At 70.4% G+C, this 56,127-nt stretch carries 58 protein-coding genes and 3 pseudogenes (2 of these 61 running past the window's edge); 13 read left to right on the top strand and 48 right to left on the bottom strand.

Going from position 1 to position 56,127, the window contains the following annotated elements; all coding sequences use genetic code 11:
* A protein-coding gene (locus QM809_RS07115) for a helix-turn-helix domain-containing protein (RefSeq protein ID WP_415045106.1) crosses the window boundary here: on the bottom strand, positions 1-264 show its 5' portion. 51 nt of this gene lie to the left of the window's left edge; the window shows 264 of its 315 coding nt (coding positions 1-264); it begins with the start codon at positions 262-264; the stop codon falls past the left edge of the window.
* A 340-nt stretch (positions 265-604) separates the two neighbouring features.
* Between QM809_RS07115 and QM809_RS07110 the strand changes: the two genes are divergently transcribed.
* A complete protein-coding gene (locus QM809_RS07110) occupies positions 605-1,933 on the top strand; it encodes a toll/interleukin-1 receptor domain-containing protein (RefSeq protein ID WP_415045105.1) in 1,329 nt (442 codons plus the stop codon).
* A gap of 317 nt (positions 1,934-2,250) precedes the next feature.
* Here QM809_RS07110 and QM809_RS07105 read toward each other — a convergent pair whose 3' ends face one another.
* The 3 genes and pseudogenes from QM809_RS07105 to QM809_RS07095 all read right to left on the bottom strand — a co-directional run bounded on the left by QM809_RS07105 (position 2,251) and on the right by QM809_RS07095 (position 5,964).
* On the bottom strand, positions 2,251-4,098 hold the full coding sequence (locus tag QM809_RS07105; RefSeq protein WP_415045104.1) for an FtsX-like permease family protein: 1,848 nt from the start codon (positions 4,096-4,098) through the stop codon (positions 2,251-2,253).
* 869 nt (positions 4,099-4,967) lie between these two features.
* Positions 4,968-5,639: pseudogene (locus QM809_RS07100) on the bottom strand (ABC transporter ATP-binding protein); the annotation flags it as partial.
* Positions 5,640-5,643: 4 nt separating this feature from the next.
* Positions 5,644-5,964, bottom strand: coding sequence for a DUF4229 domain-containing protein (locus tag QM809_RS07095; protein ID WP_415045103.1), 321 nt, complete (start codon positions 5,962-5,964; stop codon positions 5,644-5,646).
* A gap of 158 nt (positions 5,965-6,122) precedes the next feature.
* Between QM809_RS07095 and QM809_RS07090 the strand changes: the two genes are divergently transcribed.
* Positions 6,123-6,326 carry a BldC family transcriptional regulator gene (locus tag QM809_RS07090; protein ID WP_415045102.1) on the top strand — a complete coding sequence of 68 codons (204 nt, stop codon included), beginning with the start codon at positions 6,123-6,125 and terminating at the stop codon, positions 6,324-6,326.
* Between the two features lie 77 nt (positions 6,327-6,403).
* Positions 6,404-6,565 carry a hypothetical protein gene (locus tag QM809_RS07085; protein WP_415045101.1) on the top strand — a complete coding sequence of 54 codons (162 nt, stop codon included), beginning with the start codon at positions 6,404-6,406 and terminating at the stop codon, positions 6,563-6,565.
* Positions 6,566-6,633: 68 nt separating this feature from the next.
* Here the strand turns inward: QM809_RS07085 and QM809_RS07080 are convergent, their stop codons facing one another.
* From QM809_RS07080 to QM809_RS06990, 19 genes and pseudogenes are all read right to left on the bottom strand, one after another.
* Positions 6,634-7,482 (bottom strand): 3-hydroxybutyryl-CoA dehydrogenase, encoded by an 849-nt coding sequence (locus QM809_RS07080; protein WP_415045100.1) that lies wholly within the window; start codon positions 7,480-7,482, stop codon positions 6,634-6,636.
* Between the two features lie 101 nt (positions 7,483-7,583).
* Positions 7,584-8,573 carry a c-type cytochrome biogenesis protein CcsB gene (gene ccsB, locus QM809_RS07075; RefSeq protein ID WP_415045099.1) on the bottom strand — a complete coding sequence of 330 codons (990 nt, stop codon included), beginning with the start codon at positions 8,571-8,573 and terminating at the stop codon, positions 7,584-7,586.
* Positions 8,574-8,593: 20 nt separating this feature from the next.
* Positions 8,594-10,246: a cytochrome c biogenesis protein ResB gene (locus QM809_RS07070; RefSeq protein WP_415045098.1), complete on the bottom strand. Its 1,653-nt coding sequence runs from the start codon at positions 10,244-10,246 to the stop codon at positions 8,594-8,596.
* Positions 10,243-11,049 carry a cytochrome c biogenesis CcdA family protein gene (locus QM809_RS07065; protein WP_415045097.1) on the bottom strand — a complete coding sequence of 269 codons (807 nt, stop codon included), beginning with the start codon at positions 11,047-11,049 and terminating at the stop codon, positions 10,243-10,245. Before QM809_RS07065 ends, QM809_RS07070 begins: the two co-directional genes overlap by 4 nt.
* Positions 11,046-11,648, bottom strand: a complete 603-nt coding sequence (locus tag QM809_RS07060; protein ID WP_415045095.1) for a TlpA family protein disulfide reductase — start codon at positions 11,646-11,648, stop codon at positions 11,046-11,048. Before QM809_RS07060 ends, QM809_RS07065 begins: the two co-directional genes overlap by 4 nt.
* Before the next feature lie 6 nt (positions 11,649-11,654).
* Positions 11,655-12,275, bottom strand: a complete 621-nt coding sequence (locus QM809_RS07055; protein WP_415045094.1) for a histidine phosphatase family protein — start codon at positions 12,273-12,275, stop codon at positions 11,655-11,657.
* Positions 12,275-13,636 carry a glutamate-1-semialdehyde 2,1-aminomutase gene (gene hemL / locus QM809_RS07050; RefSeq protein WP_415045093.1) on the bottom strand — a complete coding sequence of 454 codons (1,362 nt, stop codon included), beginning with the start codon at positions 13,634-13,636 and terminating at the stop codon, positions 12,275-12,277. The genes QM809_RS07055 and hemL overlap by 1 nt, the downstream gene beginning before the upstream one ends.
* Positions 13,637-13,752: 116 nt before the next feature.
* Positions 13,753-14,664, bottom strand: coding sequence for an SGNH/GDSL hydrolase family protein (locus QM809_RS07045; RefSeq protein WP_415045092.1), 912 nt, complete (start codon positions 14,662-14,664; stop codon positions 13,753-13,755).
* A gap of 5 nt (positions 14,665-14,669) precedes the next feature.
* Positions 14,670-15,245, bottom strand: a complete 576-nt coding sequence (locus tag QM809_RS07040) for a DUF3093 domain-containing protein (protein WP_415045091.1) — start codon at positions 15,243-15,245, stop codon at positions 14,670-14,672.
* Complete coding sequence (locus QM809_RS07035) at positions 15,242-15,691, bottom strand: hypothetical protein (protein WP_415045090.1); 450 nt, start codon at positions 15,689-15,691, stop codon at positions 15,242-15,244. The genes QM809_RS07040 and QM809_RS07035 overlap by 4 nt, the downstream gene beginning before the upstream one ends.
* Positions 15,688-16,272 (bottom strand): hypothetical protein, encoded by a 585-nt coding sequence (locus tag QM809_RS07030; RefSeq protein ID WP_415045089.1) that lies wholly within the window; start codon positions 16,270-16,272, stop codon positions 15,688-15,690. The genes QM809_RS07035 and QM809_RS07030 overlap by 4 nt, the downstream gene beginning before the upstream one ends.
* A 3-nt stretch (positions 16,273-16,275) precedes the next feature.
* Complete coding sequence (hemB, locus tag QM809_RS07025) at positions 16,276-17,268, bottom strand: porphobilinogen synthase (RefSeq protein WP_415045088.1); 993 nt, start codon at positions 17,266-17,268, stop codon at positions 16,276-16,278.
* A gap of 388 nt (positions 17,269-17,656) precedes the next feature.
* Positions 17,657-17,947: a YiaA/YiaB family inner membrane protein gene (locus tag QM809_RS07020; RefSeq protein WP_415045087.1), complete on the bottom strand. Its 291-nt coding sequence runs from the start codon at positions 17,945-17,947 to the stop codon at positions 17,657-17,659.
* Positions 17,948-18,084: 137 nt separating this feature from the next.
* Entirely contained in the window at positions 18,085-19,698 is a 1,614-nt protein-coding gene (locus QM809_RS07015) for a uroporphyrinogen-III synthase (protein WP_415045086.1), read from the bottom strand.
* A gap of 76 nt (positions 19,699-19,774) precedes the next feature.
* Complete coding sequence (gene hemC / locus QM809_RS07010; protein ID WP_415045085.1) at positions 19,775-20,734, bottom strand: hydroxymethylbilane synthase; 960 nt, start codon at positions 20,732-20,734, stop codon at positions 19,775-19,777.
* 148 nt (positions 20,735-20,882) lie between these two features.
* Positions 20,883-22,220, bottom strand: coding sequence for a glutamyl-tRNA reductase (locus tag QM809_RS07005; protein ID WP_415045084.1), 1,338 nt, complete (start codon positions 22,218-22,220; stop codon positions 20,883-20,885).
* Between the two features lie 95 nt (positions 22,221-22,315).
* Positions 22,316-22,606 carry a glutaredoxin family protein gene (locus QM809_RS07000; protein ID WP_415045083.1) on the bottom strand — a complete coding sequence of 97 codons (291 nt, stop codon included), beginning with the start codon at positions 22,604-22,606 and terminating at the stop codon, positions 22,316-22,318.
* Positions 22,607-22,694: 88 nt separating this feature from the next.
* Positions 22,695-22,829, bottom strand: coding sequence for a hypothetical protein (locus QM809_RS06995; RefSeq protein ID WP_415047140.1), 135 nt, complete (start codon positions 22,827-22,829; stop codon positions 22,695-22,697).
* 145 nt (positions 22,830-22,974) lie between these two features.
* A pseudogene (locus tag QM809_RS06990) lies at positions 22,975-23,157 on the bottom strand (nitroreductase family deazaflavin-dependent oxidoreductase); the annotation flags it as partial.
* A gap of 269 nt (positions 23,158-23,426) precedes the next feature.
* Here QM809_RS06990 and QM809_RS06985 point away from each other — a divergent pair.
* Positions 23,427-24,605, top strand: coding sequence for an HAD family hydrolase (locus QM809_RS06985; protein WP_415045082.1), 1,179 nt, complete (start codon positions 23,427-23,429; stop codon positions 24,603-24,605).
* A gap of 87 nt (positions 24,606-24,692) precedes the next feature.
* Positions 24,693-25,364 (top strand): pyridoxamine 5'-phosphate oxidase family protein, encoded by a 672-nt coding sequence (locus QM809_RS06980; protein ID WP_415045081.1) that lies wholly within the window; start codon positions 24,693-24,695, stop codon positions 25,362-25,364.
* On the opposite strand, the gene QM809_RS06975 is transcribed toward QM809_RS06980, so the two are convergent.
* The 9 genes from QM809_RS06975 to QM809_RS06935 form a co-directional block, all read right to left on the bottom strand.
* Positions 25,352-26,383, bottom strand: coding sequence for a lysophospholipid acyltransferase family protein (locus tag QM809_RS06975; RefSeq protein ID WP_415047029.1), 1,032 nt, complete (start codon positions 26,381-26,383; stop codon positions 25,352-25,354). The two genes, QM809_RS06980 and QM809_RS06975, sit on opposite strands and share 13 nt — an antisense overlap.
* Positions 26,384-26,523: 140 nt before the next feature.
* Positions 26,524-27,579: an NAD-dependent epimerase/dehydratase family protein gene (locus QM809_RS06970; RefSeq protein ID WP_415045080.1), complete on the bottom strand. Its 1,056-nt coding sequence runs from the start codon at positions 27,577-27,579 to the stop codon at positions 26,524-26,526.
* 79 nt (positions 27,580-27,658) lie between these two features.
* Complete coding sequence (locus QM809_RS06965) at positions 27,659-27,760, bottom strand: 30S ribosomal protein bS22 (protein ID WP_003402602.1); 102 nt, start codon at positions 27,758-27,760, stop codon at positions 27,659-27,661.
* A 185-nt stretch (positions 27,761-27,945) separates the two neighbouring features.
* Positions 27,946-28,191, bottom strand: coding sequence for a helix-turn-helix domain-containing protein (locus QM809_RS06960; protein ID WP_415045079.1), 246 nt, complete (start codon positions 28,189-28,191; stop codon positions 27,946-27,948).
* A gap of 186 nt (positions 28,192-28,377) precedes the next feature.
* Positions 28,378-29,256 carry a pyrroline-5-carboxylate reductase gene (gene proC / locus QM809_RS06955; RefSeq protein ID WP_415045078.1) on the bottom strand — a complete coding sequence of 293 codons (879 nt, stop codon included), beginning with the start codon at positions 29,254-29,256 and terminating at the stop codon, positions 28,378-28,380.
* A 55-nt stretch (positions 29,257-29,311) separates the two neighbouring features.
* Positions 29,312-30,184, bottom strand: a complete 873-nt coding sequence (locus QM809_RS06950) for a thioesterase family protein (RefSeq protein WP_415045077.1) — start codon at positions 30,182-30,184, stop codon at positions 29,312-29,314.
* Positions 30,165-31,046, bottom strand: coding sequence for a sugar phosphate isomerase/epimerase family protein (locus tag QM809_RS06945; RefSeq protein ID WP_415045076.1), 882 nt, complete (start codon positions 31,044-31,046; stop codon positions 30,165-30,167). The genes QM809_RS06950 and QM809_RS06945 overlap by 20 nt, the downstream gene beginning before the upstream one ends.
* Positions 31,047-31,068: 22 nt before the next feature.
* Positions 31,069-32,133 carry a hypothetical protein gene (locus QM809_RS06940; protein ID WP_415045075.1) on the bottom strand — a complete coding sequence of 355 codons (1,065 nt, stop codon included), beginning with the start codon at positions 32,131-32,133 and terminating at the stop codon, positions 31,069-31,071.
* 63 nt (positions 32,134-32,196) lie between these two features.
* Positions 32,197-33,147: a hypothetical protein gene (locus QM809_RS06935; RefSeq protein ID WP_415045074.1), complete on the bottom strand. Its 951-nt coding sequence runs from the start codon at positions 33,145-33,147 to the stop codon at positions 32,197-32,199.
* A gap of 98 nt (positions 33,148-33,245) precedes the next feature.
* On the opposite strand from QM809_RS06935, the gene QM809_RS06930 reads away from it, so the two are divergent.
* A complete protein-coding gene (locus QM809_RS06930; protein ID WP_415045073.1) occupies positions 33,246-34,088 on the top strand; it encodes a hypothetical protein in 843 nt (280 codons plus the stop codon).
* Positions 34,089-34,110: 22 nt separating this feature from the next.
* On the opposite strand, the gene QM809_RS06925 is transcribed toward QM809_RS06930, so the two are convergent.
* The 9 genes from QM809_RS06925 to mshA all read right to left on the bottom strand — a co-directional run bounded on the left by QM809_RS06925 (position 34,111) and on the right by mshA (position 42,667).
* Positions 34,111-34,800 (bottom strand): winged helix-turn-helix domain-containing protein, encoded by a 690-nt coding sequence (locus QM809_RS06925; RefSeq protein ID WP_415045072.1) that lies wholly within the window; start codon positions 34,798-34,800, stop codon positions 34,111-34,113.
* Complete coding sequence (locus tag QM809_RS06920) at positions 34,797-36,005, bottom strand: sensor histidine kinase (protein ID WP_415045071.1); 1,209 nt, start codon at positions 36,003-36,005, stop codon at positions 34,797-34,799. Before QM809_RS06920 ends, QM809_RS06925 begins: the two co-directional genes overlap by 4 nt.
* A 112-nt stretch (positions 36,006-36,117) precedes the next feature.
* Complete coding sequence (locus tag QM809_RS06915; protein ID WP_415045070.1) at positions 36,118-36,441, bottom strand: GNAT family N-acetyltransferase; 324 nt, start codon at positions 36,439-36,441, stop codon at positions 36,118-36,120.
* A 96-nt stretch (positions 36,442-36,537) separates the two neighbouring features.
* Positions 36,538-37,302 carry a phosphoglyceromutase gene (locus QM809_RS06910; protein WP_415045069.1) on the bottom strand — a complete coding sequence of 255 codons (765 nt, stop codon included), beginning with the start codon at positions 37,300-37,302 and terminating at the stop codon, positions 36,538-36,540.
* A gap of 24 nt (positions 37,303-37,326) precedes the next feature.
* Positions 37,327-37,716: an ABC transporter permease gene (locus QM809_RS06905; RefSeq protein ID WP_415045067.1), complete on the bottom strand. Its 390-nt coding sequence runs from the start codon at positions 37,714-37,716 to the stop codon at positions 37,327-37,329.
* 5 nt (positions 37,717-37,721) lie between these two features.
* Positions 37,722-38,591 (bottom strand): hypothetical protein, encoded by an 870-nt coding sequence (locus tag QM809_RS06900; protein ID WP_415045066.1) that lies wholly within the window; start codon positions 38,589-38,591, stop codon positions 37,722-37,724.
* A gap of 427 nt (positions 38,592-39,018) precedes the next feature.
* Positions 39,019-40,626, bottom strand: a complete 1,608-nt coding sequence (locus tag QM809_RS06895; RefSeq protein ID WP_415045065.1) for an AMP-binding protein — start codon at positions 40,624-40,626, stop codon at positions 39,019-39,021.
* Between the two features lie 137 nt (positions 40,627-40,763).
* Positions 40,764-41,357 carry a YbjN domain-containing protein gene (locus tag QM809_RS06890; RefSeq protein ID WP_415045063.1) on the bottom strand — a complete coding sequence of 198 codons (594 nt, stop codon included), beginning with the start codon at positions 41,355-41,357 and terminating at the stop codon, positions 40,764-40,766.
* A complete protein-coding gene (gene mshA / locus QM809_RS06885; protein WP_415045062.1) occupies positions 41,354-42,667 on the bottom strand; it encodes a D-inositol-3-phosphate glycosyltransferase in 1,314 nt (437 codons plus the stop codon). Before mshA ends, QM809_RS06890 begins: the two co-directional genes overlap by 4 nt.
* Before the next feature lie 156 nt (positions 42,668-42,823).
* On the opposite strand from mshA, the gene QM809_RS06880 reads away from it, so the two are divergent.
* The 3 genes from QM809_RS06880 to QM809_RS06870 are packed head-to-tail and all read left to right on the top strand — an operon-like array spanning position 42,824 to position 45,476.
* Positions 42,824-43,822: a metal ABC transporter solute-binding protein, Zn/Mn family gene (locus QM809_RS06880; RefSeq protein WP_415045061.1), complete on the top strand. Its 999-nt coding sequence runs from the start codon at positions 42,824-42,826 to the stop codon at positions 43,820-43,822.
* On the top strand, positions 43,819-44,625 hold the full coding sequence (locus QM809_RS06875) for a metal ABC transporter ATP-binding protein (RefSeq protein ID WP_415045060.1): 807 nt from the start codon (positions 43,819-43,821) through the stop codon (positions 44,623-44,625). The genes QM809_RS06880 and QM809_RS06875 overlap by 4 nt, the downstream gene beginning before the upstream one ends.
* Entirely contained in the window at positions 44,622-45,476 is an 855-nt protein-coding gene (locus tag QM809_RS06870; RefSeq protein ID WP_415045059.1) for a metal ABC transporter permease, read from the top strand. Before QM809_RS06875 ends, QM809_RS06870 begins: the two co-directional genes overlap by 4 nt.
* Positions 45,477-45,717: 241 nt before the next feature.
* Here QM809_RS06870 and QM809_RS06865 read toward each other — a convergent pair whose 3' ends face one another.
* Together QM809_RS06865 and QM809_RS06860 are read right to left on the bottom strand one after the other, a co-directional pair.
* On the bottom strand, positions 45,718-46,209 hold the full coding sequence (locus tag QM809_RS06865) for a DUF2599 domain-containing protein (protein ID WP_415045058.1): 492 nt from the start codon (positions 46,207-46,209) through the stop codon (positions 45,718-45,720).
* A 4-nt stretch (positions 46,210-46,213) separates the two neighbouring features.
* On the bottom strand, positions 46,214-47,767 hold the full coding sequence (locus tag QM809_RS06860) for a carboxylesterase/lipase family protein (protein WP_415045057.1): 1,554 nt from the start codon (positions 47,765-47,767) through the stop codon (positions 46,214-46,216).
* A gap of 633 nt (positions 47,768-48,400) precedes the next feature.
* Between QM809_RS06860 and QM809_RS06855 the strand changes: the two genes are divergently transcribed.
* Positions 48,401-49,171, top strand: a complete 771-nt coding sequence (locus QM809_RS06855; protein WP_415045056.1) for a LamB/YcsF family protein — start codon at positions 48,401-48,403, stop codon at positions 49,169-49,171.
* A gap of 7 nt (positions 49,172-49,178) precedes the next feature.
* Positions 49,179-49,991, top strand: a pseudogene (gene rarD / locus QM809_RS06850) (EamA family transporter RarD); the annotation flags it as partial.
* Between the two features lie 480 nt (positions 49,992-50,471).
* Here the strand turns inward: rarD and rlmB are convergent.
* From rlmB to QM809_RS06825, 5 genes are read right to left on the bottom strand one after another with little or no spacing between them, the layout of a single operon-like run.
* Complete coding sequence (rlmB, locus tag QM809_RS06845) at positions 50,472-51,440, bottom strand: 23S rRNA (guanosine(2251)-2'-O)-methyltransferase RlmB (protein WP_415045055.1); 969 nt, start codon at positions 51,438-51,440, stop codon at positions 50,472-50,474.
* A gap of 1 nt (position 51,441) precedes the next feature.
* Entirely contained in the window at positions 51,442-52,836 is a 1,395-nt protein-coding gene (gene cysS / locus QM809_RS06840) for a cysteine--tRNA ligase (protein ID WP_415045054.1), read from the bottom strand.
* A gap of 11 nt (positions 52,837-52,847) precedes the next feature.
* Positions 52,848-53,327 carry a 2-C-methyl-D-erythritol 2,4-cyclodiphosphate synthase gene (gene ispF / locus QM809_RS06835; protein WP_415045052.1) on the bottom strand — a complete coding sequence of 160 codons (480 nt, stop codon included), beginning with the start codon at positions 53,325-53,327 and terminating at the stop codon, positions 52,848-52,850.
* Positions 53,324-54,040, bottom strand: coding sequence for a 2-C-methyl-D-erythritol 4-phosphate cytidylyltransferase (ispD, locus tag QM809_RS06830; RefSeq protein WP_415047028.1), 717 nt, complete (start codon positions 54,038-54,040; stop codon positions 53,324-53,326). The genes ispF and ispD overlap by 4 nt, the downstream gene beginning before the upstream one ends.
* Positions 54,037-54,525: a CarD family transcriptional regulator gene (locus QM809_RS06825; RefSeq protein WP_415045051.1), complete on the bottom strand. Its 489-nt coding sequence runs from the start codon at positions 54,523-54,525 to the stop codon at positions 54,037-54,039. The genes ispD and QM809_RS06825 overlap by 4 nt, the downstream gene beginning before the upstream one ends.
* A gap of 284 nt (positions 54,526-54,809) precedes the next feature.
* Between QM809_RS06825 and QM809_RS06820 the strand changes: the two genes are divergently transcribed.
* Both QM809_RS06820 and radA read left to right on the top strand, forming a co-directional pair.
* On the top strand, positions 54,810-55,508 hold the full coding sequence (locus QM809_RS06820; protein WP_415045050.1) for a copper-binding protein: 699 nt from the start codon (positions 54,810-54,812) through the stop codon (positions 55,506-55,508).
* A gap of 141 nt (positions 55,509-55,649) precedes the next feature.
* Positions 55,650-56,127, top strand: partial view of a DNA repair protein RadA gene (gene radA, locus QM809_RS06815; protein ID WP_415045049.1) — the beginning only. Its footprint extends 944 nt past the window's final position; the window shows 478 of its 1,422 coding nt (coding positions 1-478); it begins with the start codon at positions 55,650-55,652; its stop codon lies off the right edge, out of view.

Raw genomic sequence — 56,127 nt, 5'->3', positions numbered from 1 at the left:
GCGTGCCGCGCGCTTGGTCGGCGCGGCGCTCTCTCGGTACGAGTGCTTCTGATGCACGGCCTGCCGGCTGATCTGCAGGATGTCGGCGATCGCCTGCCAGCTCATCCCTCGAGCGCGGGCGTTCGCCACCTGAACGTCTTCCAGCCGGTCGGCGAGAGTACGCAGGGCCCGTACTGCGGCGAGTCCGACCGCGGGGTCGCTGCTCGCAGCGGCCCCGACGACCTGGTCGCCTTCGGATTCTGTCAACATCTCGTCGTCGTGCATGGTGTCAGGTTATATTGACGATCTCGACATTGTCAATATTAATTGACAGTCCGGCCGGCGGCTGCCGCCGTCCACGTCGGTCGAACGGGTGAACCCGGGCGCAGAAACCCGGCCGATCGTGCGACAACTTGCGATACTGCGGACATCCAGCAGTCCAGCCGAGGAGCGACCGTGCGCCACGACCCGCCACCCGACCGGCCGCCTCCGCCGACGTCGGACCGGAAGCCGCCCGACACCGTGCCGTTCACGACCGATCGGTGGTTCGCCGACATCTCGGCACCCGCCCCCGCGCCCGCTTAGAATCCCCTCGCACACCTCTGCCGAACCGGAAGTCACCACGATGCGCTTCAATCCCCCGCCGGACTGGCCCGTGCCCGAGTCCGGTCAGGAGCCCCGGCCGGGCTGGACGCCTCCCGCGTCGTTTCCGCCGGTACCACCGGGCTGGCAGTTGTGGGTCGACGACGCCGTCGTCGTATCGCCGGACACGTCTTCGATGGACCCCGCATCCGACGCCTACGTGTTCGTCAGCCACTCCCGCGAAAACCGGGCGATCGCCGATCAGGTGACCACCGAGCTGCGACGACGCGGTATCCGAGTCTTCTACGCGCCGACCGACATCCAGAGCGGTGAGAACTATCAAAAGGTTCTCTATCATGCGCTGGAGTCGTGCACCCACCTGCTCATCCTGGTCTCTCGCGCCTCCCTGACCTCGGTACACGTCAGCCGCGAACTGGATCTGGCGGAGGGAAACGGGAAACAGATCATTCCGTACGATGTCGAAAAACTCGACTTCCCGGATGACTACCCGCCCGAGATGCGGTATTTCTTCCAACAGATCCAGATCAAGCAGCTCGCCGACCCGGTACGGATCGCCGCAGAGGTCGACACCACGCTGAAATCCGGGATCTCGGGACCGGCATCGAGAGGACCGAGACGAAAGACCAGTCGTCTTCCGATCTGGGCCGCCGTCGTCGCCATCATCGTCGTCCTCGGTCTGACGATCTCGCTCTACAAACTGTACGGCGACGACACCGTGCCGGTGGACCTGGAGATCTCATCGATCAATCTCGACGGTCGACAGTCGGCGGGGGCCAAGGTTCTCCGCGGAACGTCCTCGACCGACGGCACGATCGACCTGACCCCCATCGACATCACCATGCAGAACAAGGGCGACGAACCGTCGCTCATCACGCGGGTCGACGCGGAGGTGGTGTTCTTCCAGCAGTTGAAGGACTGCACCGGCACCAAGCCGGCGCCCGGGAACGCCAAGGCCGGCTATCAGATCGCGATCCCGATGCGCGACGCCTTGCCCGCGAACCGATCGATCGAGAACGAGATCCGCTTCGAGGTGAAGCCGGCCGCCGCCGACCGGATGGTCCTCACCGTGGGCCCCGACGTGCAACCGGCGTTCGCCACCGTCCCGATGGTCATGTCGGTCAAGCTGACCTTCGTGCACGACGACGACCAGCGCATGGAGATCGGCACCGTCTCGCTCGTCACCACGGTCGCCGCGGCGAACGCCCAGATCTCCGGGAATCCGTCGGCACCGGGTGTACAGGCGTGCGCCAAGGAGAACCTCACGCACCTGGACAAGATGTTCGCCATCCAGGCGACTCGCTCACGCCTCCTCGACGACCTCCGTTCGGCCTACCAGTCACAGGCCTCCTGACCGGAAGCGGCGTCGTCTGATCGAGTGAACTTCGGAGGAGTGCCCCGGAACCGACGGCGACCACCGTTCACGATTCGGGCATCCACTCGCCGAACCGGAGGATCGTCGTTGCACTACAACCCGCCCCCCCGACTGGCCACCACCTCCGTACCCGGGCCGGCAACCGCCGAACCGCGTGTCGCGGCTCCTGTTCCGTGTCGCGATCCATCCAGGAAGCGCGACACGGAACAGGAGCCGCGACACGCCGCCCGCCCACAGGCGCACCGGCCCGCAGGAGGCGGCGACCGGAAGGAATCGCGAGACCCGCCGAGGCGGGCTCACTCCGACAGGATCGACTCCGTGATGTTCATCCGCGAGGCCCGATACGCGGGCACCACCGCACCGGCCAGACACAGCGCCGACGCCACGGCGACGTACCCGATCGTCGACCACAACGGCCGATAGACGACGTCGATCGAGGTGGTCTCGGCCAGGATCGTGTCGGCGACGAAGTGCAGGCCCGAGCCCATGACCACGCCGATCAGCGCGCCGACGGACGCCACCGAGACGGCCTCGGCCATCACCATCCGCACCACGAACCGGCGCGAGGCGCCCATCGCCCGCAGCACGCCCAGTTCACGACGACGTTCCAGCACCGACAGCAGCAGCGTGTTCAGCAGGGCGATCGCGGCGGCCGCGGCGACGATCCACTGGATCGCGACGGTGAACGCCCCCGCCTGCTCGACGGTCTTCTGCGTGGACTCCAGCGCCACCTCTCCGGTGTAGACGTACACCGGTCGGGCTCCCGCGCCCGGGAACGGCGCGACGATCTCCCGCAGACGACGCTGCACGTCCGCGATGTCGGCGCCCGGCTCGGTGAACACCTGCAGGTAGGTCTCGCCGGGCCGATCGAACCATTCGGCCATGAGCTTCGCGGAGATCGCGCCGGTGCCCGAATCGATGTTCACGTAGTCGACGACGTCGCGGACGGTCAGTTCGCGGTAGCCGGTCGGGGTCGCGAACCGGAGCGTGTCGCCGACGCCGACACCGAGCGTCCGGGCCAGCACCCGCGACACCAGGATCCCGTCGCCGTCGAGCGTCTGCCGCACCGCCTCGTCGGACGCCTTCTTCATGAACGGCGCCGACGACCCGGGTTCCAGCCCCTGGATCATGGCGCGGGCCGCACCGATGTTCACCGCGGCCCACTGCCCGCCCGCCACCCGCTGCACGCCCGGGACCTGGGACACCTGTTCGGCGATCGCCGGGTTCAGCACCGGACCCACCGGGATGTCCTGGGCGCTGCGCGACGAGACGTACACGTCCGGATCGGCGAGGCCGTCGAGCGAGTTCGAGATGGAGCCGACCATGTTGCTGAGCGCGCCGGAGGTGCCGATCCCGACGGCGATGGCCACCCCGACGGTCATCACGGTGGCCCACACGCGGCGCGGCGCGCGATCGGAGTTGACCGCCGCCAGCTGCCCGGGGCCGCCCAGTCGCCGCGACACCCGGACCACGGCCCGCACCAGCGGCACCGTGATCCCGAAGCAGATCAGCAGGGCGCCGATCGAGTACACCGCCCCCGCGAGCAGGGCGCCGCGGCCCTCCACCGTCGCCGCCATCACCAGCGACCCGGCCAGGACCGCCAGGCCGCCCAGTCCCACCGTCCACAGCAGCTTCGACGACGGCGGCCGGGAGTCGGCCGCCTCGCCGGGCACCATCGCCTCGACCGGGTCCACCGCGAACACCGAGCGCGCCGCGAGCGCCGTCGCGGCCACGCAGGCGAGGACGCATGCGATCACCGCGATCGGGATCGCGAACGTCGGCAGGTGGTAGGAGACGTGCAACGACGTCGACCCCACGGTGCTCGGCAGTCTGCCCACCGCCCAGCGTCCCGCCAGGATCCCGACCGGCACCCCGATCAGGCCGCCGACCAGTCCGAACACCGCGGACTCGATCAGCAGATCGCCCACCAGGTGACGGCGCCGGGCGCCGATCGCGCGGATCATCGCCAGCGACCGCCGCCGCGACGCGACCGCCATGTTCATCGTGTTGAAGACCAGGAACGCGGCGATCACCAGCGAGACCATCGACACCAGCAGGGTCGAGTCCCGGGTCACCGCGCCGGCGACCTCGCTCTGTTTCACGCGGAACCCGGGGTCGACGACGCTCGCGCGCCCGTCCACCACCGCGGCGGTCTTCTTCTTCGAGTTCGTCGGTCGCGACGCCGTCCTTCGGCACGATCATGATCGAGTCGACGGCGCCGTCGAGCCCGGCCAGTCGCTGCGCCAGTTCCAGGTAGGCGAAGACGAAGCGGCCGTCGTTGAAGATCTTCGTGTCCGGACGATCGACGACGGCGAGCACCGTGACCTCAATGCCGCCGATACTGACCCGCTGTCCCTTCACCAGCCCCGTCCCCGCGCCGACGATCACGCCGTCGCGCAGTTTCTCGGGACTCGGCTGCCGGTTCGACGACTCCACCGCCGCCCGCAGCTGCGGCGAGAGCGCGGTGACGCGCGCATCCGAACCGAGCAGCGTGACCGGCTCGCCGTCGATCAGCACCACGCCGCGCACCAGCGGCACCACGGCCGCGGCCGCGGTCACCTCGCGCCGCAGCTCGCCGACCAGGGCGTCGTCGACGCCGGTGTCGGCGATCGCGGCCACCTCGACGGTCGCGGTCCCGGAGATCGCCTTGTTGAACTCGCGGACGGTCTCGGTCATCGAGCCGTACGCGCCGAGCACCGCGATCAGCAGCGCCGACGACACGATCACCACGATCAGCGAGGTGATCACGCGCAGCCGATGGCTCGCGAGCTCCCGGAGATTCAGGATCCGGACGCGGGTCAGCGCCGCCCCGACAGCTCCCATGTCACTCGGCCCGATGCTTGCCGCCGTCGCCGATCCGCGGGATCGGCCCGGTCATCCACACCCCGGCATCGTCGGGCGGCATGACGTTCCGCTTCGGCGTCTCCGGCAGGTCCGGGAGTTCCGGCAGGGGTTCTCGGACCTTCGGGCGCGGCGCCCGACGCGGGCTCTCCCGCGGCGTCGTCCGCCCGGGATCGAGCACCTTGCCGTCGCGCACGGTGATCACCCGGTCGCTGAAGTCCGCCGCATCGTCGGCGTGGGTCACCATCAGCACCAGGCGGTCGGGGTCGTCGTGCGCCACCTCGGCCAGCAGTTCCAGGACGTCCGCGCCGGTCTTGGAGTCCAGGTTGCCGGTGGGTTCGTCGGCCAGCAGGATCTTCGGGTCCATGATGAGCGACCGCGCGATCGCCACGCGCTGCATCTGCCCGCCGGACAGTTCCGACGGCCGGTGGTCGATCCGGTCGCCGAGTCCCACGCGTTCCATCAGTTCCACCGCACGCGGTTTGGCCCCGGCCAACGACTTGGCGTCGAGCAGCATGGGCAGCGCGACGTTCTCCCACGCCGACAGCGTCGGCACCAGGTTGAAGAACTGGAAGATGAAGCCGACGCGATGGCGGCGGAACTCCGAGGCGGCATCGTCGTCGAGCGTCGCCAGGTCCACGCCGTCGACGACGATCGTCCCCGACGTCGGGGTGTCCAGCGCCCCGAGGATGTGCAGCAGGGTCGACTTGCCCGCCCCCGACGGGCCGATCACCGAGACGAACTGCCCGCCGTCGAGGTGCAGACTCGCACCGTCGAGCGCACGGATGCGCTCCTGTCCCATCCGATACTCGCGGACCAGATCCGTGGCCTCGACGATCGCCATGGCGCTACCGGTCGTCGCCGCGCAGCCGGGACTGCAGGTCGTCGCGCTTGGCGGCGCGCTGCGCGTCGTAGTCGGCGATCTGCTGATTCACCTTCAGCCGGATCGGCTTGAACAGGACCAGCCCCAGCGGGATCGCGATCAGCACGCCGAAGGCCAGCGCCGCGACGATCCACACCTGCACGTCGAGGAGGAGACCGACACCGATGATGATCCCCGCGATCACGAACACCAGCCCCATGCGCACCACGGTGTAGAGCGCGATCCAGCCGATCAACGACCCGACCGTCACGCTCTGTTCAGTGGATTCGACCTGCTCATCCGTCATGTCCCTCAGCCTACGTCGTACCGCCGACGACACCGAAACCGAACCGGACACCGCGGACATTACCGACTCTTTACCGTTTACTGACCATTCGAGCACCTGCGTGTTCGGCGTGTATGCATGAGGTCAGTTCCGCCCAGCCCACGACCACCGGAGGACCGATGACCGTCACCGACAACGCCCCCATCACGCCGAGCATGGCGCGTCAGCACAACCTGACCCCCGGCCAGGTTGCCGAGATGTTCAATGTGAACCCCAAGACCGTCGCCCGGTGGGCCAGCACCGGTGTGCTGCCCTCGATCCGGACGCCCGGCGGGCACCGCCGCTTCCGCGAAGCGGACGTGGTCGCGCTGCTCAACCGCTGAACTCCGGGGCGTCGAGGGGTCGCCCTTCGACACGGCTCGAAGGGTCGCCCCGCACCGATCGCGGGTACCGTGGAGGAATGCTCTACTTCTTCCTGGTGATCCTGCTGGTGGCGGTGGGATTCGTCGTCTGGCGGATCTCCCAGACCCCGCCCGGTCACGGCGACGGACCGGTGCGCGGGCCGCGGCGGGAGGCCCCGCGCGGCCCCGACGACGATCCGGACTTCCTGCGCAGGCTCTGACCCGCACCGACGACGAGGGGCGCCTCTCCATTTGGAGAGGCGCCCCTCGTCGTCGGTGGCGGAATCGGCTACTTGGCGTAGTCGTAGAAGCCGCGGCCGGTCTTGCGGCCCAGGTAGCCGGCGTCGACCATGCGGCGCAGCAGCACCGGCGGCGCGTAGTGCGGCTGGCCGAACTCGGCGAACAGCGACTCGGCCACGGCCAGGCAGATGTCCAGGCCGACGGTGTCGCAGAGGCGCAGCGGACCCATCGGGTGGCCGCAGCCGTTGACCATGCCCGCGTCGATGTCCTCGGCCGAGGCGAAGCCCGACTCGTACATGCGGATCGCGTTGGTCAGGTACGGGATCAGCAGGGCGTTGACGATGAAGCCCGCCTGGTCCTTGGACTCGATGGTCCGCTTGCCGAGGGTGTCGGCGGCGTAGGCGGCCACCTTGTCCACCACCGCGCGGTCGACCTTGAGGGTGGTGACGATCTCGACCAGCGGCATCACCGGCACCGGGTTGAAGAAGTGCATGCCCAGCACGCGCTCGGGGTGCTTGGTGGCGTTGGCCAGGCGGATCACCGGGATCGACGACGTGTTGGTCGCCAGGATCGCGTCCTCGCGGATGATCTCGTCGAGCTTGTGGAAGTACTCCAGCTTCAGCGACTCGATCTCCGGCATGGCCTCGACCACCAGGTCGCTGTCGGCGAAGCTGTCGATGTCGGTGGTGACGGTGACGCGGGCCAGTGCGGCGTCGGCGTCCTCCTGGCTCAGCTTGCCCGCCTTGACGCCGCGAGCCAGGCTCTTGGCGATCCGTTCCTGCGCGGCCTCGACGGCCTCGGCGCGTTCCAGGACGCGCACGGTGGAACCGGCCTTGGCGACCACTTCGGCGATGCCGGCACCCATGGTGCCTCCGCCGATCACTCCGACATTCTTCACTTCATGTCTCCTTCACTTCGAGGGCCCTGCCGCCATGCGGCACTGCGTGCCACATCTAGCATGCGGGTCCGGCCCCGCCCGTGTCGAATCAGACCGTCGAATCAGACGCCGGCGTACGAGTGCAGGCCCGAGATCACCAGGTTGATGGCGAACAGGTTGAACAGCACCGTGACGAAGCCCGCGACGTTGATCCAGGCGGCGGCGGTGCGCCAGCCGGCCGTCGCACGGGCGTGCAGGTAGGCGGCGTAGATGATCCAGGAGATGAAGCTGACCGTCTCCTTCGGATCCCAGCCCCAGAACCGTCCCCAGGCCTCCTCGGCCCAGATGGCACCGCAGATCACGCCGAGCCCGAACAGCGGGAACGCGAACACGATGCACCGGTAGGCGGCCCGGTCGAGGGTCTCGGCCGAGGGCAGCATGTCGGCGGTGTTCGGCCAGCGCTCGCGCACCAGGAAGAGGAGGCTCAGCACGCCGGAGACCACCATGACGCCCGAGGCGATCGAGACCACCGAGACGTGGATGATCAGCCAGTACGACTTCAGCGCGGGCACGACGGGCGCGGCGTGCGTGTACAGCCACTTGGCGCCGACGAACATCATGATGATCACGACCAGCAGCACGAAGCTCATCAGCGGCCGCTGTGCGGGCTTGCGGAGCACGATCAGCGCGCCGGCCACGCCCGCGGCGCAGGTCAGCGTGATGAACTCGTACATGTTGCCCCACGGGGCGCGATCGGTGGCCATGCCGCGCAGCACGATCGATGCGATGTGCGCGACCAGACCCAGGATCACCACCGGGTACGACGAGGCGCTGAGCACCGCGGCACGACTCCGGCGCGGGGCCTGCGGCGGCCCGCCGACCCGGCCCGGGGTGCGGTCGCCCGCGACCGGGACCGATCCCGCCGACGCCCCGGCGCCGACCAGTTCGCGTTCCTTCTCGCTCTCGGCGAGCTCTCCCACGTAGGTCTTGGTCTTGGCCCCCATCGCCAGCGCGGTGAACAGCAACAGCGCGGCGAGCGAGTAGATCCCGATCGACGTGACGTACAACAGATCGGAGTAGCGCCCCAACGTCTCGTCGACGTAGGTACTCATTTCCGTGTCCATTGGCTCTCCTACAGCTTTCCGGGTTTCACGCGGCCACCGTCGACGAGCAGACCTCGGGCCTGCTCGTCGAAACCGTCGCCCCAGCCGGCCTGGTCGGTACGCGCCAGCCCGGCGACCTCTACTACAGTACGTCGCTGCCCGTCGGACGACGCGTTCCCGTCGGTCTTCGCCGGGACCAGACGCACCCGAATGCGGCGTCGTCGCACCAGCATCGACACCACCAGACCGGCCATCATGACGACGGCCGAGACCAGCACCCAGGTCTGCGCCGGATCATGGCTGACCTGCACCGACGCCCACCGCTTGAAGCCGTCGAACGAGACGACGGTGCCGTCCGGGAGCCGGGTGCTCTGGCCGACGTCGAGGTTCACCGAGGCCTGCCGGTTGAGCCGCTTCTGGTCGATCAGCGAGCGGTCGAGACTGTCAATGCTCTGCGCCCGGCCGGTGTCCAGGCCGGCGTCGCCGACGTAGACGCGGATCGCGACGGCCGGGTCCTTGACGACCATCGACTGCGAGAGCAGCAGCGTCCCGTGATAGGTCGGGTCCGGCGCGAACAGGCCGTCGACGGCGATCTGGTGCTTGCGGCGCTCGTCCTCGTCCGGGTACATGCCCGCCGGGGTGTCGAAGCGCACGGCGCCCTCGGACAGCATGGTCGTCGTGTCCTGCGGCAGGAACGGCGCGGTCTGGGTGCGTTTCTCCCCGTTCGGGAAGGTCACGGTGAAGGTCGGCGCGAAGCCGTTGCCCAGCACGTAGATCCGGTCGCCGGCGATCCGCAGCGGATTGTTCACCTTGATGATGCCGGCGGCCCAGTCGCTCTCCGGCGCGGTCACATCGGTGGTGTACACGACCTTCGAGGTGTACATGTCCGGCTGCCCGTTCGGCAGGAAGGTGGCCTCGAACTCGTCGATCCGCACGCAGAACGGCGAGAGGCCGGTGCCGTCGACCATCGCACCGGACCGGAAGCTGTCGTAGACGGCGGTGGAGGTGTTGCACAGCACCTGGTCGTCGCCGGCCACCAGCGTCCGCGTGCCCTCGTAGCCGAAGAGCTTGCCGACCGCGACGGTCACCAGCAGCGCGATCAGCGCCAGGTGGAAGACCAGGTTGCCGACCTCCCGCAGGTAGCCCTTCTCCGCGGAGAGCTCGACGGCGCCGTCGGGGAAGGCCTTCGACGGCGCGACGACCCGCGTCGTCCGCCGCCAGCCGCGCAGGTTCCCCGCGACGCGGTCGGCGAGCTCCTCCGGGGTCCCGTCGACCGTCTCGGTGATGTGCCGCGGCAGCCGCTTCAGGTTGCGCGGCGCCTTGACCGGCTGCGCACGCAGCTGTTGCACGAACTCCCAGCAGCGCGGCGTGATGCAGCCGATCAGCGACACGAACAGCAGGACGTAGATCGCGGTGAACCACGCCGACGAGAAGACGTCGAACAGCTGCAGGCGGTCCATCCACTCGCCCAGGGCGCCCCGGTCGGCGATGTACCGCATGGTCTTGCCCTCGTTGAGCTCCCGCTGCGGCAGCAGGGCGCCCGGGATCGCGGCGAGCGCGAGCAGGAACAGCAGCGCCAGCGCGGTACGCATCGAGGTGAGCTCGTGCCACGCCTTGCGCAGCGGATCGATCAGCCTGCGGCGCACCGGGCTCGGGGTGCGGGAGGTGGCGGGGGCGGTCATATCGGCAACTCCACGTCGAACATGAATGTGATCCGGATCCAGTCGACCAGGTCGTTCCACCAGCCGAAGAGCAGGAGCAGGCCGACGACGATCATCGCCGCCCCGCCGATCAGCTGGATCACGCGGGTGTTGCGTCGCAGGAACGCGAGGCTGCGCACCGCCCACGCGGACGAGAAGGCGAGGATCAGGAAGGGCAGGCCGAGGCCGAGACAGTACGCCACCACCAGCACGGTGCCGCGGAAGGCGTCCATCCCGTCGGTGCCGCCCGCGGTGATCAGGACGACGGACAGGGTGGCACTGGTGCACGGGATCCAGCCGACCGCGAACACCGCGCCGAGGATCGGCGCCCCCAGCCAGTTGGAGAGCCGCCGCGGGAGGGGCAGGCGATGGTCCTGCGTCTTGATGGTGCCCAGGAACACCAGACCCATCACGATCACCACGACGCCGCCGATCCGCTGGAGCAGCAGCACGCGGCCCTCGTCGTACAGGGCACCGGTGAGCCCGAAGAAGGCCACCGTGAACAGCACGTACACCACGGTGAAGCCGAGGACGAAGAGCAGCGCGGCGCCGAGCACCCGCAGCCGCCCCTTCTTCGCGGGTTCGTCCGGACGGACCGCCGGGGCCTCCGCGCCGACGAGCCCGGCGAGATACGACAGGTAGCCGGGGACCAGCGGGATCACGCACGGCGAGGCGAAGGACACCAGCCCCACCAGCATGCACACCCCGAAGGCGAGCACCAGGTGTCCGGATGCGGCGATGTCCGCGAAGGTCTCGGCGGCGCTCGCCAGCGGCGTGGACGTCATCGCTCGGCGTCGCCCTCGGCGAGCACGCGGTCGACCGCCGCGGTCAGCTCCTTCTCCGTGACGGCCTTCAGGTACACGACGGCGGGGCGCAGCCGCCGGTCCAGGATCACCGTGGTGGGCACGGCGCCGACGGGGACGCCGAGCGCGTGCAGGGTGCGCCCGCCGTAGTCGTAGATCGACGGGAAGGTGAGTCCGCGGTCGTGCGCGAAGTCCTGTGCGGCGCCGCGGTTGTCGCGGAAGTTTATGCCGAGCATCTGCACGCCCGCGGCCTTCTTCGCCGCGAAGACGCGCTCGATCTCGGTCGCCTCCCGGCGGCACGGCGGACACCACGAGGCCCACACGTTCACCACGACCACCTTGCCGCGGTAGCCGTTCAACTCCACCTCGGCGTCGTTCAGGTCCTTCCCCGACACCGTGCCGACCGGCTTGCGGTCGTCGACGGCGTACTCCAGGACGGTCTTGCCGCCCGGAGCGACGATCTCGTTGCCCTGGCCCTGGACCACCGCGTCGTCGCCGCCGCTGCAGCCGGTGAGGACGGTGAGTCCCACGAGGCCGCTGAGCAGCGCAGCCGTCAGCCGACGGGCACTCGAGGCGAACACGTCAGGTCACGCCCCGGTGATCGACGGATCCGAGGCGCCCGCGGGCTCGGAGTACACGATGTCGACGAGCTCGTCGCCGTCGTAGACGAGGCTGGTCAGCGAGGCCAGCGAGCACTGGCGCACGCGGGGGTCGTGCCAGAGCCGACGGCCCTCCAGGAAACGGCGCAGGGTGTACACGGGCAGCTGGTGGCTGACGCACACCACCTCGCGGCCGGGCGCGGTGTCGCGGGCCTTGTTCGCGGCGGCCAGCATGCGGTGGGCGATCTGGATGTACGGCTCGCCCCACGACGGGGTGAACGGGTCGCGCATCTTGAGCCAGTGCCGCGGCTTGGAGAGCGCGCCGCCGGAGACCACCAGCCCCTCGAACTGGTTGTCCGCCTCGATGAGGTCGTCGTTGGTGACGATCTCCAGCCCGTGTGCGGCGGCCACCGGGGCGGCCGTCTCCTGCGCCCGCTGCAGCGGCGACGCGTAGACGGCGGCGACGTCGTGGTCGGCGAGGGCGTCGGCGACGATCCGGGCCTGCTCTCGGCCGGTGTCGGAGAGCCGGAATCCGGGCAGTCGGCCGTAGAGGACGCCGTCCGGGTTGTGGACCTCGCCGTGACGCATCAGGTGCACGATCGTTTTCATCAGACGGTCCTCACGGTGGAAGGGGCTTGCGCGGCGGCCGCGGCGGCGGCCGCGGCCGGGAGGGCCTCGGCGATCTTCTCGAAGGCGTCCTCGTCGAGGGCCGCGGAGGTGAACCACGCCTCGAACGCGCTCGGCGGCGGGTAGACGCCCGCGTCCAGGAGCGCGTGGAAGAACGGGGCGAAGCGCCAGGTCTGGGTGGCCTTGACGGTCGCGTAGTCGGCGATCGGCGCCGCCGGATCGGCGTCGTCGTCCAGGAAGAACACGCTGAACAGGTTGCCCGCGGCCTGCACCCGGTGGGCGACGCCCGCGGCGGTGAGCGCCTCCCCGAGCATGGTCTGCAGGCGTGCGGCGTTGGCGTCGAGGGTGGCGTAGACGTCGTCGGTCGCGTGCGCCAGCGTCGCCAGTCCCGCGGCGACGGCCACCGGGTTCCCCGAGAGGGTGCCCGCCTGGTACACCGGGCCGACCGGGGCCAGGTGGTTCATCACCTCGGCGCGGCCGCCGAAGGCCGCGGCGGGCAGACCGCCGCTCATCACCTTGCCGAAGGTGAACAGGTCGCCGTCGACGGGCTCGAGCCCGTAGTAGCCGGAGCGGCTGACGCGGAAACCGGTCATCACCTCGTCGAGGATCAACAGCGCGCCGTGGCGGCTGGTGATCTCGCGCAGACCGGCGTTGAAGCCGGGGCCCGGGGTGACGGCGCCCATGTTGCCGGGGGCGGCCTCGGTGATCACCGCGGCGATGTCGTCGCCGTGCAGCGCGAAGGCGGCGGCGACCGCGTTCAGGTCGTTGTAGGGCAGCACCAGGGTGTCGTGCGCGGCCGCGCCGGTGACCCCCGGCGACGTCGGCAGACCCAGCGTGGCGACGCCCGAGCCCGCGTCGGCCAGCAGCGCGTCGACGTGGCCGTGGTAGCAGCCGGCGAACTTGATGATCTTGCTGCGGCCGGTGAAGCCGCGGGCCAGCCGCACCGCGGACATGGTGGCCTCGGTCCCCGAGTTCACCAGGCGCACGCTGTCGACCGGAGCCATCCGCTCCACGATCGCCTCGGCGAGCAGGATCTCCGCCTCGGTCGGCGCACCGAAGCTCAGCCCGTGCACCGCGGCCGCACGGACCGCGTCGACGACGGCCGGGTGCGCGTGCCCCAGGATCATCGGGCCCCACGAACAGACCAGATCCACGTAGCGGTTGCCGTCGACGTCGACCAGGGTGCAGCCGGAGGCCTCGGCGATGAAGCGGGGCGTGCCGCCCACCGCGGAGAACGCCCGGACCGGAGAGTTCACGCCGCCGGGAATCGACGCGGCGGCCCGGGCGAAGAGCTCAGCACTGACCGGCGCGCCCGGATCGGGAACGGCAGAGGAAGCGACCATGACCACCAGTGTTCCAAATCCGGGGCCACGCGCCCAATCGCGCTGGGCGGATGCCCCGGTCCGAGAGGTTTCGGGGGATGCAGATCACCCGTCCGGAGCCCGGCGGGTCCGGCCGTTCAGGAGTCCAGCGCCGCCAGGACGGCGTCGGCCATCGCCCGCTGACCGTCCGCGTTCGGATGCAGCGACGCCGGACCGGCGACGGTCATCGGCTCCACCCAGCGCTGCCCCGGCTCCGCGCAGGCATCGTGTCCCCGTGCGCGCCCGGACATGTCGACGAACGTCGCGCCCGCGGCCTCGGCGGACCGGCGCAGCGCCGTGTTCAGCCGGGCCTGGCCGTCGTGGACGAACGGGACGTCGCCCGCGGCGATCGGGATCCGGTCGTAGCAGCCCTGCTGCGCGGGCAGGATCCACGGATAGCCGACGACGAAGACGCGGGCCTTCGGCGCGCGCTCGGCGATCGCCCGCAGGCCCGCGGTCAGGTCGCGTTGCGTCCCGGCGAGGATCCGCTCGACCCGCGCACCCATCTCGCTGCGGCACGGCGACCCCCGCTGCTGTTGCCGCCCGAGCCGCGCGCACGTCCCGATCAGACTGGTGAACAGGGCCGAGTCGTTGCCGCCCAGCGTCATCGTGACCGTCTCGGTCTCCGGCCCCACCGCCTCGAGCTGCGGACGCACGCCCTCGTACTGGCTCTGCGCGAGGTGCGCCGTCCGGGCCCCGGAACAGGACACGTCGACCAGATCCCACCGTTCGGCTTCGGCGACCAGCTGCCCGAAATTGCGTTCGGCGCGCTGGCACAGGAACGGGGAGTCCGCGAGCAGCGGCTGCACCCCGGCCCCCGCGGCGTAGCTGTCGCCGAGGTGCACGTGGGTGTGCCCGGGCGCGTCCGACCGCGCGGCGGAGTCGACGGGTGCCGACTGCTTCGCGGGCTCCGCCCGATCCGCGGCGGACACCGCGACCGCGACCGCCGCGGCGACCAGCACCAGTACGACGACGACCAGCGTCGCCGCCCGTCTTCCGGGTCGGGCCATCGGGCTCAGTCCGCGCCCGGGCCGGAGCTCTTCCGCGGCGGCAGGCCCATCGTCACCGCGAGATGCGCCTGCGTGAGCTCGGATCGGAAGGTGCCGACGTCGCGCGCCCAGGCCTGCGCGAGTCTGCCGTTCTTCATGCGCACGCCGACCCCCGTACGACGTCGAGGCACCGCGGGCAGCTCACCGAGCGCCAGGGCGCTCTCCCACTTGGCGGGCACCCCGCCGTGGTTCTCCGGATAGATCTCGGCGATGTCGGCGAGCGGAATCGTCGTCGCACCCTGCCGCAGGGTGGTCTCGGTGAGGTGCACGCTCCCGTGCCGGTCGCCCGCCGCCTTCTGCATCCAGCCGAAACCGACGAAGATCGTGAAGAAGATCGTCAACACCACCCAGTTCACCGGGCCTCGACCGAAGATCTCCAGGAGGGCCACCGCGACGATCAGCCCGCCGCCGATCCAGGCCAGCGACCAGCTGCCGCCGGTCTCGTGGAAGAGCGTCTCGCCGGGATCCTCGTTTCCGGCCGGGGTATTCCCTTCCGGGTTGTCGCCTGTCGGGGTGCTGCCGGCGTCGTCGTGCCCGCTCATCGCGGGTCCGCCTGATCGTCGCCGGATCCGTTCACGTCCCGACCGTTGAACCAGGCGTCGGCCTTCGGCCGGTAGGCCAGCACGGTCCCCCAGAACCCGAGCACCGCCACGGCCAGCACCACGGCCAGTCCGGACGACCGGAAGCCGATGGTCAGCACCAGCAGCATCACCACGACCACGAAGGTCAGGGCCGCCAGCGCACCGCGCCACTGCTGCCGGCACATCGCTCGACGCGCCAGCATGATGTACGCGGCGCCGACCGCGGCGACCAGGACCTCCACGGCCATCAGGCCGAGGTGCCAGCCGGACCACAGCTCGGTCACCAGGCTCACCGCGCCGAGCGCCGCCAGCAGCACACCGGCGGCCGTCCACAGGCCGAACGCCCACCGCACCGATACCGGACGGGTCGCCGGATCGGGCACGAAATCCTTGTTCATTTCGGTCATCGACCACTCCTCTGACCGGTCCGGCGGCCGCCCCTGCGGTGGGCCTCGACCGCTTCGACGTACTTCTTGGTGTCCGGATGCATCACGGCCGGCAGCACCCCGACGGCCGCGACGCCCATCAGGATGCGCGGGATCATCGTCCACTGCGGCAGCGGATCGGCGCTCGCGCCGTCGCCGAAGAGGTACCCGGACACCGCGAAGACCATGTCCACTCCGATGACCACCGCCATCCAGCCGAGCAGGAAGCGCGCCCACCAGAATCCCCGGACCACCAGCAGCACCGCGGCGGCGGCCAGGGCCGCGAACATCACCGCCCCCAGGACCAGGGCGGCGATCGTCATCACGGTCGAGAACCGCTCCACGTCCTGGATGCCGACCGCGTCCTTCATCTCCGTGGCCTGCTTGATCATGTCCGTCCGAGCATCGGAGTACATCGACGGCACGACGACCCACCGGCAGATCACCACGACCACGGCCAGTTGGATCACCACCGTGATGCTGTCCGGCCGCGCGGGCTTCTCTCCGGGCGGAGACGTCGGGCCGGGCGCGGGCGGTCGCGGTGGCGGCGACGGGACTGTCATGGGTTACAGGGTAGTGGGCCACAGCCGCCGGGCGATCTCGACGGCGGCGTAGGTGAGCACGATCGACGCCCCCGCGCGCACGATCGACAGGACCGCCTCGTCGAGCGCCGCCTCCCGGTCGATCCAGCCGCGTTCGGCGGCGGCGCAGATCATCGAGTACTCGCCGCTGATCTGGTAGGCCGCGACCGGCCGGTCGGCCAGATCGGCCACCTCGCGCACGATGTCCAGGTAGCTCATGGCCGGCTTCACCATCACCATGTCGGCGCCCTCGTCGAGGTCGGCGAGCAGTTCGCGCACCGCCTCGGCGCGGTTGGCCGGGTCCTGCTGATACGTACGACGATCCCCCTGCAACGACGACCCCACCGCCTCGCGGAACGGCCCGTAGAAGGCGGACGCGTACTTGGCGGTGTAGGCCAGGATCGAGACGTCGGCGAACCCCTCGGCGTCGAGCGCATCGCGGATCGCGGCCACCTGGCCGTCCATCATCCCGCTCGGGGACACCACGTGGGCACCCGCCCGGGCCTGCGCGACGGCGAGCGCGCGGTAATGCGTCAGGGTGGCGTCGTTGTCGACGCGGCCGTCGTCGTCGAGGACGCCGCAGTGCCCGTGGTCGGTGAACTCGTCGAGGCAGGTGTCGGCCATCAGGACGGTGGCATCGCCCAGGTCGTCGCGCAGGACACCCAGCGCCCGGTTCAGGATCCCGTCGGGCCGCGCCCCGCAGGAGCCCTCCGCGTCCTTGTCCTCCGGACGCGGCACGCCGAAGAGCATGAGTCCGCCCACCCCGGCGGAGACCGCCTCCTCGGCGGCGGCCCGCAGGGAGTCGAGGGTGTGGTTCACCACCCCGGGCATGGAGGAGATGGGACGCGGCGCGTCGATCCCGTCGGCGACGAACATCGGCAGCACCAGCTGGGCGGGGTCCACACGGGTCTGGGCCACCAGCCGTCGCATGGCGGGGGTGGTACGCAGACGGCGGGGACGGATCACGGGACGGTCCATGCCCCGATGGTACGGGGACCTCCGCCGCGGGCGATCGGTGCTCCCGCGCCCCGCGCTCCCCGTCGACCCCGACGTCGTCGTCCGCCTCGCCGATCGCGCCGGCACATCGCACTCCGACCCCTTGCCTCCTCCCTCTGCCCCGCCTCCCTCTGCCCCGCGTGTCGCGTGCCCTCTTCCGTGTCGCGCCCCATGGATCGGCAGCGACACGGAAGAGGGCACGCGACACGCCCGACACAGTCCGCGAATCCCGCCGCACTCCACACGGCCCGACACAGCCCGCACCGCCCGACACGACTCGTGCGGCCCGACGGCCCGGCGCACCCCGTGAACGACGACGACCGGACCCGGGCTGTACCCGGATCCGGTCGTGGCGGAGTCTGCGGAACGGTCAGGAGACGGTCCGCAACGGATCGTGCTCGATCATCAGCTTGTCGAGCCGGGCCTCGTCGACCCGGCCCCGCAGGCTGGCGGCCTCCTGCTGATCGCGGACCACCTTCGCCAGGTTGAAGCAGCTGGTCACCAGGAACAGGGTGCCGACGATCATGAATCCGCGCTGCCACGGATCCATCGGCAGATAGAAGGCCCCGATCAGAAGTGATCCGGACGAGACGACGAAGGCGATCGCCGACTGGACGAAGAACGGGGTGCTGGGCTTGGGAGCGGTGGTGATGCTGGTCATGCTCACCACCGTGCCAGCAGCTCCCACCTCGGAGGATGCGTAGAACTACCTCTTCGACCGCGTGGATTCCCGTCCGATTCGCCCCGGAGGGGCGGGGCGTCGCCGGCCCCTCGGCCCGGCGACGCCCCGCACACGGTTCACGACCGCGAGCGGCGCGACTTCTTCCGCGGCGGCGGCAGCGTTCCGGTGGCGCGCAGTTCGGCGGCGTGCGCGGCCAGCGCGTCGACCAGGGCCGGGATCGAGGCGTCCTCGGGCTGGACGTCCACCCGCAGACCGAACTCGATCGCCGTCTCGGCCGTCTTCGGGCCGATGCACGCGACGATGGTGCGCGCGTGCGGCTTGCCCGCGATGCCGACCAGGTTGCGGACCGTCGAACTCGAGGTGAAGCAGACCGCGTCGAAGCCGCCGGTCTTGATCATCTCGCGGGTCTGGGCGGGCGGCGGCGCCGCCCGCACGGTGCGGTACGCGGTGACGTCGTCGATCTCCCAGCCGCGTTCGCGCAGGCCCTCGGACAGGGTCTCGGTGGCGATGTCGGCGCGCGGCAGCAGGATGCGGTCCACCGGGTCGAAGATCTCGTCGTACGGCGGGAAGTCCTCGAGCAGGCCGAGCGAGCTCTGCTCGCCGGACGGCACCAGCTCGGGCACGACGCCGAAGGACCGGACCTTGGCCGCGGTGGCCTCGCCGACGCAGGCGATCTTGACGCCGGAGAACGCGCGGGCGTCGAGCCCGAACTCCGCGAACTTCTCCCACACCGCGCGCACCGCGTTGGTCGAGGTGAACACGACCCACTGGTAGCGGCCGTCGACCAGGCCCTTCACCGCGCGCTCCATCTGCGCGGGGCTGCGCGGGGGCTCCACGGCGATCGTGGGGACCTCACGCGGGATGGCGCCGTGTCCCACCAGGCGGTCGCTCATGTCGGCGGCCTGATCCTTGGTGCGCGGCACCAGCACGGTCCAGCCGTACAGCGACCGCGACTCCCACCACGAGAACTTGGTGCGCTTCTCCACCAGCTTGCCGACGGTGAGGATCAGCGGACCGGCGATCCCCGCGACGGCCTCGGTGAGGGTCGCGAGCGTCGCCTCGACGGTGCGCTGCCGGCAGGTCGTTCCGTTCACGGTGATCGCAACCGGGGTCTGCGGAGCCACCCCGTGTTCGGTGAGCGCGCTGGCGACCTCGCCCAGATGGCCGTCGGTGGCGTGCAGCACCAGCGGGCCCGGGGCCGCCGCGAGCGCGGCCCAGTCGACCTCGCCGCGGACGTCGGCCACGGTGTGACCGGAACCGAGCGGCACCCCGGCGAAACCGGGGACCACGGACGCGTGCGGCAGACCCGGGAGGATCTCGAAACCGACGGAGGTCCGGGCGACGGCGGTGATCTCGGCGAGGACGGCATCGGTGGTCATCGGATCACCGGAGACCACCCGCACCACGTCGTCGCCGGTCTTGGCCTGCGCCACGAGGGTCTTGGCGACCTGTGTCGGATCGCCGAGCGCGGGCCGGACCACCGGCTCGGACTCCTCCGCCACGGGCTCGGGCGCCTCGGCCGTCTTCCGACCGCGCGGCTTCTCCGGGGCGGGCTGCGCATGCGCGGCACCGATCAGTTCGACGACGGCGGGCGGAACATCGGGATCGACGAAGGCCGCCGTCGCGTCTACCAGGACTTCCTTGGCACGCACAGTCAGCAGATCCGGGTTTCCGGGACCCGACCCCACGAACAGAATCCGGCCCGGATTAACATTCTTGGTACGGCTCATGCGTTCGCACTCTCCTGCCCCGCAGACGGGGGCTTGCAGTTCGTTCTCTGCGGGAGCCGACGGTCCGGGGTCGCGGCTACGACTCCGGACTGACGAGTGCGGCGGCACCGAGCTCCAGCAGTTCGGCGGCGAGATCCCTGCCGAGCGCGGCGGCCCGTTCCACCGGGCCCACCACCGAAGCCCGGATCACGTCGGATCCGTCTTCGGCCGCCACCGCCGCGCGCAGCGACAGTTCGGCGAAGATGCGCCCGTCCTCGTCGATCGATTCGACCACCTCGGCGATCGCACCGATCGGCGCGGTGCAGCCGGCCTCGAGGGTCGCGAGCACTGCGCGTTCGGCGTCGACCGCCGCATGGGTGGACGGGTCGTCCAACTCAGCGAGGATTCTCACCAGTTCGGCATCGTCGGCACGACACTCGACGGCTAGCGCCCCCTGCGCCGGCGCGGGCAGCATGACCACGGGGTCGAGTGCCTCGGTGACCGCGTCGGTGCGACCAATGCGGACCAGTCCGGCTCGGGCGACTACCACCGCGTCCAGTTCACCGTTCGCGACTTTGCCCAACCGAGAATCAAGGTTGCCTCGTAGGGGGCGAATTTCCAAACCGAGACCGAGTGCTCTAAGCTGCGCGCCCCGACGGGGCGAGGACGTGCCGATCGTGGACCCGGCCGGCAGCTCGCCGAGGACGAGTCCGTCCCGGCTGACCAGGGCATCTCGGGGGTCGACGCGTTCGGGCACGACGATGTGCAGGTCCGGCTCGAGTGCGGTCGGCAGATCCTTGTACGAGTGGATCGCCACGTCGCACCGATGCTCGCGCAGCGCGACCCGGATGGCGGTGGTGAACACGCCGATGCCGATCTCGGCGACCGGCGAGCTCTGATCGGCGTCGCCCGGCGTCTTGATGACGACCAGTTCCGCCGGGTGGCCGGCGGCGATCAGCCGGTCGGCCACGCCCTGCGCCTGCGTGGTCGCCAGCAGCGAGCCCCGCGTGCCGATGCGAATGGGGGCGGGACTCGGGGACTCGGGGTTGTCAGACACGGACGATCCTTCCGGACGCTCAGCGGTGCCGGCGTTGCTCACACGACGCGAACACCGCCGGGTAGGGCACGGTTGCCCTGGCAGGCACCGATGCGCCGGTGCACTGTGAATCAGTGCACCGGCGCATCGACGCTCTGGTGAATCAACGCTAGTGAATGTCCTCCAGCCCCGCATCGGGGATGGCCACCTGTTCCGCGGTGCCGGGCTTGAGCTCGAAGAGCTCGCGCAGCGCCTCGGCGTAGTGGTCGCCGTTCCCCGCCGAGGCGAGTTGCTTCACCCGGACGGTCGGAGCGTGCAGCAGCTTGTCCGCCACCCGGCGGATGGTCTTGGCGACCTCGTCGCGCTGATCGCCGTCGAGGTCCGGCAGTCGGCCCTCCAGGCGCAGGATCTCGGCTTCGACGACGTCGGCGGCCCGCTGCCGGAGCGCGGCCACCGTCGGGGTCACCTGGGCCTGCCGCTGGGCGGCGAGGTAACCCGCCAGCTCGGTGGCGACGATGCTGCGCGCGGCCTCGGCGTCGTCCGCGGCGGCCCGGGTCGCACTGTCTCCGCGCAGGCTCTCGATGTCGACGATGTGCACGCCGGGCAGCTGTCCGGCCACCGGGTCGACGTTGCGCGGCAGGCCGAGGTCGCAGATCATCAGCGGGATCATCGACTTCCTGCGGAGCAGCGCCTGGTGGACGTCGCCGACCTGCAGGACCGGGGTCACCGACCCGGTGGCGGTCACCACGATGTCCGCGTCGGCCATCACCTCGGCGATCTGGTCGATGCCTGCCCCGTGCGCGACGATCCCGTGCTTCTCCGCGACGCCCGCGGCCAGTTCGTCGGCGCGTTCGGCGGTGCGGTTGACGATGATCATCTCGCTGATGCCCTCGCGGGCCAGCTGTGTGGTGGCGAGCGAACCCATCGCCCCCGCGCCGATCACCACGGCCCGGCGCATCGGCACCTGTCCCTCGCCGCGGATGGTCTGCGCCCGATGCAGGGCGACGGACACCACCGAGGCGCCGGCGCGGTCGATCCCGGTCTCGCTGTGGACGCGCTTACCGATCCGCAGCGCCTGCTGAGCGAGCTCGTGCAGGGTGCTGCCCACGGATCGGCACTCGTCCGCGGCGGTGTAGGCGGCACGGATCTGCCCGAGGATCTGCTGCTCGCCGACCACCATCGAGTCCAGGCCGGCGGCCACGGTGAACAAATGCTCCACCGCGGCCTCGGAGTAGTGCACGTAGGCGTGGCCGGTCATCTCCCCCAGACCGAGACCGGAGTGCTCGCCGAGCACCTGCCCGACGGCCTCCAGCGCGGGGTGGAACGCGTCGACCACCGCGTAGACCTCAATGCGGTTGCACGTCGAGACCAGCATGGCCTCGTTGACCACGCGGCTCTGCATCAGTGATTCGACCAGCTTGGGGCGGTCGAAGTCGGATACGGAGAGCCGTTCGAGCACCGGTACCGGAGCACTCCGATGGGAGACCCCGAACAACAAAAGACTCACGCTGCCACCGTTTCCTCAGTCGACGCGGGGCGTCTTGTTCACGCCGCCGTCACGTCCCAGATGCGAGCACATGTACTACACAGGTTAGTTCACTGTTACGGCTTGTGACCAACCGCCCGACGGAGTCTGTCAAGGTCTAAACGCAGCCTATCCTCATCTATTTCCCAGTAACTGTGCTCGACGCCGTCGAGCAGAACCACCGGGAGACGGTCCCCGAATTCCGCGCGCGTCTCCGGATCTCCCTGCTCCGCACGCCGATCGACGTCGACGACGACCGGCGCCAGACCGTAGTCGGCCAACAGCGTCGTCAACTCCGCGTACGCCGTCTCGCACAGATGACATCCGGCGCGTGTCAGCAAGGTCACTTCGGCGAGGGGCTCCGACATGTCCTCAGGGTATCGCCCCGCGTCCCCGCGCACCCGCACGCTCGTCATGACGCCGCAGAGGAGACACGGCGCGTTCTCCGGCCGGCCGTCATCCCGACTCCCGCTCCGACTCCGCCGGAAGGATGCGGAAGATCGGATGCGCTGCGGCGACGGCCTCGAACTCGGCGACCGGCGCGCTCGGCGGCACCGGGATGTGCGGGCGGGCGCCGGGCACCTGCTCCACATACGCCTTCAGCAGCGGCGGCCGCTCCGACGGCGGGATCTCGATCAGACGGACGCGACGCCGACCTCGGCGCTTCGAGGACGGCCGCTCCGTCGTTGGCGCGGACGTTGAGAACCCAGTGGCACCGGTCTCCCAGCATCGACCCGAGATAGCGCTCCCCGTCCACCTCCACGTATCCGAGAGGGAAACGGGTCGGCCGTCCGCTGCGCCGGCCCGGGACCTCCAACGTCACCCAGCGCGCGCCGGGGACCAGACCGCGGGCGAAGACCCGGGCCCACACCCGCGCGTAGCCGCGGGCGAGACGGTTGCCCCGGCCTCCGGCGTACATCGCGCGCAGGGCCTCCTGATTCCGCCGCCGCAGCCATCGGGCGGGTGCGCCGAGCATCTCCGCAATCCACCGCCGACGGGCCCGACCCGCGCTCCCCTCCACACCTCCGACGCTAGCCGGCGGTCCCGGGCGACTCCAGGGGCGCAGGACCCGACCCGGCCGGTGCCACCGGCACCGATCCGCTGGAGACGCACCGTGTCGGAGGTCCGCGATAGGCTGGAACACGTCGCAGCCCGCGTCGATCGCACCGACCACTAAGGAGGTGGCTCGTGAGCCGCAACGCTCCCGAACCCGACGAGGAGTTCACCGTCGAGGACGTCTCCCACGATCCCGAGCCGGGCGTCGTCGTGGAGGACGACGAGGAGCTGGTGGCCCACGTCCACGAGAGCGAGGAGCTCGCCGCCGAACAGCACGGCGACGACGAGTCCGCCGACGAATCCGATGCCGACGACGCCGCCGAGCTCAGCCCCGAGGACGAGGCCGCACGCCGCGCCGACGAGGAGAACCGCCGGGTGGCCGCGTGGCTGTCCGATCGCGCCGGACGGTTCCGGCAGAGCGCCACCGAGCTCCGGCAGGTGCTGGCCGGCGAGGCCTCGGCCAAGGCCGCCGTCGAATCGCTGCGCGCCCGGATCCCCGAACCCGAGGACGTCGAGCCCGGCCAGGTGACCGACCTGACCGCCGCGGCCTTCTTCGACGTCGACAACACGCTGGTGCACGGCGCCTCGATCGTGCTCTTCGCCCGCGGCCTGGCCGCGCGGAAGTACTTCTCGTACAACGACATCATGAAGTTCGCCTGGCAGCAGGCGAAGTTCCGGCTCACCGGCCGGGAGGACATGGACGACGTAGCCGAGGGCCGCGACAAGGCCCTCAGCTTCATCGCCGGACGCCCCACCGCTGAGTTGGTGGCGCTCGGCGAGGAGATCTACGACGAGTACATCGCCGACAAGATCTGGCCGGGCACCGAGGCGCTCGCCCAGCGGCACCTGGCCGCGGGCCAGCAGGTCTGGCTGGTCACCGCGACCCCGGTGGAGCTGGCCCAGACCATCGCCGAGCGGCTCGGTCTGACCGGGGCGCTGGGCACCGTCGCCGAGAGCGAAGACGGCGTCTTCACCGGCCGCCTGGTGGGCGACATCCTGCACGGGCCGGGCAAGGCGCACGCCATCCGCGCGCTCGCCGTCCGCGAAGGCCTGAACCTCAAACGCTGCACCGCGTACTCGGACTCCTACAACGACGTCCCGATGCTCTCCCTGGTCGGCACCGCCGTCGCGATCAATCCGGACTCGGACCTGCGCGACGTCGCCCGCGTGCGCGGCTGGGAGTCGTACGACTTCCGGACCGCCCGCAAGGCCGCCAAGTACGGCATGGGCACCGCGATGGTCCTCGGCGCCGCGACCGGCGGCGCCTTCGTGGCCGGCCGGGTGCTGCAGGAGATCACCCACAAGAACTGACGGCATCCGCCCCGGTCTCCGGGGAGACTCGCGCCGCCGGGGAGAAACCCGGTTGCTCGGCGACCGCCGCCCGGCGAGGATGGCCGCATGACCGAACCCGAGGTGCTGCGCACCCTCAAACGCAAGAAGGACCGGCGAGGCGACCGGGAACTGCTCGACGAGGTCCTCGATGCCACCTGGGTCGGGACCCTCTCCACCGTCGTCGACGGTCATCCGTGGTCGATCCCGATGACCTTCGCGCGGGTGGACGACGAGGTCCTGGTGCACGGATCGACCGGGGCCGGGGCGCTGCGCCACCTGGCGGCCGGCGCCCCGGTGACGCTCACCGTGACCGTGCTCGACGGTCTCGTCGTCGCCGACAGTCTGATGGATCACTCGGCCAACTACCGTTCGGCCGTGCTGCGCGGACGTCTGGAGCCCTGCGACGATCCGGCGGCCGCCCTCGCCGCGCTCACCGACGCGATCCTGCCCGGCAGGTCCGCGGAGCTCCCGCCGCCCTCGGCGAAAGAGGTGGCCGCCACCGTCATCCTGCGCCTGCCCATCGTGGACGGCGGCTGGATCGCCAAACGGCGCAGCGGCGGACCCGGCGAGGCCGCCGGGTGGACCGGGGTGGTGGACGTCGCCACCGGCTACGGCGAGGTACACCGTCACTCCGGCGACGAGATCCCCGAGTCGGTGCGCCGCCTCACCGGCATTGACCGGGCGCCGTTCCCGCCGGGACCTCACCGTCCCCGCGGGAACGCGCCTCAGCCGAGGTAGACGCTGCCGCGGCGGGAGAGCATGCGGAACAGCGTCTGCTGGATCTCCTCGCGGACGTGGTCGGTCAGGTCGAACACCACCATCGGGTCGTCGGCGGCGGAGACGTCGTACGACGACGTGTCGATCGGGCGACCGAAGTGGATGTGCCATTTGGACGGCAGCGGGACCAGGCCGAGCGGACCGAGCAGCGGGAACAGCGGGGTCACCGGGAAATACGGCAGGCCGAGCGCCTTCGCCAGCGGTTTGAGGTCGGCGACCATCGGGTAGATCTCCTCGGAGCCGACGATCGACATCGGGATGATCGGCGCCCGGGTGCGGATCGCGGTGGTCACGAACCCGCCGCGGCCGAACCGCTGCAGCTTGTAGCGGTCCCGGAAGGGCTTGCCGAGCCCCTTGTAGCCCTCCGGCCACACGGCGGTCAGCTCCCCCTGCCGCAGCAGGGACTCGGCGTCTTCGACGCACGCCAGGGTCGCGCCGATCCGGCGGGCCAGATCGCCCAGGACCGGAGCGTCGAACACCATGTCCGCGGCGAGCGGACGCAGGTACCGCTGGTTCGGATGGTTGTCGCGGACCGCGACCGAGGTGATCAGGCCGTCCACCGGCAGCGACCCGGCGTGGTTGCCCACCAGCAGCGCGCCGCCCGCGGCGGGCAGGTTCTCGATGCCGGTCACCTCGACGCGGAACCACTTCTGGTACACCTGCCGGATCGCCGGGAAGAAGACCGTCTCGGCGAAGTGCGGATCGAAACCGAAGTCGTCGACGGAGTATTCGCCGGTCATCCGCTCGCGGATGAAGCCGGACGTCGCGATCAGCGAGTCGGCGACGGCAGACCGGATCCCGCCGAGGCTGAACAACGGCGAGTGCCGCACCGGACCGTGCGGCGTGACGGGCTCGTCCGGCAGCACGATCTCGTTGTTGATCGGCACGATCTCGGCGCCGTCGGTGCCGAACCCGTCGGTGTTCGGATGTCCGCTGCGGGCCCTCTGTGCGCGTGGGTCCGCGGTGTACAGCGAGATCACCTTCGCGGTGCGCGCGTCTGCGGGTTCATCGAGAGAAGCCACGTGTCACCCCCTAGTGGTGTGCTTCGGTTCTGCGTTCCGGCCGGATCTTCTCCGCTCTGAGGGTCCGCCGGATGAGGTGTCCATGCTACGTGGAGGCTTCATTGAAGTGCAGTGGCGGCGGACACGGCGCGCTGTTCCAGCGATCGCCAGGTTCCCGGACCGATCAGCGGCTCGGTGCCGCCGCGCTCGATGAAGTCGTCGAGCGTCTCCATCGTGGTGTAGCTCGGGTGGAAACCGAGTTCGGCCCGCATCCGGGTGGTGTCCAGGACCCGGCCGAAGGCCAGATACCCCTCCTGCTCGCTGCGGATCGACGGGAACCGGCCCTCCCGGAGGACTCCGGCCAGCGGGGCGATCAGCCGGGGCGGCACCGGAAGCGGCACGTGGCCGGCGCGGTGCACGGCCTGAGCCATGGTCACCACGCCGTCGCCGGCCAGGTTGAAGGTGCCGCCGACCCGGTTCAACGTCGCGTGCTCCAGCGCACCCAGCGCGTCCTCCTCGTGGAGGAGCTGGAGGCGCGCCTGACGCCCGGCGGCCACCGGCACCAGCGGCAGGGCGAGGTACGCGCTCATCCGGGTCGCGATGCGCGGCCCCAGAATGGCCTGCGGACGCAGGATGGTCACCTCGATGTCCTGCCGACGGCGGGCCAGGCCGCGGGCGTAACCCTCGACGTCGAGCATGTCGCGGCCGTAGCCGCGGACGGGCTCCCGGCGCGCCGGGGTGCTCTCGGCGAAGTAGGCGGGATCGCCCGAGCTGGCGCCGTAGATCATCGCCGTGGACCGGAGGATCAGCCGTTTGACGCTCGGGGTCCGCTGGCAGGCCGCGCAGACCTGCATGGATCCGACCACGTTGAGCTCTTTGATCGCCGCCGAGTGCTCGACGGAGTCCATGATCGACGGTGCGGCGTGCACCACGGTGTCCACCTGGTAGCTGGCCAACGCCTTGGCGATCGCCGGACGACGGATGTCGAGCCGCAGGAACTCCGCGCGCCCCATCTTGCGCATCAGCGTCTTGCTGGGGATCCGGGAGTCGACGGCGACCACCCGCTCGATGCCGGGGTTCTCCGCGAGCCTGGACACCACGTACCCGCCCAGGAAGGTCGAGGCGCCGGTGACCAGCACCGAACGCGGCGGACTCGCGACGGATTGCTCAGACATGCATCAAGGGTAGGTCATCGGATGCAGCGAGGCCCGCCCAGAGCCTGGGCGGGCCTCGCTGCACATCGACTGCGGCAGATCACTTGCCGAGCTTGCGACGCTGCACGCGGGTGCGGCGAAGCAGCTTGCGGTGCTTCTTCTTCGACATGCGCTTGCGGCGCTTCTTGATCACTGAACCCATGGGGCTCTCCTAACGGTCTTTGCTGACGGTCCGTAGGCCACCGAGCCGGATCGCTCCGACTGCGGCGCTGTCGTCCCGCTCAGCACGACCGGGACCTGACACACCATTCTAACGAGGGGACCATCCAAGGTGAAATCGGGCCCCGCCGCAGGGCCCCACCGGGAGCGGCCGTATCGTCGCCGGTACTATCCGGCGTCGAAGTACGAGACCTCCAGGTATTCGTGCACGGCCTTCGCGTGAACACGGAACGAGCGGCCGACGCGAACGGCGGGCAATTCGCCGCTGTGCACCAGTCGGTACACGGTCATCTTCGAGACGCGCATGAGAGCGGCGACCTCCGCGACGGTGAGGAACTGCGATGCCGAATTGGCGTTGGCGACGCGTGCCTCAGCGAATTCGTTCCGCTCTACGGGCTTATCTGTAGCAGCCATGAATGGTTCAACCTCCGAGTTGCACGCATCGCGGCCACCGGCTTCCCCTCCGGCGAACTATTGTCACGCACGTGCTGCTTGGAGCTTAACGTTGCAGATGTGAATTAAGCGACGTGAGTGGCTGGACTTGGCGGGTCCAGCCCCTCGAAGACACCCCGAAGTGGAGCAAAACCGCTGGTAGAAGGCTTACGATTCGGAACCGCTCCGGTCCGCGGAAGCGCCGGCACCGGTCCGGGAAGTCTCAATCTCGACTCGACGTGCGGACTGCTTACTGAGCTCCGCGGCGGCCCTCGCCGCCTCGTTAGCCGCATGTCGCAGGCCGTATCGCTCGAATTCCCGCAGCGCCGCCGCGGTGGTTCCACCCGGTGAGGTGACCGCCGCCCGCAGATCCACCGGGGACATTCCGGAATCGGCCATCAACTGACCGGCGCCTTTCAGCGTCTGCGATGCCAACTCGAGCGCTTGCACTCTGGTCAGACCCAATCCGACACCCGCATCGGTAAGGGCTTCGACGAGCAGGAAGAAATAGGCCGGACCGGACCCGGAGATCGCCGTCACCGCATCCATCTGCTTCTCCGGAACCACCATCACCCTGCCGACGCTCTCCATCAGGCGCGAGGTGGCGGCCACCTGCTCGTCGGTGGCGTAGCGCCCCGCGGCGATCGCGCTCATCGCCTCGTTGACGAGCATCGGGGTGTTGGGCATCACCCGGATCACCGGAGATCCGGCGGGCAGCGCGGCCTCGTAGTGCGAGGCGGGGATACCGGCCACCAGCGTCACCGTGATCCGCTCGCTCTCCCCCGCGTCGTCGGCCCGGGACAGATCCCGGAGCACCGAGTCGACGGCCTCCGGCTTCACCGCGATCACCGCCACCTGAGCGCTCTCGGCCGCGTCCCGGACGTCGTCGGTCACCTGGATCCCGTACTCCGTGGCCAACTCCTCCCGCCGGTCGGCGGACCTCTCCACCACCACCAGGTCGCGGGTCGGCGTCCCCGAGTTGACCAGACCGGAGATCAGCGCCTCCCCGATCCGTCCTCCACCGATGATCGCGATGCGCTCGCTCATGTCCAGTACCTCCGTAGTGATCGATTGTCGTCGAGAGTGCGGGCTGCCGAATCGGTCAGCGGCCCGACGGTATCAGCGCCAGCTGCCGGGATTGCGCCACCAGGGCGCCGGAGCAGTCGACGACGACGTGGTCCTCGCTGAACATCCCCTGCCCCACCTCGGTGCTGGTCGCGGCGAACCGCAGCCAGCCGGGCCGCGGGATGCGGCGCACGAAGGTCGTGAGCTGCACCGTGGGCGCCCAACCGAACAGCCCGAGGTTCATCACCACCGGCGGCGAGATGTCGCAGACCAGCACCGGGAAGTCCAGATCCAGGTCCGCGCGCTGGGCCGGGCCGTCCTTCGGCCGGACCCATCCGCGGATCGCGGGCTCCCCGGTGGTCCCGCGCAGCACCGGGAACCAGTCGGGGTCCAGCGCCAGATCCAGCGCCGGCGCCAGATGCATCACCTTGCCGAGCGGGGAGTCGTCGATGTGGACGGCGTCGCCGGTCGGGGCCGGTGGAAGATCGTCGACCCGGAGGGCGCTGCGATGGTGCGGTTCACCGTGGTCGAGGCGGCCGAGGGTGACGCTCGACGAGACCATCAGCCGGTCGCCCTGCGTCACGTCGACGTGCGCCAGCGACACCGTCCGCCCCCGCTTGGCGATCCGCACCGCCAGCTCCACCTCCGCCGGGTCGGGGGCGGCGAGGTAGTCGCTGGACACCGCGAGCCCGGTCACGCCGTCGAGCAGGGCCGGGTCGGCGTCCGGCTCGGCGAGGTCGTGCAGGGCACGCCGCGCCGCGGACGAGACCATCATCTGCAGACTGCCGCCGTGGACCTTCGGGCCGATCGTGAAGGTCTCGGAGACCGCTCCCCGATAGCGGACGGACGCCGTGTCCTCCGAACGGTCGGTCTCGGTGAGACCGAGCAGGTCAGCCAGCGGTGTCGACATCGGTCTCCTCGACGTTGTTCCGTACCAGGTGCCGGCGCGCGAACTCCAGCGATCGGGTCAGCATGGCCGTGCGCTCGGCCTTGTCCTTGGCCGAGCCGGTGTGCACCTCGAGCACCGCCGATCCGGCGAAGTCGCTCTCGGCGATGCGGCGGCACACCTCGACCACCGGCTGCGTGCCGTCGCCCGGGATCAGGTGCTCGTCGTGCGCGGCTCCGGTGCCGTCGGTCAGGTGCAGATGCCGCAGCCCGGAGCCCATGCGCTCCAGCAGGTCGAGGGCGTTCACGCCCGCCGTCGCCGCGTGCGAGAGGTCGAGGGTGTAGTGGTCGTAGACGTCGTCGGTCGGGTCGATCGACTTGCCGAACGCCGTGGCGCTCAACCCCGGCGAACCGCCGCGTTCGGCCATCCGCTGCGCCGAACGCTCGCCGGCCCCCCAGAAGCGGTCGACCCGCATCGGGAACATGTTCTCCACGGCCACCTTGACCTCGCCTGCGGCCTCCAGCCGACGCACCAGCGCGTCGAAGCCGTGGACGTACGACCGCTGCCAGCGGAACGGCGGATGCACGACGACGGTGTCCGCCCTCAGGTCCTCCGCCGCCTGCACCGAACGCACGAGTTTGGCCGACGGGTCGCGCCCCCACACCCGCTGACTGATCAGCAGGCACGGCGCGTGCACGGACAGGACCGGGACCTGGTACTTCTGCGACAGATGGGCGACGTGCGAGACGTCTTGGCTCACCGGATCGCCCCACACCATCAACTCGATGCCGTCGTAGCCGATCTCGGCGGCGTAGGCGAAGGCCGCCTCGGTGTTCTGCGGGTAGACCGAGGCGGTCGACAGACCGATCGGGATCTCGGGATGCACGTCGTGCTACCTCGGGATCCCGTCAGACCAACAGGACGAGTGGACCGATGGTGACGATCAGTCCCACCGCGGAGGCCAGCAACGTGGTCGGGAGATCGCGTTTGCGCAGCACGTACGCGAAGGTGACGATCGCGAAGATCACCAGCACCGCGAGCACCAGCGCGAAGTAGACGTACTGCTTCCACAGCACGGTGAAACCCCAGAACAACCCGGCGCCGATCGCCAGACCGAGCACCACCTCGCCGATCAGGCCGAGCCAGCCGAGCAGCGCGGACCCGCCGCGCCTGCTCTTCGCGGACTCGGCATCGCCCTTGGCTTCGGTCTTGGTCTTGGTTTTGGCTTTGGCCGGCTTGGTCTTGGCGGGCTTGCCGGTCTTGCTCTTGGCTGGCTTGCCGCCGCGCTCGGCCTTCGCCCGGCCCTTGCGCCCGCCGGCCTTCTCGCCGGAATCGTCGGCGTCGACGACCGGCGCGGCCTTCGTCGATCCGGCCGCGGCGTCCGCCGGCTCGTCCGTCGACTCGAGCGCGGGTCCGACGACGGTGGCCGCCCCGTCCTGGGCCGCCTCGGTCTCCTCGGTCCCGTCCTCGGCGAAGCTCGCCGCGGGCTGCGGAACCGCGGTGACGACGGGCAGTTCGCCGGTGACCTCCGAGTCGTCGATGTCGTCGAGGTCGCCGGTCCGCTGCGGTCGCTCACCGGCCGGAAGATCGACGCCGACCAGATCGTCCTGCTCCACCGGCTGCAGCGTCGAAGCGGATCCGAGGGTCGCCGAGTCGATCGGGTCGAAATCGTCGTCGATCGGCGGGATGACTCCGGTGACGGCGTTCCGGGACTCGGCCGACCGCGTGGTCGGCGCGTAGGTCGGCATTCCGCTGGCGCCCACCGCCGGAGCGGTCGGCGGCGCCGGGGGCGCCGGGGGCGCACTGTACTCGGGCATGCCGGAGGCGGTGGTGTGCGGATCGACGGTCGAATCGTCGTCCTCGGCGGCCGCCCGGCGCGGCGCCGGCGATCCGGCGCGCGGGAACTCGCCCTTGCGGGCGAGCAACTCGTCGACCGTGATCTGGCGCGAATCGGCGTCCGGGTCCTTTGCCATCGGCGGCCACTCCATCCTGCTTCGTGTGCACTCGAGGAAATCTCCCCGTCGCTCCCCCAGAGTCTAGGGGGCTGTGGTCATCGGGCCTGCGGGCTCACTGTCGAGGCGACGCAGAATCACACCTTCGCGCAGCGCCCACGGGCATATCTCGAGTGTATCGACTCCCAGCGCCCGCATGGACGCCTCCGCGACGAGCGCTCCGGCGACGATCTGCGGCGCCCGATCGGCGCTCACGCCTTCGAGTTCGGCGCGGTCGGCCGTCGTCATCCGGGAGATGAACGAGATGAGCTGCCGGATGCCGTCCTGCGTCACCGCGCGGCGGACCCGCGGTCCGGCGTTCGACGGCGCGGCCCCGGTCAGCCGGGCCAGCGAACGGAAGGTCTTCGACGATCCGACGGCCAGGTTCGGTTTGCCCGGCGCCCGCAGCTCCTTCGCCGGGGCCTTGAGCTCGGCGTCGAGCCAGTCGCGGAGCACCGCGATCCGACGCCGGTCCGGCGGATCCTCGTGCAGCCACTCCCGCGTGATGCGGCCGGCGCCCAACGGCACCGAGATCGCCACCTCCGGCTCCTCGTCGAGCCCGTTGGACATCTCCAGTGAACCGCCGCCGATGTCCAGCGCCAGGATCCGGCCGGCGCTCCAGCCGTACCAGCGGCGCACCGCCAACGACGTGAGACGCGCCTCGTCCACCCCGCTGAGCACGAACACCTCCAGGCCCGAGGTCTTCTTGACCTTCCGCAGGACCTCTTCGGAGTTGGTCGCATCGCGCACCGCCGACGTCGCGAACGCCATGATCTCCCGGCACCCGGAGGATTCGGCGATCGTCGTGAACTCCTTGACGGTCGAGACCAGCGCCTGGGCGCCCTCGTCGGTCATCCGGCCGTCGTCGTCGATCTGCTCGGCCAGGCGCAGCACCGCCTTGGTCGAGCTCATCGCGGCCGGCGGTCCGCCCGCCCGGGCGTCCACCACGAGCATGTGCACCGTATTGCTGCCCACATCGAGCACTCCGAGTCTCACCGGGAACAAACTACTGCCCGAACCTCACGTATGCGAGCAGACCCCCGTACCCGAGCGGTCCGCCGGCGACGATGCCGCGACGACTACCGTGGTGTCTCGTGGCCATCGATGACGACGGCGCGCAGCCCGCGCCCGAGGTGCCGCTCGACTTCCCGCGCGAGTGGTACGAGTTCTACGACCCCGCCGACCCCGAACACCTGATCAGCGTCGACCTGACCTGGTTGCTGTCGCGGTGGTCGTGCGTGTTCGGCACCCCGGCGTGCCGCGGCATCGTCGCCGGACGCGGCGACGACGGCTGCTGCACGCACGGGGCCTATCTGACCGACGACGACGACCGCGCACGCCTGGCCGCCGGTGTCGCGATGCTCACGCCCGACGACTGGCAGTACCACGGGAAGGGGTCGGGCGCCGATCCGCTCGGCCCGCGCGGATACCTGGAGGAGGGCGACGTCGACGACGAGCCCGCCCTGAAGACGCGCACCCACAAGGGCGCGTGCATCTTCTTGAACCGTCCCGGGTTCCCGGCCGGCCAGGGCTGCTCCCTCCATGCGGTGGCGCTCAAACGCGGCATCGAGCCGCTCACCGTGAAACCGGACGTGTGCTGGCAGCTGCCGGTGCGCCGCGAGCAGGACTGGATCACCCGCCCCGACGGCACCGAGGTCCTCAAGACCGTCATCGCCGAATACGACCGGCGCGGCTGGGGCGAGGGCGGGCACGACCTGGACTGGTACTGCTCGGGTTCCCCCGACGCGCACGTCGGCGCCACCCCGGTCTACGAGTCGTACGCGCCCGAGCTCACCGAACTGCTCGGGAAGGAGGCGTACGACGAACTCGCGCGCGCCTGCCGTCTCCGGGCGAACCTCGGCATCGTCGCCGTCCACCCGGCGACCGCCGCGGCCACCCGACGCCTGTCGGTGGACCTGAAGTACGAACAGCTGTGACGGGCGGCGGCGACTGGACCGCTCAGGGCTCGAACTTGTAGCCCAGGCCGCGCAGGGTGATCAGGTGACGCGGCTGCGAGGGATCGGGCTCGATCTTGGAACGCAGGCGCTTCACGTGGACGTCGAGCGTCTTGGTGTCGCCCACGTAGTCGGCGCCCCACACCCGGTCGATGAGCTGGCTGCGGGTGAGCACGCGGCCCGCGTTGCGCAGCAGGTACTCGAGGAGGTCGAACTCCTTGAGCGGGAGCGTCACGTCCTTGCCCGCCACGGTGACGGTGTGCCGCTGCACGTCCATCCGGACCGGGCCCACCTCCAGCACCCCGGTGGCGACGTCGTCCTCTTCGGCCACGGCGCCGCCGCGGCGCAGCACCGCGCGGATCCGGGCGATCAGTTCGCGAGCCGAATACGGCTTGGTGATGTAGTCGTCGGCGCCCAGTTCCAGACCGACGACCTTGTCGATCTCGCTGTCCCGCGCGGTCACCATGATGACCGGCACCGACGACTTCGCGCGGATCACCTTGCAGATCTCGGTTCCGGACATGCCGGGCAGCATCAGGTCGAGCAGGACGATGTCCGGGCCGAGTCGTTCGAAGGCGGCGACGGCCTCGGAGCCGTCGTTGATGATGCTGGCCTCGAAGCCCTCCTTGCGGAGCAGGAAGGCCAGGGGATCGGCCAGGGCTTCCTCGTCTTCGACGATCAGTACGTGCGTCAAGGCGTGACTTCCTTAGTTGTCAGGGTCGTGCGGAAGTTGTCGGGGTCGTGCGGGGTGTCGACGAGCGGGATGTACAGGGTGAAGGTGGATCCGGTGCCGGGTTTGCTCCACAGGCCGATGTGGCCGCCGTGGCTGGCCGCGACGTGCTTCACGATCGCCAGGCCGAGGCCGGTGCCGCCGGTGGCGCGCGACCGGGCCTTGTCGACCCGGAAGAACCGTTCGAAGACGCGCTGCTGGTCCGCCGGCGCGATACCGATGCCGCGGTCGGTCACCGCGATCGCCACCATCTCCTCGCCGTCGATCTCGGTCACCTTGCGGCTGACCGAGACCACGTCGGAGGGCTGGGAGTGGTTCACGGCGTTGATGATGAGGTTGTTGAGCGCGGTGATCAGCAGCGTCCGGTCGCCGAGGACCGCGAGTCCCGACGGGCCGTCGCTCACCAGATCGATCTGCGCCACCTCGGCGCTCACCGAGGCCGAGCCGAGCGCGTCGTCGACCAGCGAGTCGATGTCGATCTCGGTGAACTGGTCGATCCGGCCCTCCTGCAGCCGCGAGAGCCCGATGAGCTCGTTGATGAGGGTGCTCATCCGGGTGGCCTCGTGGAGGACGCGATGACCGAAGTGCTCGACGGCGTCCGGGTCGTCACGGGATTCGAGCATGGCCTCGGCCATCAGACTGATGGCGCCGAGCGGGGTCTTCAGCTCGTGCGAGACGTTGGCCGCGAAGTCGCGGCGGGTGGCCTCCACCCGCAGGTTGGTCGAGTCGTCGTCACCGTAGACCAGGGCGTACCGGGAGGTCCCGTGCTCGGCGAGGTCCACCACGCAGCGCACGTTCTCGATGGTGCGCGGCATGGTGCGGCCGGTGGAGACGAACCCCATGGTGGAGACCGGCGGCACGAACTCGAAGCGCTGCTCGATGCCGGTGGTGAACACCTCGGTCACCGCGGCCGCCACCGGATCGGCGAGGCTGTCGCGCAGGAGACCCAGTTCCACGGCGCGCTGATTGAACAGCACGATCCGATGCTCGGCGTCGACGACGGCCATCCCCGACTCGGAGTGGGTCACCAGAAGATTCAGCAGACCGCCGCGGGAGACCGAACCGTCGGAGTTGTAGGTGACGGCATCTTCGTCGACGAACGCCGGGCCTGAGATGCCTTGACCGGCTTGTTCATCGGGCGCGGACAGGCTTCCGCTGGACTCGGACACAACCGGGAGTCTACGGCCAGTCAACACGGCGGAGCGAGTCCGGCGGGCCCGGTTCGGCGGGAGTTCACGAAGGATTCCCGCGGGTGTCCGGAAGGTGAACCGGCCGGTGCGCCTAGCCCGTGGCGGCCACCAGGTCGGAGTACTCCGGGTGCTTCTCGATGTACCGCACCACGTACGAGCACACCGGCACCACCTTGTTGCCGTCGGCGCGGATGTCGTCGAGCACCGTGCGGACCAGCTGCCCCGCGTAGCCGTGGCCGCCGAAACGGTCGTAGACCACGGTGTGGGTGAGTGCGATGCGGTCGCCGTCGGCGTGGCCCGCGTCGCGCGTGTAGTCGATGTATCCGACTTCGACGGGCGCGCCGTCCTCGTCGATCTCGGCGCGGTAGCGTTCGCGCTCGGCCAGATGCGTCACCGTGATTGCCCCGTCAGTCATGACTCCAATGTAGCGGAGGTCACCCCCCGATGCCGGGGCCATGACGGGCCCGGCGCGTTCTGCGGACCAAAGTCCCCAGAACGCGCCGGAGGTCTCTTACTTGTTGCCCTGGGCGGCCACGGCGGCGGCGCCTGCGGCGGCGGCCTCCGGGTCGAGGTAGGCGCCGCTCGGAGCCAGCGGATCACCGCTCGGGGCCACCGCGCGGAGCTCGTCGGTCACCTCGTAGACCAGCGGGTTCCCGGTCGGGATGTTCAGCTGCGCGATGTCCTCGTCGGAGATCTGGTCGAGGTGCTTGACCAGGGCGCGCAGCGAGTTGCCGTGCGCGGCGACGAGGACGTTCTTGCCCACCTTGAGGTCGGCGCCGATGGTCTCGGAGAAATACGGGATAAGCCGCTTGACGACGTCGAGCAGGCACTCGGTCAACGGGACCTCGATGTCGGCGTACCGCGGGTCGCCCACCTGGCTGTACTCGGCGTCGGCCTCGATGGCGGGCGGCGGGGTGTCGTAGCTGCGGCGCCACAGCATGAACTGCTCGTCGCCGTACTTGGCCTTGGTCTCGGCCTTGTTCAGGCCCTGCAGGGCGCCGTAGTGACGCTCGTTGAGGCGCCAGTCGCGGACCACCGGGATCCAGTGACGGTCGGCGTTGTCCAGGGCGATCTGCGCGGTGACGATCGCGCGGCGCAGCAGCGACGTGTAGAGGACGTCCGGCAGCAGACCCTGCTCGGCGAGGAGTTCACCGGCGCGCACCGCTTCGGCGCGGCCCTTGTCGGTGAGATCGACGTCCACCCAGCCGGTGAACTGGTTGGAGGCGTTCCACTCGGACTCGCCGTGACGCATCAGGATCAGCTTGCCGTTGCTCATGGGTCACAGTTTCCCATACCCGGATCAGTCCGTCCGGCCGGTGTCGTATTGCGCGAACACCATCTGCAGCAAGGTGACGACGAAGGACATGACCAGCAGCGGGATCGCGAACAGCAACGAGCCCCAGAACTCCGACCAGTTCACCAGGCCGAGGAAGGCCACCACGACCAGCGCCCCGAGCATGAGCCACGACACCCGGGTCGCCGACGCCAGCGCGGCCAGCGCCGGCGGTCCGGCCAGCACGGCCCCGATGACGACGAGCGGCCACACTCCGACCGCGTGGTACATCGGGATGTCGCACGTCGCGTCCGGCATCTTGCGGCACCCCAGCGACCACCTCCCCGCCGGCCCCAGCGCCGTCCACACCGCGTAGGCCAGCGCGATCCCCGCCAGCACGATCCAGCTCACCCGCATGGCCTTCATTCGACGACCCCGGGAACACCGTGGGCCGCCCCGCCGCCGGAGAACCGGAACATCGTCTGGAACCCGGTCACGAACAGCGCGACGATCAGCATCGGGATCGCGAAGAGGAGCGTGCCCCAGAACTCGGCCCAGTGGGCGAGGCCGAGGAAGGCGATCACGCCCAGTCCGACGACCGTCAGCCACGACACCCACGTCCGCATCGCCAGCGCCGCGATCAGCGGCGGCGCGACCAGTATCAGGCCGATCTCGAGCGCCGGCCAGATCCCGAACACGTGGTACAGCGGGCTCTCGCACGTCGCTCCGGTCGGGGCGTAGGACGGCATCGGCCCCTCGCCTTGCCGGCAGCCCAGCGATCCCGCCGACGCCGGCCCGAACGCCGTCCACACCGTGTAGACCAGGGCGCTTCCCGCCAGCACGATCCAACTCACCCGCACGGACTTCACCGGACGGACCCGAGCGGTGTGCGCCCCTCGGCCGTCGTACGACCGGAACGCCGTCTGGACCAGGGTCACGACCAGGGCGAAGAGCAGCATCGGTCCGGCGAAACGCAGCATGCTCGTGGATTCGGACATGTGCACGCCGCCGAGAAGGGCGGCCGCGCCCAGTCCGACGACCGCCAGCCACGACACCCGGATCCGCATCGCCAGCGCCGCCACCAACGGCGGCCCGATCAGCACCAGTCCGACTCCGAGGAGCGACCAGACCCCGAGAACCTGATCCGTCGAACTCTCGCATGACGTACCCGACGGATACCGAGGGCCGCCCTTCCCGCAGCCCGACGCCCCCGCCGACTCGAACGCCGCCCACACCGTGTAGACCAGGGCGCTCCCCGCCAGCACGATCCAACCCACGCGCACTCCGCGCATACCCCACTCCTCGCCTCCCCGACGCGTCTCACCCTGTCACACCACCGGTCGAGAACGACTCCGCACGGAGAGAGTCGGACCGAGGCGTCGGCCGAGGACCGCGTCGAAGGAGCTCCGGCGCGCAGAACTCAAGAGCCCTTCGACTCGCAGGCTCGGGGAACGGTCGGCCCGGGTCTCGACTCCGCTCGACCAGCGAAGGGGACCGCCCCCGAACGGAGTCGACCCCTCAAAGGGGACCGCCCCTCGAACGGAGTCGACCCTCGAAGGGGACCGCCCCTAGAGCGGAATCGACCCTCGAAGGAGATCGCCCCTCGAGCGGAATCGCCCGGCGCAGGGACTCGACCGGCGGGAGGAAACCGACCGGGAGACGACTCCGGGCCGGGCCCGCGAGGAATCGCGGAGCACCGGCCCGGGGTCGTCGTACGACTTACTTACGCAGATCCTTGCGCAGGATCTTGCCCGCGGCCGACTTCGGGATCTGGGCGATGAACTCCACCTGGCGCACCTTCTTGTACGGCGCGACGTTCTCGGCGGTGAACTCCATGACCTCCTCGGCGGTCAGCTCCTGGCCCTCCTGGACCACGACGAACGCCTTCGGCACCTCCTCGCCCTCCTCGTCGAGCGCACCGACGCACGCGACGTCGGCGATCTTCGGGTGGGTCAGCAGCAGCGCCTCGAGCTCGGCCGGCGGCACCTGGTAGCCCTTGTACTTGATGAGCTCCTTGAGCCGGTCGACGATGGTGACGCAGCCGGTCGCGTCGACGGTCGCCATGTCGCCGGTGTGCAGGAAGCCGTCGGCGTCGATGGTCTCGGCGGTCGCCTGCTCGTTGTTCAGGTAGCCGATCATCACGTTCGGGCCCTTGACCCACAGCTCGCCCGCCGCGGAGACGCCCTCGGCCGGGATCCCGATCTCGGAGCCGTCGGCCGGGTCGATGAGCTTGTTCTCGGTGTTCGGGACGGCCCAGCCCACCGAGGCCAGCGGAGCCTCGACGCCGCGCGACTGCTCGCCGCCGTCGGCCGGGATCATGTGGCTGACCGGCGAGAGCTCGCTCATGCCGTAACCCTGCAGCATGCGCAGGTTCAGGCGCTCGGCGACAGCCTTGCCCAGTTCGCCGTCGAGCGGCGCGGCGCCGGAGAGCATGGTGGTGAGCGACGACAGGTCGTACTTGTCGACGACCGGGTGCTTGGCCAGGGCGACGGCGACCGGCGGCGCGATGAACGCCTGGGTCACCTTGTGGTCCTGGATGCCCTGCAGGAACTCCAGCAGGTCGAAGCGCGGCATGATGAACAGCGCGGCGCGGGCCTTGAGCGCCGAGTTGAGCAGCACGGTCATGCCGTAGATGTGGAAGAACGGCAGGACGGCGAGGACGACGTCCTCCTCGGTCATGCCGTTGAGCGGCTCGATCTGCGCGACGTTGGCCACCAGGTTGCGGTGGCTGAGCATGACGCCCTTCGGGTTGCCGGTGGTGCCCGAGCTGTACGGCAGGACGGCCAGGTGGGTGGCCGGGTCGAACGAGACCTCCGGGGCGGGCAGTCCGGCACCGAGCAGGTCGGCCGCGTTCGGGTGACCGTCGGCGCCGGCCTCGCCCTCGCCGTCCAGGATGATGACGTTCGCGGCGGGGATGCCCACCTCGGCGGCCGCCTCCTTGGCCTGCGGGGCCATCAGCGAGATGGTGATCAGCATCTTGGCCTTGGAGTCGACCAGCTGCTTGGCGATGTCCTTCTCGGTGAACAGCGCGTTCAGCGTGGTCGCCGTGGCGCCGGCACGGAGGATGCCGTGGAAGACGGTCGCGAAGGCCGGGATGTTCGGCGACAGCACCGCGACGACGTCGCCGACGGCGATCCCGCGGGCGGCCAGGGCACCGGCGGCCGCGTCGATCGAGCCGATCAGCTGTCCGTAGGTGGTGGCCGCACCGGTACGGGCGTCGATCAGCGCGGTGCGCTCCAGGTCGGCATCGGCGATCGAGCCGAACAGGTAGTCGTAGACGCTGACGTTCGGGATCTCGACGTCGTCGTACGGATTGCGGAAGCTCATGGACATCCTCCAGTAGTGAGTTGCGGCACGATCGTATCAATAACGATTGTCACGGTCAGATGGGTCACCCCGCCCGAGGCGACAGTGTCGGGTCACAGCTTAGACAATCCGACGAACCACACGTACGGAACGAACGCTCAGTCGACGACGCCCCCGCCGGCCGAGGCCTCGTCGACCGAGGTCGGGGCGCCGTCGTCGAGCGGCCCGATCTCGGGCAGCTTCGACTCGTCGATCAAATGCGCGAAGGCCCGCAGGTTCGCCATCGGTTCCCCGCGGGCGGTGCGCCAGGCCCACTCCCGGTGGATCGAGGTGAGGAAACCGATCTCGAGCAGCTTGTTGAAATCACCGTCGGCCGCCTCCAGGACCTGCCCGAGCACCCGGTCGACCTCCGAGCCGGTCAGCGCCTCCGCGGAGATCCGCCCGATCAGATAGACGTCGCCGACGTTGTCGAGGGTGTAGGCCACCCCGTAGAGACGCCGGTTGCGCAGCAGCAGATAGCGGTAGAACGCCTGATGGTTCTCGTCGGCCCGGCGGCAGACGAACGCCTCCACGCGCACCCCGTGCACCCCCGCGGTCAGCAGCACGGTGGTCTTGAGCTTGCGCTCACCCGGCAGTTCGACGACCACGTGCTCGGCCTTCGCGCCGCCGGAGTCCTTGCGCACGTAATCGATGCCCGATTCGGTGAGCACCGCCTCCAGGGTCGTCAGATTCCGTTCGGTGGGATCGGTCATCCTGCCATCCTCGGTCGGGGCTTGAGCCAGCCGCGGCGTCTGCGGCCCAGCGGGGAACGGCGCGGGAAGCCCGCCATCGCCGCACCGTACGACGTGAGCAGCGCATCGACGGTGTGCTCCCACGAGAAGGCCTGCGCGTGTGCGGGCGCGGCGGCGGCGTAGCGCTCCAGGCCGGCGGGGTCGTCGAGCATCGCCTTCAGTTCGCGCGTCCAGACGTCGATGTCGTGCCCGGCGACGAGACGGCCGGTGACGCCGTCCCGCACCGCCACCCCGAGTCCGCCGACGTCGGCCGCGATCACCGGCACACCGCATGCCTGCGCCTCCACGGCCACCAGGCCGAAACTCTCGGAGTAGCTGGGCACGGCCACCAGGTTCGACGCGGCGAAGACGTTCGCCAGATCGACCGGCGCCTGCGGCGGCAGGAAGGTCACCCGGTCCGCGACGCCCAGGTCACGCGCGAGATCGGCCAGCGCCGTCGGCCGCTCCAGACCCGTGCCGGACGGTCCGCCGACGATCAGCAGGCGCAGCCGACCGGTGGGGTCGGCGCGGATCAGCGGCGCCGCCGCCGCGAGCAGCACGTCCGGCGCCTTGAGCGGTTGGATACGTCCGACGAAGGTCACCAGCACGTCGTCGGGGTCGAGCCCCAGCGCTGCCCGGGCCTGCGCGCGCGGCCGCGGCGAGTAACAGTCCAGGTCCACGCCGGGGACCACGACGTCGATCTTGGCGGGGTTCGCGGCGTAGAACTCGACGAGTTCGGACGCCTCGGCACGGGTGTTCGCGATCAGCCGATCGGCTTCGGCCACCACCTGCTGTTCGCCGATCACCCGCCCCATCGGCTCGGCGGTGTCGCCGTCGGCGAGCGAGGTGTTCTTCACCGCGGCCAGCGTGTGGGCCGTGTGCACCAGCGGCACCTGCCAGCGATCGCGGGCCAGCCAGCCGACCTGGCCGGAGAGCCAGTAGTGAGAGTGGATCAGGTCGTAGTAGCCGCGCGGATGCGCGGCCTCGGCGCGCAGCACGCCGGCCGAGAACGCGCACAGCTGGCCGGGCAGGTCACGTTTGTCGAGGCCGTCGAACGGCCCGGCCACCACGTTGCGCACGGTCACGCCGGGGGCCGCCTCCACCAGCGGTTCGTCCGACGACGACGTGGCCCGGGTGAAGATCTCCACCTCGATGCCGCGGCGCGCGAGACGTCGTGCCGTCTGCCAGACGTAGACGTTGAGTCCGCCCGCATCCCCGGTCCCCGGTTGCGCCAACGGGGAGGTGTGCACCGAGATCAGAGCGAGGCGGCGCGGGCGCGGGACACCGGTCATGGATCCAGACTAAGACATGCTTCCCGGCGGTCGGCCCGCGCCGGGTCCTCCCCGACGGGACCGATGTCATGCACCGATCGCTATTGGTCGTCGGCGGGCGCCGAACCTAGACTCCATGCTGGACACGATTGTCATTATCGAAAGGCTGGGCCGTCGATGCACGCCACTCCCTCCCGCCGCAGCACCCTGCGTCGTCTCGCCGCAGCCTCGCTGGTCGGCGCCACCGCCTTCGCCGCGGTCGCCTGCGGCAGCGGCGACGACGCGCCCGCGCAGACCGACTCCCCCACCGTCGTCGCCTCCACCGACGTCTGGGGCTCCGTCGCGAGCGCCGTCGTCGGCGACCGCGGCACGGTCACCGCGCTGTTCAACTCCCCCGGCTCCGACCCGCACGAGTTCGAGCCGTCGATCGCCGACACCGCCAAGATCGAGGACGCCGACGTCCTGGTCTACAACGGCCTCGACTACGACGCCTACATGGAGAAGGCCGCCGGGTCCTCCAAGGCGTACCAGGTGAACGCCGTCTCCCTGCTGCCCGGCGGCGCCGGAGAGTCCGCCGAGGACGATCACGATCACGACGAGCACGGTGATCACGACGAGCACGGCGAGGAAGGGCACCACCACGACCACGCCGTCAACGAACACGTCTTCTACGACCTCGAGGTGGTCGGCCTGGTCGCGGACGAGACCGCCGCCGAACTGAGCAAGGTCTCCCCGAAGAACGCCTCGTACTACAAGGACAACGCCGCGAAGTTCACCACCGGGCTCAAGGGGCTGCGGGACCGGCTGACCGCGCTCAAGACCCGTGCCGCCGGCGCGAAGGTCGCCGCCACCGAGCCGCTGGCCCACTATCTGCTCGACGATGCAGGCCTGACCGACGTCGCCCCGCCCGCCTTCACCGCCGCCGTCGAAGACGGTCAGTCGCCGTCCGCCGCCGACGTCGCGGCGTTCGACGATCTGCTGAAGAAGCGTGAGGTCCGCGCCCTGATCTACAACACCCAGGCCGTGGATCCGGCGACCGAAGCGCTGCTGAAGCTCGCCGGCGAGACCAAGATCCCGGTGGTCGAGGTCACCGAATCCCTGCCGCGGGGCGTCACCGGATACCTGGACTGGCAGTCCACGCAGATCCAGCGCCTCGAACAGGCCCTCAACGGATGAGTCCGGTCGTCGAGTTCTCCCGGGCCACGGTCGCCGTCGGCGAGCGGGTCCTCTGGCGCGGGCTGGATCTGGCCGTCGAGCCCGGCGAGTTCATCGCGGTGCTCGGCCCCAACGGCTCGGGCAAGACCACCCTGCTGCGCACGATCCTGGGGCGGCTCCCCCTGACCTCGGGGTCGCTGACCGTGCACGGACGGCTCGGTTACGTGCCGCAGCAGCACGCCGACGACTCCGACACCATGTCCCTGCGCGGCCGCGACCTGGTCGGTTTCGGGGTCGACGGCACATCGTGGGGAATCGGGTGGCGGCGGCGCCGGGAGCGCGCCCGCCGCGTCGACGCGGCCGTCGCCGAGGTCCATGCGCAGCGCTACGCCGACCAGCCGTTCGGGCTGCTCTCCGGCGGCGAACAGCAGCGACTGCGCATCGCCCAGTCGCTGACCGACGACCCCGCGCTCCTGCTGTGCGACGAACCCCTCGCCAGCCTGGACCTGCGCAACCAGCGCACCGTCGTCGACCTCCTCGACGAACGACGACGACGCCGTGACACCGCGATCCTGTTCGTGACGCACGAGATCAATCCGGTGCTCCCGTTCGTCGACCGGGTGCTCTACCTGGTCGACGGCGCCTTCCGGATCGGCACCGTCACCGAGGTGATGAACTCCGAGACCCTCTCGGACCTGTACGGCAGCCGCGTCGAGGTGATCGAGATCGCCGACCGCCTGGTCGTGGTCGGCGCCGACGGCGACCATCCCCACTGCACCGAGCACACCGACGACAGCGAGGACCCCCGAGTGATCGCCCGATGACCACGTATCCGCTCGCCGCCGGGATCGGCGACTTCTGGAACTTCTCGCAGACCGTCGATCTGCTGGGCCGGACCTTCGTCCAGCAGTCGCTGCTGGCGCTGGCGCTGCTCGGCCTGGTCGGCGGGCTGCTCGGGCCGATGATCGTGGCCCGGCAGATGAGCTTCGCCGTGCACGGCGCCGCGGAGCTCTCGTTCACCGGCGCCGCCGCGGCGCTGCTCGCCGGAGTCAGCGTGCAGGCCGGCGGCGTGATCGGCGCCGTGCTGGCCGCGGCGGTGTTCGGCTGGCTCGGCAACCGCGCCCGCGAACGCGACTCGGTGATCGGCGTCGTCATGGCGTTCGGGCTGGGCCTCGGCGTGCTCTTCCTGCACCTGCACGGCCGGGCCGGGACCGGGTTCGCCCTGCTCACCGGTCAGGTGGTGAGCGTCGGCTCCGGCGGGTTGATCGCCGTGTCGATCACCGCCGCGGTGGTGCTCGCCGTGCTCGCGGTGATCTACCGGCCGCTGCTGTTCGCGAGCCTGGATCCGCGGGTGGCCACCGCGAACGGCGTCCCGATGCGGACGCTGTCGGTGGTGTTCGCGATCCTCGTCGGGCTCGCCGCCGCCCAGGGCGTGCAGATCATCGGCGCCCTGCTGGTGATGTCGCTTCTGATCACCCCGGCCGCGGCCGCCGCCCGCCTCACCGCGTCGCCGACCCGGCAGGTCGTCCTGTCGGTCGCCTTCGCGCTGCTCGCCTCGGTGGGCGGACTGATCCTGTCACTGGCCCCCGAACTGCCCGTGTCGGTGCTGGTCACGACGATCTCGTTCGTGATCTACCTGATCTGCCGGGCCGTCGGGATGCGCGCCCGCGACTGAGGACGTCGCCCCGGTCTCGACTCCGCTCGACCACCGAGCGGACTCGCTCGACCAGCGAAAGAACTCGCCTGACTGCGCAGACGCGCCTTTCGAGGAGCGCGCGACGCCCCTTCCATGTTCGAGACGCCCCTTTCGATCATCGAGAGGCTTCTTTCGATGATCGAGACACCCCTTTCGGGGAGCGAGACACCCCTTTCGATGATCGAGCGGAGTCGAGATCCCCGCCCGCCCGTCGAGTCCGCTACTCCTCGGCGAAGCCCGGGTTGCAGCGGGCGGAGATCATCTCCTCCTCGGTCACCACCGGGCGAGCCGGCTCCAGGTTCCAGCTCGTCTTGTCCGGATCCACCACGCGGGCGAACCTCCAGTGGCAGTCGAACTGCGCGCGCATCCCCGGGGTGTCGGCGCTCGGATCCAGTGCCAGGACCTCGCGCCAGGCGGTGTCCTCGACGTCGTCGCCCTCCACCTTCCGGCCCGCCGGCGTCGGATGGATCTGCAGGCTCGGGCCCACCTCGGTCTGCGCCCATTCGACGCGCTCGATGTACGGCGGCGGGAGCGACGGCGGCGTCGAACGCACCGTCGGGACGCTCGGCCGGACCGAGGAGGAACTCGACGGCGTCAGGTAGCGGCTGGGCCAGGTGGACGGGTCGTCGTCCGATCCGCATCCGCCGAGCAGGACGACGACGGCCAGCCCCGCCGCGAGCGCGGCCCCGCGCCGCGGTGTCACCCGCGTCATCGTCTCAGTCCTGCCGCATCTGCAGGTGCACGCGCTCCCACGCGGCACGCCGTGCCCCGTCCGGATCCACCTCCAGGCGCACCGGGTCGTCGAGCACCAGCACGTTCCGTTCCTCCGCGCTGTACCGCGGCCACCGCTGCGACGGGGCGCCGGTCCGGGCGAACCAGGTCCACAACGACTGCATCGTGCCGGTGATCCGCTTGGTGGAACCCCAACTGCCCGCCGCGGCCAGGCCCACCCCGATCGGATGGCGGTACACGCCGAACACCGCGAGCAGCTCCGTCGCGTGGGTGGCGCCGATCCCGCTGATCTTGAGGGCCAGCGCCGAATAGTCGTAGCGGTAGACGAAGGTCGGCGAGTGCTCGGCGTGGCACTCGGCGAAGACGGTCGTCGGGATCCAGAACACCGCGTCGGCGGAGAGCCGGATCTGATCCCCGGTGCCCGGATACATCCGCTCGATCTCCGCGCGCACCTCCGGGTCGTGCACGCCGACCAGGTAGTGGCTCGATTCGGGGAGGATGTTCCAGAACCGCGCGAACAGTTCGCCCTCGTCGTGGTTGTGGCCGATCATCAGGGGCACCCGGTGGGTCTTCCCGGCGCGGGCGGCCGCCACCGGGGAGTGCGGCAGGTAGTCGCCGTCGACGACCGGCGCGAAGGGCAACGGGTCGGAGAGCCCGGCGTGCTTGGTGAAGCCGAGGAGCCGTTTGCTCGCGGCCAGCAGCGTTCCCGGGTCGGCGCCGTCGACGATGTCGGCCACCTCGGCCGGCTCCAGCACTCCGGTCCGCTCCCGTCCCGCACGACGCTTCGGGTCCACCACCTGGCGGACGAACTCGTCGGCGAGCAGCGCGGCGTTGTCCCGGTGGACCACCAGGTCGGCCGCCGGACTCTGGGCGATGGCCCGGGAGAACAGACCCTCCGCGGCCGGGGTCGAGAGCAGCGTGAGCACCGCGGCGCCGCCCGCGCTCTCCCCGAAGACGGTCACCCGATCCGGGTCGCCGCCGAATGCGGCGACGTTGCGCTGCACCCACTCCAGGGCGGCCACCATGTCCCGTAGACCGCAGTTGCCGTCGAACGGGCGTTCCGGTGTGGAGTAGGCGCTCAGATCCAGGAATCCGAAGGCCCCGAATCGGTAGTTGACGGTCACCACGATCACGTCGCGGGCCCGGGCGAGGAACGCGCCGTCGTAGATCGGGGTCGACGTCCCGCCCAGCAGGTACGCACCGCCGTAGAAGAAGACCATCACCGGTCGCGGCGCGGTCGAGACCGTGTCCGGGGCGAACACGTTCAGCGTCAGGCAGTCCTCGCTGCGCGGATGGAAGCGGCCGTTCGCGCGGGCCGTGAACAGGCGGTCCTGGATCGGTGCGGAACCGTATTCGTCGCACTCGAGGACCTCGGTCCACGGTGCGACGGGCTGCGGTGCCCGGAACCGGAGCGGACCGACCGGCGGCGCGGCGTACGGGATGCCCAGCCACGACGCGGTCCCCCGGCGCGTCCGCCGCCCCCGCACTCCGGAGACCGGCCCCTCGACGGTTGCCACACGCGTATCCATCTGTGCCATGGTGACTCACCCTAGATGAGTGATTCCCGTTGCCGGATGCCGTCCTCGGCGGTCGCACCTCCCCGGTGGTCACGCCGTCCTCCGTGATCGAGCGGAGTCGGCGATCGAGCGGAGTCGGCGACCGAGCCGCCTCGGTGATCGAGCGGAGTCGAGATCATTCGGTGCCCAGGCCGTGGTCTCGACTCCGCTCGACCATCGGGAGGAGTCCCCGGCCAGCGTGAGGAACCGTGTACCGAGAGCAGGTCCTTCCGATCCGACCGAACCCGTCACGATGTGCATGAAAACGGGGGCTCCGATGGCAGATAGCCTTTGCGACCCCCGTTTTCGCGCACATCGTGACCGCACCTCACCACCGGCATCCGCCGCGCTCGATCTCCTTTCAGTGATCGGGCCCCTTCTGCGGTCGGGCCCCTTCTGCGGTCGGACCCCTCGGCGGTCGGCCCCCTCGGCGGTCGGCCCCCTCGGTGATCGAGCCCCCTCGGCGATCGAGCTTCTTCGGCGATCGAGCCTCTTCGGTGATCGAGCGGAGTCGAGATCCCGACCGACGAGCCGAAGACGACCAGCGAGGACGCCGTCGTATCACGAGGCGAGGGCGCACCGGGCGCGGAGCATAAGGCGATCTACCATGTGACCATGTCCCCCGCCGCCGATCGACGCCGCCCCGACGAGGCTCGCGTGATCGATCTGAACGCCGATCTCGGCGAAGGCGTCGGCGACGATGCCACGATGGTCCAGCTGGTCACCAGCGCGAACGTGGCCTGCGGGTTCCACGCCGGAACACCGAGCCTGCTGCGCCGCACCTGCCGACAGGCGGTGGATGCGGGGGTCCGGATCGGCGCGCAGGTGTCCTACCCCGACCGCGACGGATTCGGTCGCCGGTTCATGGAGATCGATCCCGACGATCTCGTCGCCGACGTGCTGTTCCAGATCGGCGCGCTGTCGCAGATCGCCCGGTCCGTCGGCGGCACCGTAGACTACGTGAAGCCGCACGGGGCGCTGTACAACACCGTCGTCGCCCACCCCGAGCAGGCCGCCGCGGTCGTGACCGCCGTCGGTGAGGCGGGTCTCCCCCTGATGGGACTGCCCGATTCACTCTCCCTCGCCCTCGCTCGCGAGTCCGGGATCCCGGTGCTCACCGAGGCCTTCGCCGACCGCGCCTACACGTCGGAGGGGACCCTGGTCTCGCGCCGGCTCGACGGCGCCGTGCTCACCGATCCCGCCGTGATCGCCGACCGCGTGGTGAAGCTGGCCACCGGGGAGCGGATCCGGGCGATCGACGGCACCGAGATCGCGATCACCGCCGACTCGATCTGCCTGCACGGCGACACTCCCGGGGCCGTCGAACACGCCCGGGCCGTCCGCCGGGCGCTGACCGCCGCGGGCGTGCACGTCCGGGCCCGATGAGCGCCCGGTGAACAAGCAGCGTTTCGCCGGGGAGTCCGCGCGCGGCCTGGCCGCCGGTTTCGGCGCCTACGGACTGTGGGGTCTGTTCCCGATCTACTTCGACGCGCTGCGCCCCACCGGGGCGTGGGAGATCCTGGCCCACCGGATCCTGTGGTCGGCGCTGCTCTGCCTGGTCGTGCTCGCCGCCGGCCGGGACTGGGCGTGGCTGCCGCCCCTGCTGCGACGCCGCCGGATGATGATCGGTCTCACCGCCGCGGCGGTCCTGATCGGGATCAACTGGGTGGTGTACGTGGCCGCGGTGACCTCCGGGCACACCAGTGACGCGGCGCTCGGCTACTTCTTGAATCCGCTGGTCACGGTGGCGTTGGGCGTCGTCGTCCTGCGCGAGAGGCTGCGCACGCTGCAGTGGGTCGCGGTCGGGATCGGTGCCGTCGCGGCGCTGTACCTGGCGTTCGCCGGCGGGGCGTTCCCGGCGACGGCACTGACCCTGGCGACGTCGTTCGCCCTGTACGGGCTGGTCAAGAAGAAGGTCGGCGCGGAGCTCCCGGCCCTGCACGGTCTCACGTTGGAGACGCTGATCCTGACTCCGGTGGCCGCGACGATCCTGGTGCTGGTCGCGACCGTCGGACCGGGTCTGGAGTTCGGCTCGCACGGCGCCGTGCACACCGGACTGCTGGTCTTCAGCGGGGTGGCGACGACGGTGCCGCTGCTGTTGTTCGCGGCCGCCGCCCGGCGCATCCCGCTCACGACGGTCGGGCTGATCCAGTTCATCACCCCGGTCATCCAGTTGATCTGCGCGGTGACGCTGCTCGGCGAGCACGTCTCGCCCGCCCGCTGGATCGGTTTCGGGATCGTCTGGGTGGCACTGGTCGTGCTCAGCACCGACGCCCTGCTGGCCGGGCGGTCGAGGGCGAAGACTCGACGGCGCGGCGAGTCCGAGGGAGATGCCGCTGTAGCCGCCGGGATGCGGGGCGCGCAGAGCCCCCTTCGACTCGTCTCGTCGCTGCGCTCCTCCCCGGTTCGGGGAGCTGTGCGGAGGCCCTTGCGACGCGGACCGCTCGGCACGCCCGGCGGACGGCGGAGCGACGCCCGTGTCACAGACGCGTTCGCGGCACGAGGGTTGTGCCCGTGTCGCGTGTCCTCTTCTGTGTCGCGGTCCATGGATGAGTCGCGACGCGGAAGAGGACACGCGACACGCCCGCGGATGCGCGTCGGCGACGACCGGCTCACGACCACGACGACGGCTGAGCCCGGCGACGAAGGATCCGGTGTCGAAGCCTCGTCGATCCCGAAGAAGGGGTCAGGCGCCCGGCACCGCACGACGCTGACGGGCGAACTCCGCGAGCACCACCCCGGCCGCGACCGACGCGTTCAGGCTCTCCACGTCGCCCGCCATCGGGATCGAGAGCACCGAATCGCAGTTCTCTCGCACCAGGCGCGAGAGACCCTTGCCCTCCGAGCCCACCACCACGACCGTCGGACCGGTGCCGTCGTACTCGTCGAGCGTCACGTCGCCGCCGGCGTCGAGCCCGACGATCTGGCAGCCCGCCTTCGCCCAGTCGAGCAGCGTCCGGTTGAGGTTGGTGGCCTGGGCGACGGGCAGCCGGGCGGCCGCGCCCGCGCTGGTCCGCCACGCGACCGCGGTGACGCTGGCCGAGCGGCGTGCCGGGATCAGCACGCCGTGACCGCCGAACGCTGCGACGCTGCGGATCACCGCGCCGAGGTTCCGCGGATCGGTGATGTTGTCGAGCGCCACCAACAGCGGCGGGGTCGGCGAGGCCAGCGCGTCGGCGAGCAGGTCGTCGGGGTGCGCGTAGGCGTACTCGGGGACCTGCAGGGCCAGGCCCTGGTGCAGGCCGTTGACGGTGAGGCGGTCGAGTTCGGCCTTGCTCGCCTCCAGGATCGCGATGCCCTTGTCACCGGCTTCGGCGATGGCTTCGCGGACCCGGTCGTCGGCGTCGATGGTGGTCATCACGTAGAGCGCCGTCGCGGGCACCCCGGCGCGGAGGCACTCCACCACCGGGTTGCGTCCCACGACGTGCTCGGGACCGTCGTCCTTGCGCCGCGCCGCGCCGCGGCCGGCGGCGTTCTTCGCCTTGGCCGCGGCCTTCGCCTTCTTGTGCGCCGGGTGGTAGGTGCGGTCGACGGCCTTGGGCGTCGCACCGCGGGCCTCGAGCCCGCGACGACGCTGTCCGCCCGATCCGACGACCTGGCCCTTCTTGCTGCCCGACTTGCGGACCGCGCCCTTGCGCTGAGAGTTGCCGGCCATGTCAGTCCTTCTTCTGCAGCGCCCACTGGGCGCCGTCGGGGGTGTCGGTCACGTCCACTCCGGCCTCTTCGAGCCGGTTGCGGACCTCGTCGGCGACGGCCCAGTCCTTGGCCGCGCGCGCCGCGGCGCGTCGTTCCAGTTCCGCGCCGATCAGCACGCCGAGTGCGGCGGTGGCCGCCTCGTCGGCGCCGCCCCCGGTCCGCCAGCGCGGATCGAGCGGATCGGTGCCGAGGATACCCATCATGGCGCGGACCTGCGCGGCGATCTCCTGCGCCCGCGCACCGTCCCCGGCCTCGAGCGCACCGTTGCCCTCGCGGACCGCGTTGTGCACGACGGCGAGCGCGGCGGGCACGCCGAGATCGTCGTCGAGCGCGGCCGCGAACTCGGCGGAGACGTCGCCCACGCCCACCTCGCCGACCCGGTCGGCGACGCGTTGCACGAACGACTCGATCCGCCGGTAACCGGTGGCGGCCTCGTGCAGCGCCTTGTCGGAGTACTCCAGCATGGACCGGTAGTGCGCGCTGCCGAGGTAGTAGCGCAGCTCCACCGGACGGACCTTCTTGAGCATCTCGGGGATCGAGACCACGTTGCCGAGCGACTTGCTCATCTTCTCGCCGCTCATGGTGACCCAGCCGTTGTGCAGCCAGTACCGGGCGAAGCCGTCGCCCGCGCCGTGGCTCTGGGCGATCTCGTTCTCGTGGTGCGGGAAGATCAGGTCCATGCCGCCGCAGTGGATGTCGAACTCGCCGCCGAGCAGCGAGGTGGCCATCGCCGAGCACTCCAGGTGCCAGCCGGGACGTCCCGGGCCCCAGGGCGTCGGCCACGACGGCTCCCCCGGTTTGGCGGCCTTCCACAGGGTGAAGTCGCGCGGGTCGCGTTTACCGGTGCCCGCGCTCTCGCCCTGCGAGACGTCGTCGAGCTTGAAGCGCGAGAGGCTGCCGTAGTCGGGCAGGCTGCGCACGTCGAAGTAGACGTTGCCGTCGGCGGCGTAGGCGTGGCCGCGGTCGATCAGGCGCTGCATGTACTCGACCATCTGGGTGATGAAGCCGGTCGCCCGCGGTTCGGCCGACGGCGGGAGCACGCCGAGCGCGTCGTAGGCGGCGGTGAACGCGCGTTCGTGCGTCGCGGCCCACTCCCACCACGGCCGGTCATGGTCGGCGGCCTTGCGCAGGATCTTGTCGTCGATGTCGGTCACGTTCCGGACGAACAGCACGTCCAGCCCGGCGTGCGCGAGCCAGCGGCGCAGCACGTCGAAGGCGATGCCGCTGCGGACGTGGCCGATGTGCGGGACGCCCTGCACGGTGGCGCCGCAGAGGTACACGGTGGCGGTACCGGGGCGGAGCGGAACGAAGTCGCGGACCTCGCGGGCCGCGGTGTCGTACAGGCGAAGAGTCACGACCCGCGATCTTACTTCAGCGGCGGATTCTTCGGGGCCACCAGCGCCGTGGCCACCGCCGCGATGCCCTCACCGCGGCCGGTCAGGCCGAGCCCGTCGGTGGTCGTGGCCGAGACGGAGACCGGCGCGCCGAGCAGTTCGGCGAGCAACCGCTGGGCCTCCGCTCGACGCGGCCCGACTCTGGGTCGGTCGCCGATCACCTGGACCGCGCCGTTGACCGGCGCGAATCCGTTCTCGTCGAGCAGGGACGCGACGTGCACCAGCAGCCGGGCGCCGGTCACGCCCGTCCACTCGGGCCGGTCGACGCCGAAGACCGATCCCAGGTCGCCGAGTCCGGCGGCGGAGAGCAGCGCATCACAGAGCGCGTGGATCCCGACGTCCCCGTCGGAGTGGCCGGCGCACCCGTCCTCACCATCGAACAGCAGGCCGAGCATCCAGCAGTCGCGACCGGCCTCGATCACGTGCACGTCGGTGCCGATGCCGACCCTCATCCGATCTCCTCCCCTGCCAGCAGCAGCTTCGCGAGCCGCAGGTCGTGGGGCGCGGTGATCTTGAAGGCCAGCGCGTCGCCGTCGATCACCTGCACCGGGACGCCGAGCGCCTCGACCAGCCCGGCGTCGTCGGTGGCCTCGGCCGCGCCGGCGTGCGCCCGTCGCAGCACGTCGGCGGCGAACCCCTGCGGGGTCTGCACCGCCCGCAGCGTGCCGCGGGCGGGGGTGTCCCGCACCGTCCCGTCCGCGTCGACGCGTTTGAGCGTGTCGACGACGGGCAGCCCCGGCACCACGGCGTCCCGGCCGCCGCGCAGCGCCTCGACGACGGCGGTGAACGACGACGGCGGGGTGAGCGCACGCGCGGCGTCGTGCACCAGGATCAGGTCGGCGTCGCCGGCCGCGGCGAGTCCGGCCCGGACCGAGTCGCTGCGCTCGGCGCCGCCGGCCACCACCGTCGTCTCCGGGTGTTCGCCGCGTACGACGTCGACCAGTTCCGGCGGCACCACCAGCACCACCTCGTCCACGACCCCGGATGCGCGAACGGCCGCGACGCTGCGTGCGAGCAGCGTGCGGCCGTTCAACTCGACGAACGCTTTGGGCCGCTCCAGACCGAGGCGAACACCTCGTCCGGCAGCGGGGATGAGGGCGACGACGCGCCCGCTGCGTTCTTCGTTCTGCCCGTCGGACGGGCGTTCCCCCTCGGGCTGCGTCAGGACGCCGCCGCCAGGATCTCTCCGAGAATGGTGTCGGCGCGAGCCTCGTCGGTGTCCTGGGCGAGCGAGAGCTCGTCGACCAGCACGCGACGGGCACGCGTCAGCATGCGCTTCTCACCCGCGGACAGTCCGCGGTCCTGCTCACGACGCCACAGGTCGCGGACGATCTCGGCCACCTTGATGATGTCGCCCGAGATCAGCTTCTCCTGGTTGGCCTTGAAGCGGCGGGCCCAGTTGGTCGGCTCCTCGGTGTGCGGCGCGCGCAGCACGTCGAACACCTGGTCCAGCCCCTCTGCGCCGACCACGTCGCGAACACCGACGTATTCGAGCTTGCTGGAAGGGATCTGCACCGTCATGTCACCGTCGGTCACCTTCAGGACCAGGTACTCGACCTCTTCACCCTTGATGGTCCGTACGACGATGTCTTCCACCCGAGCAGCACCGTGATGCGGATATACAACGGTGTCGCCAACTTTGAAATTCAATGCTCCGTGCCCCTTTCGAGTGTTACCAGTCTAACACGCACCCCCGACACCGATTCACCGGCCGTGCAGGTCAGAACGCCTACAGAGCGTCGTAGAACCGCCCCGTCGAGACGCTCGTGCGACACGGTCGCCCCAGGTCCGACGACCGCCCGGACCGCTCCCCCGCACCGATTTCGGACCAATCTGACCACCCCGTCTGACTTTTGTCCGGGCCGCCCACTACGCTGCGTAGTGAAGCGTCACGCGGCATCATGCGCGACGCGCGAAATTTTCGGAGGATTCAGGTGTCAGTGTTCACTCGGACCACCCGCCGCATCGCCAAGGGCACCGTGGTGGGCGCGCTCGGCCTCGCGCTCGTCATGGGAAGCACCGCGTGCGGTTCCGGCAAGATCTCGCAGACCAACAACAAGGAAGCCGCGATCAACGGCGCTCACGGCACGCTTCAGCTCGATGCCGACAAGAGCAACCCGGGCGAGTTGCCGGGTTCGATCGCCGTCCGCAACCTGCAGATCATGTACCCGGTCGACGAGGCGTCGAAGGTGTTCGGCGCGGGCGGCCCGTTCCAGCTGGTCTTCACCATCGCCAACGACAGCCAGGTCCGCCACGTCAAGCTGACCGGCATCACCGCGCCGAAGGGCAAGGTCACGCTGACCCCCGCCGACGACACCGTCATCGGCCCGAACGGCTTCCTGGCCGCGGGTGAGCCGTCGAACTGGGACGACGTCGAGAAAGACGGCCTCACCCGGGTCAAGGCCGAGCTCAACGGCACCGGCGAGACCGTCGCCCCCGGCCTCACCGTCCCCCTGACGCTGAACTTCGAGGTCTACAACCTCCCCGCGGACAAGGACGGCAAGCCGACCGGACCGTCGATCGGCAAGAAGTCGATCACCGTCTCGACCCCGGTCGACAGCACCGCCCTCAACGAGCGGGTCGACGTGATCCGCGACGTCCAGCCGAAGCACGGCGACGGCGGCCACCACTGAGCCTCTCCTCTGCCGGACGGGCCCCGATCCCTCGCGGATCGGGGCCCGTCGCATCTGCGTGGCGGCCCCGCGCAGAGCGGTGTCACGACCTCCGTCGTCGACGACGGCCCCGTTGTCGGAGGGCGCCACTACAGTGGGCGCGTGGCGAAGACGAAGGTGATCTACCGGTGCGGCGCGTGCGGGCACCAGGTGCCCAAATGGGTCGGCCAGTGCCCCGACTGCGGGGAGTGGGGGTCCATCACGGAGGGCGCCCCCGCGGCGGCGCCGGGCGCACCGGTCTCGGTGGCCCCGCGCAGCCCGGCGGTGCGGATCACCGAGATCGACGCCGAGATCGCCGGAGCCACTCCGACCGGGATCGCCGAGTTCGACCGCGTCCTCGGGCGCGGGGTGGTGCCCGGTTCGGTGATCCTGCTCGCCGGGGAGCCTGGCGTCGGCAAGTCGACGCTGCTGTTGGAGACCGTCAAACACTGGGCCGCCGCAGGCCGGACCGCGCTGTACGTGACCGGCGAGGAGTCGGCCGGGCAGGTCCGGCTGCGCGCCGAACGCACCGGAGCCGTGCACCAGAACGTCTATCTGGCCTCCGAGACCGATCTGGCGACCATCCTCGGCCACGTCGATC

Source organism: Gordonia sp. (in: high G+C Gram-positive bacteria) (assembly GCF_047600385.1).
GTDB lineage: Bacteria > Actinomycetota > Actinomycetes > Mycobacteriales > Mycobacteriaceae > Gordonia.
Note: the sequence above shows the minus strand (reverse complement) of the source record. Positions and strands in the feature narration are given on the sequence as shown.

Coding starts and splice junctions, on each gene's coding strand:
- QM809_RS06980 (WP_415045081.1), top strand. CDS start 24,693: ATGACCGAACCCGAGGTGCTGCGCACCCTCAAACGCAAGAAGGACCGG.
- QM809_RS06910 (WP_415045069.1), bottom strand. CDS start 37,302: ATGAGCAACGGCAAGCTGATCCTGATGCGTCACGGCGAGTCCGAGTGG.
- QM809_RS07000 (WP_415045083.1), bottom strand. CDS start 22,606: ATGTCGGAGCCCCTCGCCGAAGTGACCTTGCTGACACGCGCCGGATGT.
- QM809_RS06940 (WP_415045075.1), bottom strand. CDS start 32,133: ATGGCAAAGGACCCGGACGCCGATTCGCGCCAGATCACGGTCGACGAG.
- QM809_RS07110 (WP_415045105.1), top strand. CDS start 605: ATGCGCTTCAATCCCCCGCCGGACTGGCCCGTGCCCGAGTCCGGTCAG.
- ccsB (WP_415045099.1), bottom strand. CDS start 8,573: ATGAGTACCTACGTCGACGAGACGTTGGGGCGCTACTCCGATCTGTTG.
- QM809_RS07095 (WP_415045103.1), bottom strand. CDS start 5,964: ATGACGGATGAGCAGGTCGAATCCACTGAACAGAGCGTGACGGTCGGG.
- hemB (WP_415045088.1), bottom strand. CDS start 17,268: ATGGACCGTCCCGTGATCCGTCCCCGCCGTCTGCGTACCACCCCCGCC.
- QM809_RS06865 (WP_415045058.1), bottom strand. CDS start 46,209: ATGACGCGGGTGACACCGCGGCGCGGGGCCGCGCTCGCGGCGGGGCTG.
- mshA (WP_415045062.1), bottom strand. CDS start 42,667: ATGACCGGTGTCCCGCGCCCGCGCCGCCTCGCTCTGATCTCGGTGCAC.
- QM809_RS06960 (WP_415045079.1), bottom strand. CDS start 28,191: ATGGCTGCTACAGATAAGCCCGTAGAGCGGAACGAATTCGCTGAGGCA.
- proC (WP_415045078.1), bottom strand. CDS start 29,256: ATGAGCGAGCGCATCGCGATCATCGGTGGAGGACGGATCGGGGAGGCG.
- QM809_RS06915 (WP_415045070.1), bottom strand. CDS start 36,441: ATGACTGACGGGGCAATCACGGTGACGCATCTGGCCGAGCGCGAACGC.
- QM809_RS07015 (WP_415045086.1), bottom strand. CDS start 19,698: ATGAGCCGTACCAAGAATGTTAATCCGGGCCGGATTCTGTTCGTGGGG.
- QM809_RS07070 (WP_415045098.1), bottom strand. CDS start 10,246: ATGACCGCCCCCGCCACCTCCCGCACCCCGAGCCCGGTGCGCCGCAGG.
- QM809_RS06875 (WP_415045060.1), top strand. CDS start 43,819: ATGAGTCCGGTCGTCGAGTTCTCCCGGGCCACGGTCGCCGTCGGCGAG.
- QM809_RS06855 (WP_415045056.1), top strand. CDS start 48,401: ATGTCCCCCGCCGCCGATCGACGCCGCCCCGACGAGGCTCGCGTGATC.
- QM809_RS06860 (WP_415045057.1), bottom strand. CDS start 47,767: ATGGCACAGATGGATACGCGTGTGGCAACCGTCGAGGGGCCGGTCTCC.
- QM809_RS07090 (WP_415045102.1), top strand. CDS start 6,123: ATGACCGTCACCGACAACGCCCCCATCACGCCGAGCATGGCGCGTCAG.
- QM809_RS07020 (WP_415045087.1), bottom strand. CDS start 17,947: ATGACCAGCATCACCACCGCTCCCAAGCCCAGCACCCCGTTCTTCGTC.
- QM809_RS07035 (WP_415045090.1), bottom strand. CDS start 15,691: ATGACCGAAATGAACAAGGATTTCGTGCCCGATCCGGCGACCCGTCCG.
- QM809_RS06965 (WP_003402602.1), bottom strand. CDS start 27,760: ATGGGTTCAGTGATCAAGAAGCGCCGCAAGCGCATGTCGAAGAAGAAG.
- QM809_RS06900 (WP_415045066.1), bottom strand. CDS start 38,591: ATGCGCGGAGTGCGCGTGGGTTGGATCGTGCTGGCGGGGAGCGCCCTG.
- QM809_RS06905 (WP_415045067.1), bottom strand. CDS start 37,716: ATGCGGGTGAGCTGGATCGTGCTGGCGGGGATCGCGCTGGCCTACGCG.
- QM809_RS06870 (WP_415045059.1), top strand. CDS start 44,622: ATGACCACGTATCCGCTCGCCGCCGGGATCGGCGACTTCTGGAACTTC.
- QM809_RS06970 (WP_415045080.1), bottom strand. CDS start 27,579: ATGTCTGAGCAATCCGTCGCGAGTCCGCCGCGTTCGGTGCTGGTCACC.
- QM809_RS06880 (WP_415045061.1), top strand. CDS start 42,824: ATGCACGCCACTCCCTCCCGCCGCAGCACCCTGCGTCGTCTCGCCGCA.
- QM809_RS07030 (WP_415045089.1), bottom strand. CDS start 16,272: ATGACAGTCCCGTCGCCGCCACCGCGACCGCCCGCGCCCGGCCCGACG.
- QM809_RS06895 (WP_415045065.1), bottom strand. CDS start 40,626: ATGAGCTTCCGCAATCCGTACGACGACGTCGAGATCCCGAACGTCAGC.
- QM809_RS07065 (WP_415045097.1), bottom strand. CDS start 11,049: ATGACGTCCACGCCGCTGGCGAGCGCCGCCGAGACCTTCGCGGACATC.
- QM809_RS07040 (WP_415045091.1), bottom strand. CDS start 15,245: ATGAGCGGGCACGACGACGCCGGCAGCACCCCGACAGGCGACAACCCG.
- QM809_RS07045 (WP_415045092.1), bottom strand. CDS start 14,664: ATGGCCCGACCCGGAAGACGGGCGGCGACGCTGGTCGTCGTCGTACTG.
- QM809_RS06950 (WP_415045077.1), bottom strand. CDS start 30,184: ATGTCGACACCGCTGGCTGACCTGCTCGGTCTCACCGAGACCGACCGT.
- ispF (WP_415045052.1), bottom strand. CDS start 53,327: ATGAGGGTCGGCATCGGCACCGACGTGCACGTGATCGAGGCCGGTCGC.
- rlmB (WP_415045055.1), bottom strand. CDS start 51,440: ATGGCCGGCAACTCTCAGCGCAAGGGCGCGGTCCGCAAGTCGGGCAGC.
- QM809_RS07055 (WP_415045094.1), bottom strand. CDS start 12,275: ATGAAAACGATCGTGCACCTGATGCGTCACGGCGAGGTCCACAACCCG.
- QM809_RS06890 (WP_415045063.1), bottom strand. CDS start 41,357: ATGACCGATCCCACCGAACGGAATCTGACGACCCTGGAGGCGGTGCTC.
- QM809_RS07085 (WP_415045101.1), top strand. CDS start 6,404: ATGCTCTACTTCTTCCTGGTGATCCTGCTGGTGGCGGTGGGATTCGTC.
- hemL (WP_415045093.1), bottom strand. CDS start 13,636: ATGGTCGCTTCCTCTGCCGTTCCCGATCCGGGCGCGCCGGTCAGTGCT.